General features: G+C 63.6%; 49 protein-coding genes and 1 pseudogene (2 of these 50 only partly in view). 27 read left to right on the top strand and 23 right to left on the bottom strand.

Annotated features, from left to right (window positions below):
- A protein-coding gene (locus F8N82_RS02950; protein WP_052251635.1) for a SulP family inorganic anion transporter crosses the window boundary here: on the top strand, positions 1–902 show its 3' portion. It extends 841 nt beyond the left edge of the window; only the last 902 of its 1,743 coding nucleotides appear in the window; its start codon lies off the left edge, out of view; it ends in the stop codon at positions 900–902.
- Positions 903–929: 27 nt separating this feature from the next.
- Here the strand turns inward: F8N82_RS02950 and fes are convergent, their stop codons facing one another.
- From fes to F8N82_RS02920, 6 genes are all read right to left on the bottom strand, one after another.
- Positions 930–2,525, bottom strand: coding sequence for an enterochelin esterase (gene fes, locus F8N82_RS02945; RefSeq protein WP_224793714.1), 1,596 nt, complete (start codon positions 2,523–2,525; stop codon positions 930–932).
- A gap of 7 nt (positions 2,526–2,532) precedes the next feature.
- Positions 2,533–4,947 (bottom strand): TonB-dependent receptor, encoded by a 2,415-nt coding sequence (locus F8N82_RS02940; RefSeq protein ID WP_095162225.1) that lies wholly within the window; start codon positions 4,945–4,947, stop codon positions 2,533–2,535.
- Between the two features lie 69 nt (positions 4,948–5,016).
- Complete coding sequence (locus F8N82_RS02935) at positions 5,017–5,985, bottom strand: FecR family protein (RefSeq protein ID WP_038999009.1); 969 nt, start codon at positions 5,983–5,985, stop codon at positions 5,017–5,019.
- On the bottom strand, positions 5,978–6,517 hold the full coding sequence (locus F8N82_RS02930; RefSeq protein ID WP_038999008.1) for an RNA polymerase sigma factor: 540 nt from the start codon (positions 6,515–6,517) through the stop codon (positions 5,978–5,980). Before F8N82_RS02930 ends, F8N82_RS02935 begins: the two co-directional genes overlap by 8 nt.
- Before the next feature lie 77 nt (positions 6,518–6,594).
- Positions 6,595–7,233 (bottom strand): LysE family translocator, encoded by a 639-nt coding sequence (locus tag F8N82_RS02925; RefSeq protein WP_038999007.1) that lies wholly within the window; start codon positions 7,231–7,233, stop codon positions 6,595–6,597.
- Between the two features lie 69 nt (positions 7,234–7,302).
- Entirely contained in the window at positions 7,303–8,373 is a 1,071-nt protein-coding gene (locus F8N82_RS02920) for a glycerophosphodiester phosphodiesterase (RefSeq protein ID WP_038999006.1), read from the bottom strand.
- Between the two features lie 111 nt (positions 8,374–8,484).
- Between F8N82_RS02920 and F8N82_RS02915 the strand changes: the two genes are divergently transcribed.
- The 5 genes from F8N82_RS02915 to F8N82_RS02895 all read left to right on the top strand — a co-directional run bounded on the left by F8N82_RS02915 (position 8,485) and on the right by F8N82_RS02895 (position 14,739).
- Positions 8,485–9,507 carry a DUF4917 family protein gene (locus F8N82_RS02915; RefSeq protein WP_038999004.1) on the top strand — a complete coding sequence of 341 codons (1,023 nt, stop codon included), beginning with the start codon at positions 8,485–8,487 and terminating at the stop codon, positions 9,505–9,507.
- Between the two features lie 86 nt (positions 9,508–9,593).
- Entirely contained in the window at positions 9,594–10,133 is a 540-nt protein-coding gene (locus F8N82_RS02910; RefSeq protein ID WP_038999002.1) for an RNA polymerase sigma factor, read from the top strand.
- Positions 10,130–11,083 (top strand): FecR family protein, encoded by a 954-nt coding sequence (locus F8N82_RS02905; RefSeq protein WP_038999001.1) that lies wholly within the window; start codon positions 10,130–10,132, stop codon positions 11,081–11,083. Before F8N82_RS02910 ends, F8N82_RS02905 begins: the two co-directional genes overlap by 4 nt.
- Positions 11,084–11,197: 114 nt before the next feature.
- Positions 11,198–13,750, top strand: coding sequence for a TonB-dependent receptor (locus F8N82_RS02900; RefSeq protein ID WP_414602507.1), 2,553 nt, complete (start codon positions 11,198–11,200; stop codon positions 13,748–13,750).
- A 95-nt stretch (positions 13,751–13,845) separates the two neighbouring features.
- Entirely contained in the window at positions 13,846–14,739 is an 894-nt protein-coding gene (locus F8N82_RS02895) for a DMT family transporter (protein ID WP_038998999.1), read from the top strand.
- 80 nt (positions 14,740–14,819) lie between these two features.
- On the opposite strand, the gene F8N82_RS02890 is transcribed toward F8N82_RS02895, so the two are convergent.
- The 4 genes from F8N82_RS02890 to F8N82_RS02875 all read right to left on the bottom strand — a co-directional run bounded on the left by F8N82_RS02890 (position 14,820) and on the right by F8N82_RS02875 (position 18,133).
- Entirely contained in the window at positions 14,820–16,037 is a 1,218-nt protein-coding gene (locus F8N82_RS02890; protein WP_038998998.1) for a class I SAM-dependent methyltransferase, read from the bottom strand.
- 106 nt (positions 16,038–16,143) lie between these two features.
- Positions 16,144–16,761: a TPM domain-containing protein gene (locus F8N82_RS02885; protein ID WP_038998996.1), complete on the bottom strand. Its 618-nt coding sequence runs from the start codon at positions 16,759–16,761 to the stop codon at positions 16,144–16,146.
- Between the two features lie 26 nt (positions 16,762–16,787).
- Positions 16,788–17,531 carry a TPM domain-containing protein gene (locus F8N82_RS02880; protein WP_038998995.1) on the bottom strand — a complete coding sequence of 248 codons (744 nt, stop codon included), beginning with the start codon at positions 17,529–17,531 and terminating at the stop codon, positions 16,788–16,790.
- Positions 17,531–18,133 (bottom strand): LemA family protein, encoded by a 603-nt coding sequence (locus F8N82_RS02875; RefSeq protein ID WP_052251634.1) that lies wholly within the window; start codon positions 18,131–18,133, stop codon positions 17,531–17,533. The genes F8N82_RS02880 and F8N82_RS02875 overlap by 1 nt, the downstream gene beginning before the upstream one ends.
- Before the next feature lie 183 nt (positions 18,134–18,316).
- Between F8N82_RS02875 and bglX the strand changes: the two genes are divergently transcribed.
- From bglX to F8N82_RS02845, 6 genes and pseudogenes are all read left to right on the top strand, one after another.
- Positions 18,317–20,608: a beta-glucosidase BglX gene (bglX, locus tag F8N82_RS02870; protein WP_038998994.1), complete on the top strand. Its 2,292-nt coding sequence runs from the start codon at positions 18,317–18,319 to the stop codon at positions 20,606–20,608.
- A 59-nt stretch (positions 20,609–20,667) separates the two neighbouring features.
- The gene (locus tag F8N82_RS02865; RefSeq protein WP_038998993.1) at positions 20,668–22,434 is read left to right on the top strand and encodes an ATP-binding protein; all 1,767 of its coding nucleotides are present in this window, start codon (positions 20,668–20,670) and stop codon (positions 22,432–22,434) included.
- Positions 22,419–23,753, top strand: a complete 1,335-nt coding sequence (locus F8N82_RS02860; protein ID WP_038998992.1) for a sigma-54-dependent transcriptional regulator — start codon at positions 22,419–22,421, stop codon at positions 23,751–23,753. The genes F8N82_RS02865 and F8N82_RS02860 overlap by 16 nt, the downstream gene beginning before the upstream one ends.
- A 184-nt stretch (positions 23,754–23,937) precedes the next feature.
- Complete coding sequence (locus F8N82_RS02855) at positions 23,938–25,257, top strand: MFS transporter (protein WP_038998991.1); 1,320 nt, start codon at positions 23,938–23,940, stop codon at positions 25,255–25,257.
- A gap of 289 nt (positions 25,258–25,546) precedes the next feature.
- Positions 25,547–25,753, top strand: a pseudogene (locus tag F8N82_RS02850) (heme utilization protein); the annotation flags it as partial.
- Positions 25,754–25,869: 116 nt separating this feature from the next.
- The gene (locus F8N82_RS02845) at positions 25,870–26,481 is read left to right on the top strand and encodes a flavin reductase family protein (RefSeq protein WP_038998988.1); all 612 of its coding nucleotides are present in this window, start codon (positions 25,870–25,872) and stop codon (positions 26,479–26,481) included.
- Between the two features lies 1 nt (position 26,482).
- On the opposite strand, the gene F8N82_RS02840 is transcribed toward F8N82_RS02845, so the two are convergent.
- Together F8N82_RS02840 and F8N82_RS02835 are read right to left on the bottom strand one after the other, a co-directional pair.
- A complete protein-coding gene (locus F8N82_RS02840; protein ID WP_038998987.1) occupies positions 26,483–26,713 on the bottom strand; it encodes a hypothetical protein in 231 nt (76 codons plus the stop codon).
- 38 nt (positions 26,714–26,751) lie between these two features.
- Positions 26,752–27,060 (bottom strand): antibiotic biosynthesis monooxygenase family protein, encoded by a 309-nt coding sequence (locus F8N82_RS02835; protein WP_038998985.1) that lies wholly within the window; start codon positions 27,058–27,060, stop codon positions 26,752–26,754.
- 201 nt (positions 27,061–27,261) lie between these two features.
- On the opposite strand from F8N82_RS02835, the gene F8N82_RS02830 reads away from it, so the two are divergent.
- Positions 27,262–28,191 carry an AraC family transcriptional regulator gene (locus tag F8N82_RS02830; protein ID WP_038998984.1) on the top strand — a complete coding sequence of 310 codons (930 nt, stop codon included), beginning with the start codon at positions 27,262–27,264 and terminating at the stop codon, positions 28,189–28,191.
- Between the two features lie 78 nt (positions 28,192–28,269).
- Here the strand turns inward: F8N82_RS02830 and F8N82_RS02825 are convergent, their stop codons facing one another.
- Positions 28,270–29,703, bottom strand: a complete 1,434-nt coding sequence (locus F8N82_RS02825) for an aldehyde dehydrogenase family protein (RefSeq protein WP_038998982.1) — start codon at positions 29,701–29,703, stop codon at positions 28,270–28,272.
- A complete protein-coding gene (locus tag F8N82_RS02820; protein WP_038998981.1) occupies positions 29,700–31,337 on the bottom strand; it encodes a 5-guanidino-2-oxopentanoate decarboxylase in 1,638 nt (545 codons plus the stop codon). The genes F8N82_RS02825 and F8N82_RS02820 overlap by 4 nt, the downstream gene beginning before the upstream one ends.
- A gap of 113 nt (positions 31,338–31,450) precedes the next feature.
- On the opposite strand from F8N82_RS02820, the gene F8N82_RS02815 reads away from it, so the two are divergent.
- Entirely contained in the window at positions 31,451–32,332 is an 882-nt protein-coding gene (locus tag F8N82_RS02815) for a LysR substrate-binding domain-containing protein (protein WP_038998980.1), read from the top strand.
- On the opposite strand, the gene F8N82_RS02810 is transcribed toward F8N82_RS02815, so the two are convergent.
- Positions 32,326–32,940: an NAD(P)-dependent oxidoreductase gene (locus F8N82_RS02810; protein WP_038998979.1), complete on the bottom strand. Its 615-nt coding sequence runs from the start codon at positions 32,938–32,940 to the stop codon at positions 32,326–32,328. The genes F8N82_RS02815 and F8N82_RS02810 overlap by 7 nt on opposite strands.
- Before the next feature lie 30 nt (positions 32,941–32,970).
- Positions 32,971–33,852 (bottom strand): MBL fold metallo-hydrolase, encoded by an 882-nt coding sequence (locus F8N82_RS02805; protein ID WP_038998978.1) that lies wholly within the window; start codon positions 33,850–33,852, stop codon positions 32,971–32,973.
- Positions 33,853–33,957: 105 nt separating this feature from the next.
- Between F8N82_RS02805 and F8N82_RS02800 the strand changes: the two genes are divergently transcribed.
- Both F8N82_RS02800 and F8N82_RS02795 read left to right on the top strand, forming a co-directional pair.
- Positions 33,958–34,866, top strand: coding sequence for a LysR family transcriptional regulator (locus F8N82_RS02800; RefSeq protein ID WP_038998977.1), 909 nt, complete (start codon positions 33,958–33,960; stop codon positions 34,864–34,866).
- Positions 34,867–34,937: 71 nt separating this feature from the next.
- The gene (locus F8N82_RS02795; protein WP_166675649.1) at positions 34,938–35,111 is read left to right on the top strand and encodes a hypothetical protein; all 174 of its coding nucleotides are present in this window, start codon (positions 34,938–34,940) and stop codon (positions 35,109–35,111) included.
- On the opposite strand, the gene F8N82_RS02790 is transcribed toward F8N82_RS02795, so the two are convergent.
- Positions 35,104–35,982 (bottom strand): helix-turn-helix domain-containing protein, encoded by an 879-nt coding sequence (locus F8N82_RS02790; RefSeq protein ID WP_038998976.1) that lies wholly within the window; start codon positions 35,980–35,982, stop codon positions 35,104–35,106. The genes F8N82_RS02795 and F8N82_RS02790 overlap by 8 nt on opposite strands.
- A gap of 168 nt (positions 35,983–36,150) precedes the next feature.
- Between F8N82_RS02790 and pobA the strand changes: the two genes are divergently transcribed.
- Both pobA and F8N82_RS02780 read left to right on the top strand, forming a co-directional pair.
- Positions 36,151–37,344, top strand: a complete 1,194-nt coding sequence (pobA, locus tag F8N82_RS02785; RefSeq protein ID WP_038998975.1) for a 4-hydroxybenzoate 3-monooxygenase — start codon at positions 36,151–36,153, stop codon at positions 37,342–37,344.
- Positions 37,345–37,422: 78 nt separating this feature from the next.
- Entirely contained in the window at positions 37,423–38,880 is a 1,458-nt protein-coding gene (locus F8N82_RS02780; protein ID WP_038998974.1) for an MDR family MFS transporter, read from the top strand.
- 50 nt (positions 38,881–38,930) lie between these two features.
- Here the strand turns inward: F8N82_RS02780 and F8N82_RS02775 are convergent, their stop codons facing one another.
- Entirely contained in the window at positions 38,931–39,563 is a 633-nt protein-coding gene (locus tag F8N82_RS02775) for a TetR family transcriptional regulator (RefSeq protein ID WP_038998973.1), read from the bottom strand.
- A 259-nt stretch (positions 39,564–39,822) separates the two neighbouring features.
- On the opposite strand from F8N82_RS02775, the gene F8N82_RS02770 reads away from it, so the two are divergent.
- The 4 genes from F8N82_RS02770 (at position 39,823) to F8N82_RS02755 (ending at position 47,238) form a co-directional block, all read left to right on the top strand.
- Positions 39,823–40,974, top strand: coding sequence for an efflux RND transporter periplasmic adaptor subunit (locus F8N82_RS02770; RefSeq protein ID WP_038998972.1), 1,152 nt, complete (start codon positions 39,823–39,825; stop codon positions 40,972–40,974).
- A gap of 3 nt (positions 40,975–40,977) precedes the next feature.
- On the top strand, positions 40,978–44,130 hold the full coding sequence (ttgB, locus tag F8N82_RS02765) for a multidrug efflux RND transporter permease subunit TtgB (protein WP_038998971.1): 3,153 nt from the start codon (positions 40,978–40,980) through the stop codon (positions 44,128–44,130).
- Positions 44,127–45,581 carry an AdeC/AdeK/OprM family multidrug efflux complex outer membrane factor gene (locus tag F8N82_RS02760; RefSeq protein WP_038998970.1) on the top strand — a complete coding sequence of 485 codons (1,455 nt, stop codon included), beginning with the start codon at positions 44,127–44,129 and terminating at the stop codon, positions 45,579–45,581. Before ttgB ends, F8N82_RS02760 begins: the two co-directional genes overlap by 4 nt.
- 451 nt (positions 45,582–46,032) lie before the next feature.
- Complete coding sequence (locus F8N82_RS02755) at positions 46,033–47,238, top strand: OprD family porin (protein WP_224793715.1); 1,206 nt, start codon at positions 46,033–46,035, stop codon at positions 47,236–47,238.
- 61 nt (positions 47,239–47,299) lie between these two features.
- Here the strand turns inward: F8N82_RS02755 and F8N82_RS02750 are convergent, their stop codons facing one another.
- On the bottom strand, positions 47,300–48,205 hold the full coding sequence (locus tag F8N82_RS02750) for a TauD/TfdA dioxygenase family protein (protein ID WP_038998968.1): 906 nt from the start codon (positions 48,203–48,205) through the stop codon (positions 47,300–47,302).
- A gap of 181 nt (positions 48,206–48,386) precedes the next feature.
- On the opposite strand from F8N82_RS02750, the gene F8N82_RS02745 reads away from it, so the two are divergent.
- Positions 48,387–49,313, top strand: coding sequence for a LysR family transcriptional regulator (locus tag F8N82_RS02745; protein ID WP_038998967.1), 927 nt, complete (start codon positions 48,387–48,389; stop codon positions 49,311–49,313).
- Here F8N82_RS02745 and F8N82_RS02740 read toward each other — a convergent pair.
- Positions 49,270–50,316 carry an ABC transporter substrate-binding protein gene (locus tag F8N82_RS02740; RefSeq protein WP_038998965.1) on the bottom strand — a complete coding sequence of 349 codons (1,047 nt, stop codon included), beginning with the start codon at positions 50,314–50,316 and terminating at the stop codon, positions 49,270–49,272. The genes F8N82_RS02745 and F8N82_RS02740 overlap by 44 nt on opposite strands.
- A gap of 278 nt (positions 50,317–50,594) precedes the next feature.
- On the opposite strand from F8N82_RS02740, the gene F8N82_RS02735 reads away from it, so the two are divergent.
- Genes F8N82_RS02735 through F8N82_RS02725 form a run of 3 tightly spaced genes read left to right on the top strand, consistent with a single transcriptional unit; the run spans position 50,595 to position 54,622 of the window.
- Positions 50,595–52,190, top strand: coding sequence for an ABC transporter permease (locus tag F8N82_RS02735; protein ID WP_038998964.1), 1,596 nt, complete (start codon positions 50,595–50,597; stop codon positions 52,188–52,190).
- A complete protein-coding gene (locus F8N82_RS02730) occupies positions 52,187–53,011 on the top strand; it encodes an ABC transporter ATP-binding protein (protein WP_038998963.1) in 825 nt (274 codons plus the stop codon). The genes F8N82_RS02735 and F8N82_RS02730 overlap by 4 nt, the downstream gene beginning before the upstream one ends.
- Before the next feature lie 9 nt (positions 53,012–53,020).
- Positions 53,021–54,622, top strand: a complete 1,602-nt coding sequence (locus F8N82_RS02725) for an arylsulfatase (RefSeq protein ID WP_038998961.1) — start codon at positions 53,021–53,023, stop codon at positions 54,620–54,622.
- On the opposite strand, the gene F8N82_RS02720 is transcribed toward F8N82_RS02725, so the two are convergent.
- On the bottom strand, positions 54,594–55,283 hold the full coding sequence (locus F8N82_RS02720) for a Crp/Fnr family transcriptional regulator (protein ID WP_038998959.1): 690 nt from the start codon (positions 55,281–55,283) through the stop codon (positions 54,594–54,596). The two genes, F8N82_RS02725 and F8N82_RS02720, sit on opposite strands and share 29 nt — an antisense overlap.
- An 88-nt stretch (positions 55,284–55,371) precedes the next feature.
- On the opposite strand from F8N82_RS02720, the gene F8N82_RS02715 reads away from it, so the two are divergent.
- Positions 55,372–55,896, top strand: a complete 525-nt coding sequence (locus F8N82_RS02715) for a DUF962 domain-containing protein (protein ID WP_038998958.1) — start codon at positions 55,372–55,374, stop codon at positions 55,894–55,896.
- A gap of 89 nt (positions 55,897–55,985) precedes the next feature.
- Here the strand turns inward: F8N82_RS02715 and pcaC are convergent, their stop codons facing one another.
- Together pcaC and pcaD are read right to left on the bottom strand one after the other, a co-directional pair.
- On the bottom strand, positions 55,986–56,378 hold the full coding sequence (gene pcaC / locus F8N82_RS02710) for a 4-carboxymuconolactone decarboxylase (RefSeq protein WP_038998956.1): 393 nt from the start codon (positions 56,376–56,378) through the stop codon (positions 55,986–55,988).
- A 2-nt stretch (positions 56,379–56,380) separates the two neighbouring features.
- Positions 56,381–57,012, bottom strand: the 3' portion of a protein-coding gene (gene pcaD / locus F8N82_RS02705; protein WP_038998955.1) for a 3-oxoadipate enol-lactonase. Its footprint extends 166 nt past the window's final position; only the last 632 of its 798 coding nucleotides appear in the window; the start codon falls outside the window, past its right edge; the stop codon is at positions 56,381–56,383.

Genomic DNA, 57,012 nt, shown 5'->3' with positions numbered 1-57,012 from the left:
ATGCGATCAATGCCAACCATGAGTTCCTGGCCCTCGGGGTCACCAACATTGCCGCCGGGGTGTCCCAGGGCTTTGCCATCAGCGGCGCCGACTCACGCACCGCCGTCAATGATATGGTCGGCGGCAAAAGCCAGCTGGTGGGGATCATCGCCGCCCTGGTCATCGCCCTGATTCTGCTGGCCTTCACCACGCCCATGGCCTGGATTCCCCAGGCCGCCCTGGGCGCGGTGCTGCTGATGGCGGGTTGGGGGCTGATCGACATACAGTCGCTGAAAAAGATCTACAGCCTCAGCCGCTTCGAGTTCTGGCTGTGCGTGCTGACCACCGTCGGCGTGCTCGGCGTCGGCGTACTGCCGGGCATCATCATCGCCGTGACCCTGGCGATCCTGCGTTTGCTCTACAGCATCTACCAGCCCACCGATGCGGTGCTTGGCTGGGTGCCGGGTATCGAGGGCCAGGTCGATATCCGCCGCCACCAGGATGCGCGCACGGTGCAGGGGCTGGTGGTGTATCGCTTTGACGATGCGATCCTGTTCTTCAACGCCGACTACTTCAAGATGCGTTTGCTCGAAGCGGTGCAGCGTGAAGAGCAACCGCGCGCGGTGCTGTTCGATGCCGAGGCGGTCAGCTCCATCGATGTCAGTGGCATTGCCGCCCTGCGCGAAGTACGCGATACCTTGAAAGCCCGTGGCATCTACTTCGGCATCGCCCGGGCCCGCGGACGCTTCTTGCGCATGCTGGTGCGCTCGGGAATCGCGCGGGAAATGGAGAACGGCTTGCTGTTTGGCTCGGTGCGGTCGGGGATCAGGGCTTATCGGTTGTGGCGCAATCGCAGCCGCAGGGCAACGGTGCCGGGGATGGAACCGGCATCGCGGGGCAAGCCCGCTCCTACAGATGGGTAGGAGCGGGCTTGCCCCGCGATCGAGCCATTACCGGAGCTGACAGGCCTCGGGCACTTGCGCAACGTTGCCGATCAAACTGATCAAGCCACACGGCAGGCTACCCCGCCACTGCAAATAATCATGCCCGGCCGGGTACTCGACCTGCGTCACTGCATACCCCTTGGCCACCAGCACATCACGCAGATGGCGGTTGGTGTCGAGGATTTTCGGGCCTTCGAACAGGCCCGACTGCAAATAGAAACGCAGCGGCTGCTTGGCTGCCCTGACGTACTCGCGGGTAAGCCAGCCTGGCTCCTCGCCCTCGCGCCCCCACCAGTAGGAACCGGACATGCTCAGCACATTGCCGAACAACTGCGGGTGCTTGAGGCCCAGGTAGGCCGACGCCAGGCCGCCGTAGCTGGAGCCCGCCACCACCGTGCGCGCTGCTGGTGCCGCCAAACCTCGCTGGCGCGCCCAGGGCATCAGCTCTTCGGCCATGAAGCGGGCGAACTGCGGGTTGGGCGGCAGTTCCTGCTGGCGGCTGAGGTCGCTGGGGTTGGCAATGATCAGCGCCGCAGTCGGCGGGATCAGGCCATCGGCGATGAGGTTGTCGAGAATCGTCGGGGTCGGCACCTGGCGGGTGTAGGCGTGAGCATCGAACAGCACCAGCAAGCCCTGCCCCTTGGCACCCGCCTGCCACTGCGCCGGGCGGTACAGGTAAACCTCACGCTCGTTGCCCAGTAACTTGCTGCTCAACACCTTGCGCTCCAGGCTGCCACGGGCAATGCCCGGACGCTCGGCAACCCAGGGCTGCGCAGGTGCGGCGGGCAGCTCCAGGCGAGAGCGCGACAGAAACGGATCGCCGCTGCCATCGGCGAAGCGGTTGGGGTTGAGCGGATCGCGCCGGGTGCTGGCGAGGATCATCCGCCGATCATCGGACGCCGGCACGTCCGGAGCCATCTGGTAGCTCAGGCGTGCAGAGGCAGGCAGCAGATAGCTGCGAAACCACACGTCACTGTCGCCCAGGCGTTGCAGCTCATCGTGATTGCCCGAGGGCGCGCCGAACACCCGCACGTTATGCCGCGCACCACGCCAGAGGAAGGTCACCAGGGCCATGCCCGGTTGCTCCGCCACGGTTTCGACCATGGGCGTGCCCTGTTGCTGACGCGCCTTCCAGAACGCTTCGGTCGTTGCACCCTGAGCCAGCTGTTGCTGCAACCCACGCAGAGTCGAGCTCTGCAACGGGGCAGCGGTGCGCTTCTGCTCGCTGGCTGAAATCACCTGCTTCAGGCTTAGCGCGAAAGTGGCTTGCGGGCGGCTGGCCAGCGCCTCGGCACGCAGGCCGTAGGCGCCATCGCGCTCGGCGATGAAGATGAACTCGCGCGGCTGGTCCTGGCCATCGATCAGCAACCGCACCGGTCGGCCCTGGGCATCGAGCAAGCGCAGGCTGGCATCGCCCTGCAGCCGCCCCTGGACCAGGTCGCCGCCCCTGAGCTGCAAGGCCCAGATCGGTTGCTGCCCTTGGGCAAAGCTGGCGCTGACGGTTTGCCCCGGTTGCAGGATAGTGTCGCTGCCAGCCATCGCGCCGCCACTCACGCACAGGGCTAGCGCCAGGGCCCAGCGCCATTGATTGAAGGTCTGCATGGTCACCTCAGAAATCGATGCTGGCGGAGAGTTTCAGCGTGCGCGGCTCGCTGACCGTGGCGTAACCGTCGTTGAACACCCCGGCCCAATAGGCACGGTTCTCGACGTTCTCAAGGCTTGCGCGCAGCACCACATCCTTGCTGAGGATGCGCGTGCTGTAGCGGCCACCGAGGTCGTAGCGGGTCCACTGCGGGATCTTCAGGTCGTTGGCGCTATCGAGGTACTGCGAGCTGCTGTGGATACCCAGCGCGGTCAGGGTCAGGCCCTCGATCCAGGGGGTGTCCCACTCGGCGCCGAGGTTGGCCGACCAGGCCGGCACACCACGGGCGGTGTTGCCGTCGAAGGTGCCACCGGCGGTGCGGGTCAGTTCGGCACGGGTGTAGGTGACGCCACCGAGCAGGCGCACGCTCGGCGTCAACGAGCCGAACATATTCCATTCCACGCCACGGTTACGTTGCTCGCCATCATCGGTATAACGGTTGCTGGCACGGTCGAGGAGCATGCTCGGCTTCTCGATCTGGAACACGCTGAGGGTATGGGTGAAGTCGCCCAGGTCCCACTTGACCCCGGCCTCCATCTGCTTGGCCTTGTACGGGGCGAACTGCTCGCCGTAGTTGTTGGCGGCAAGGTCGGTGACCATGCCGCCCTGGGTCAGGCCCTCGATGTAGTTGGCGTACAGCGACACCGGCGCGTCCCAGGGCTTGAGCACCAGGCCCAAAGCCGGGGTCAGGGCGCGCTCGTCGTAGGCCGGGTTGCTCATCTTCTGCCGCACCCGTTGCGAGCGCACGCCGAGGGTCAGCAGTACCTTGTCATCGATAAAGCCCAGGGTGTCGGCAACGGCAAAGCTGGACAGGGTGTTGTCGCCGGTCTTGTCGCTGGAACCGATATCACCGGCAATGACCGGTTTGCCTGGGTGATAGATATTGGTCACGTATTTCTTGCTGGTCACGGTGGCGGCGCGGCCGATGTCCTGATGCAGCAAGGTCGTGCTCAACACCACCTGGTGGTTGACCGGGCCGGTGACGAAGTTGCCGCGCACCCCGGCTTCGGTGGACAGGCTGTGAGTGTAGCCGGCCTGGTTGTAGGTCTCGCCGCTGGCATCACCGTTGGCGCCAGTGACGATCACCCGGGTGCCATTGAGGAACCCCTTGTAGCGGGTACGGGCGCTGCCGACGCTGGCGTAGGCAGTCCAGTCATCGTTGAGGTCGTATTCGCCGCGTAGAACCACGGCCTTGCTGATCTGCTTGGCCGAGATGCCGTCGAGGATGTTGGTGTCGGGTTTCGGCGCCTTGGTGACATGGCCGAGCTTGCTGAAGCCGGCCATCATCGGGCTGCCGTCATCGAGCTTTTCGTGGGTCTCGTAGGCGTCCAGCTCAAGCTTCCAGCCATCGCCGCGATAGTCCATGCCCAGGGATGCCAGGGTGCGGTCCTTGGACTGCCGGTCGACACCGGTTTCGCCGCTGCCGTATACACCGTTGAAGCGGATGCCAAAGCGCTGCTCGTCGCCCAGACGACGGCTCAGGTCGATGTGTTCAGTAACGTAACCGTCAGATACGTAGCTGCTGGTCAGGCGGGTCAGCGGCGCTTCGCCGGCGCGCTTGGGCACCAGGTTGATCACCCCGCCGACGCCGCCGTTGGGCGCCATGCCGTTGAGCAAGGCGCCAGGACCCTTGAGCACTTCGACCCGCTCAAGGAACTCGGTCGGCACGTGACCGTCCGGGGCCAGGCCATACAGGCCGTTCAGCGCAAGCTCGGTGGAGTCGAGAGAGTAGCCACGGATCATGAAGTTTTCGTAGGCGTGGCCTTCGCCGGTGCTGAAGCGGATCGACGGGTCGTTGCGCAGCACCGCACCAACCGTGCCGCTCTGCTGGTTTTCCATATGCTGGGCGGTGTAGGAGGTGACGTTGAACGGTGTTTCCATCACATCGCGATTGCCCAGCATGCCCAGCCGTGCGCCGCGGGCGACCTGGCCACCGCTGTAGGCCTCGGGAACGCCGCTGGGGTTGCTGCTGGCGTTGATGTTCAGCTCGCCAAGGGTCAGGGCGCCGTCGCTGTTGAGGCTGCGCAGGATGATCACGCCGTTCTCTTCGCTGGCGACCAGGCCGCTGTTGGCCAGCAAGCGCTGCAAGGCCTGCTGCAAGGTGAACTCACCCTGCAAGGCCGGGGCGCTGCGGCCAGCCAGCAACTGGCTGTCGGCGGCAATCGCCACCCCGGCTTCGCGCGCCAGGGCATGCACCGCAGCTTCCAGCGGCTGGCCCGGCAGGTTCAGGCTCAAGGCTTGCGCATCGGCAGCCAGGGCGGCGGCATTGACCGCAGTCAACGGCAACAGGCTGGCGCTGCCCAGGGCACAGGCCAGCGCCAACCGACGCAGGGTACCGGGGAAAGCCACAGGGTGTGCCGGGCGGGCATGGGGAAGCGACATGATCTGTCCTTGCAGAGGTGGGTTCAGCGATGAAGACGGGCCACATCGCCGTTACCCCTCAAAACTTTTTCAGCGCAGTTGCAGGGTGCGCTGTTGTCCGTGCTGAACCATGTTCACCGGGAGGATTTTCGGCAGCGTTTGCAGGAGCATTTCCGGCTGGCCACTGGGGAAGCTACCGGTCAGGTGCAACTGGGCGGCATCAGCGCTCAGGGTTACCGGTTGCAGGGCATAGGCGTTGACCTCGGCGATCACCTCGGCCAGCGGCGCATCGGTAAACGACCACCAGCCACGCTGCCAATGCTCCACGTCGGGTGCGGCATGCGGTTCGGCCTTGAGCGTAAGCAAACGGCCCTGGGCATCGAGGCTGATGCGTTCACCGGCCTGCAGTACCTGCGAGCCTTCATGCAAGCCACGCACCTCGACCCGCCCGCGGGCCACCGCCACCTGAATCTCGCCGCCACGATCGCTGACGCTGAAGGCCGTGCCCAGCACCTGAACCTCGCCCAGGCGGGTGCTGATCAGAAACGGCCGCAAGCGCTCGCGCGCCACATCAAAGTAAACGTTGCCCTGCAGCAGGCGCACCTGGCGCAGGCCGTTGCTGTACTCGATGCGCAGGCTGGTTTCGGCGGCCAGCAGTAACTGGCTGCCATCGGGCAAGGTCTCGCGGCGCGGCGGCTCGGCATGCACGGTTTGCAGCAGGCGATCGAACTGCGGTGTGCGCCGCCACAGCCAGCCCAGCCAACTGGCCCCAGCCACCGCCACCAGCAAGCCGCCGCCCTGGCGCAGCAGGCGCCGACGGCTGATAGTGACCGGTTCGGGCACCACTGCCGTACGCAGTTGCGGGGCCAGCCGGTGCACCAGTTGCCAGCGTTGTTCGGCCTCTTGCCAGGCCCGCTCGTGCTCACTGCTTTTGCCGCGCCAACGCTCCAGCTGGCCGCGCGCCTGCTGTACCCGTTCTGGGTCATCACTGCTCAGCGCGGCCAGGTAGGTCAGAGCCTGCTGCACCTTGCGCGGGGAAACCGGCGACAGTTCAGGCATGGCGCGCCGCCAGGCTCAGCTCGGACAAATCGAACACTGCCCGGGCGATGTGCAGCTCCACAGCCTTGGCCGACAGCTCAAGCTCGGCGCACACCTGGCGATGGGGCTGGCCGTGCAGGCGCACGCGCACGAACACCTCGCGGCGCAGGCGCGGCATGCGCTCGATCCGCTCGATCAGTTGCTGTAACTGCTCGCGGGCGATGATGATGTCTTCAACGCTGGGGCTCAGTACATCAGCCCGGGTCAGCCAGTCTTCCAGCGCTGCCAACTCGTTGCTGCGCCGCCGGTACTGATCGATGCACAGGTTGCGCGCGGCCTGGAACAGCAAGGCCCGGGCATTGACCACCGGGGCATTCAAAGCGTGGGCGTAGGCCTGGGCAAAGCTTGACTGGGCAATGTCGGCGGCATCATCCGGGTTGCGCAGGCGCCCACAGAGGTAGCGGCGCAAGTCGCTGTAGTTGGCCAGCAGATCGTGGACGACCGCCTGCAAGGCCGGAGCTGCAGCGGTCCAGGGCGTGGAGAGCGAAGTCATGAAGGTCCGGCGTGGGAGAAGGACATGAATAGGAATTCATATCATTCTCACATACCTGTGCAACCTTCTGCCAGTCCTCAGCTGTTACGCGGCAACAGGCCAGGCAAGGCGTGGGCCAGGGCATTGACGGCAAAGCCGATGAACATCACCCCGCAGGCGCGGGTGATCCAAAGTTCGTAGCGGGTGTACAGGGTACGCACGTGGCGGGCGCCCACCACACCGATGAGGATGACGTAGGCCAGCAAGCCGCCGACAAAACTCAGGATGATCAGTACCGGCAACATCGACCAGTCCAGCGCTTCGGCACGACTCGACAGCAAGGCGGTGAACGTCGCCACCGCCACCGGGTAAGCCTTGGGGTTGGTCAGGCCAAACACCACGCCATGCCAGAACGGCTTGCGCACTGGCCCCTGCTGCCCCTCGCCATTGCCCGGACGGCTGCGCAAGGCACGCATGCCCAGCCAGAACAGGTACAGGCCGCTGATCAGGCCGAGAATGTCGAACACCGAACTGCCGATTTGCCGGGCACCGACGATCGCCACCAGCGCGGTACTGCACCACAGCACATCACCGAGCAAGTGCCCGCAGAGAAACCCCGCACCGGCGCGGCGCCCGCGGGTGGCGCCGATGCCGAGCACCGCCAGCACACCGGGCCCCGGGGTAATACCGTAGATAAAACCGGAAGCGATTACCGCGAGCAGCAGCGAAAAGGTCATCGGGGCAGTGTCCTGAAAGTCCGTGCAAGGCGCGAAGTCTACGGCAGCCGCGCAGCGCCAGCCAGCCTGTCAGTAACCCTCGGCACGCAGGATCTGTGCCTCGCTGCGGGCACTGGGCCGGCCCAGATAGCTCAGCAACTGGCCGCTGCGGTTGCTGAAGATGCCGTCCACGCCGGCGTCCAGCACCTGGCGAAAATCCACCGGTTCATCGACGGTGTACACGTGCACCAGCAGGCCTTTGGCGTGAGTCAGCTGGTTCATCCACGGCTGCACCAGGTCGGCGTAACTCTGGGCGCCACCCTCGGCCAGTGCCGCCGAAGGCCCGGTGCCAATAGCGCCATCGGCCTTGGCGTACTCCAGCCAGCGCTCGAACTCGGCCTTGTCCCTGGGTTGCTGACGGGCATAGAACGCGGCCTTGTCCGTTTCACCCGACTCGGCAAAGGTCTGCTGCGAGGCAGGCTCGATGCTGCCCTTGCCGACCCACAGCAACAGCACCTTGGGCACCTGGGGCATGTGCCGGTGCAGCAGTGCCAGGCTGTTGCGGTCAAAACTCTGCAGTACCACCCTGCCCGGCCGGTCGAGCCAGCCACGGGCCTGCAGGGCTTTGTTCAGATCAGCTTCGATGCCGGGAAACAGGCTCGGCACCTTGGTTTCGATGTACAAGCCGGGTTGCAGCTGCGAATTAGCCGTGGCGATGTCCATGACTTCATCGAGGGTCTGGATTTTCAAGCCCTTGTAGCTTGCCCGGGCGCGCTCGGGGTAGGCCTTGTTGAACCAGCTGCCGACATCCAGCGATTTCAGCTCGGCGAGGGTGAAGGCGCTGACCGGGCTGCTTTTGCGCTCGGGAAAACGCTCGGCCACATCACTGGTACGCAGCAGGTTGTCGTCATGCACGGCAACCAGTACGCCGTCGCTGGAGCGCTGCAGGTCGAGCTCCAGGTAATCGGCACCGAGCTCCCGCGCCAGCCGGTAGGCAGGTGCCGTGGACTCCGGCGCATCATAAGAAGCGCCGCGATGGGCGATCACTGCCGGGTAGGCAATGCCCTGCGCCCTGGCCAACTCACTGCCCGGCCCAGCCTCGGCAAACCCCGCCAGCGGCAACAGCGCCAGGCAACATACACGTCGAACTGCGTTGAACATCTTCAGCCTTCCTTTTCTGCACAGCGAATCCAGCATAGTCGCCAACGCTGATGACAGATCGGTTGCATGCTAAAGTCGCGGCGATTGCCTGCCCCGCCACAGAGATGCCCGATGCCCCACGCCAACCTCGACGCCAGCCTCCACCACTGGCCAGACCTGAACGCCCGTCACCCGTGCAGCGGCCTGCTGCTGGGCAATGGCGCCAGCCGGGCGCTGTGGCGGCCGTTTACCTACTTCTCGCTGTTCGAACAAGCCCAGCGGGTACGGCACAAACCGCTGAACCTGAGCGACCAGGCGCTGTTCAAGTCACTGGGCAGCGAGTTGTTCGAGCCGGTGCTCAGCGCCCTGAACACCACGGTACGGATCAACGCCGCGCTGGCGATCAGCGCTTCGGCGCCGCTGAACCGCTACTACGCGATCAAGGAAGCGTTGATCCACGCCATACGCAGCGTGCACATTCCCTGGCGCATGCTGCCGAGCCAGACCTTGCAGTTGCTCAACCGCGAGCTGGGCAACTACCAGAGCGTCTACTCGAGCAACTACGACCTGATCTGTCACTGGGCCGCCAGCCAGGCGCCGGAAGGTTTTCAGCAGCTGTTCGATGAAGACGGCGACTTCGATATCCGCCGCACCCGCAGCCCGGGCACGCGTTTGCTGTACCTGCACGGCGGCCTGCACCTGCTCAAGCAACAGGACGGCAGCACCCGCCAGCGCAGCGCCACCGACGGCCAGCTGCTCGATGGCTTTGCCGTCAACACCCCGGGCGACGTGCCGCTGTTCGTCAACGAAAGCAGCAGCGACGACAAGCTCAAGGCCATTCGCAGTTCCGACTACCTCAGTTGGGCACTCGGTGAACTGGCGGGCCATCAGGGTGGCCTGTGCATTTTCGGCCAGCACCTGGACAGCACCGACCGCCATCTGCTGGAGGCGATCAAGCAGGCGCGCCCGGCGCACCTGACCATCGCCATCCGGCCATTGAGCGACGCCTCGATCATCAGCCAGAAGCAGCACTATGTGCAGCGCTTTGCCGATATACCTGACCTGTCACTGCACTTTTTCGACGCCAGCAGCCACCCGCTGGGAACGCCCGGGCTGGAAGTCCCGGTGCCGGTACCAATCCGCAAGCGGCGCTGACAGGCGACAAAAACAGGCATGGTAAATAACAATTATTCTCGATACCATTCGCAACCTTTCTCTCCGGTCCGTCCTGGAAAGCTTGCATGCCGCGCCCCAAACCCGATCCCATTGCCCACGAAACCTGTCGCGGGTTCTATGCCGATATCCTGCATTTTTTGCGCAAGCGCATGGACAATGCCAACGATGCGGCAGACATGACTCAGGACGTGTTCACCCAGTGGCTGGGGTATCGTGATCGGGCGCGGGTCGAGCAACCACGAGCGTTCCTGTTCCAGATGGCGCGCAACCTGCTCAGTGATCATTGGCGCCGGCAAAAGGTGCGCCACAGCGTGCTCGACGAAGACGCCCAGGCCGGCGAACAGACGCCAGCCGACACCGCCAGCGACCCGCTCAAGCATGCCCAGCAGCAACAACGCCTGGAGCAATTGAAACTTGTCCTCGCCGAACTCTCGCCGCGCCGCCGCGAAGCCCTTATGCTGCACCGCTTTGAAGGTTTGACGCAGGCGCAGATCAGCGAACGCATGGGCATTTCCGTAAGCATGGTGGAAAAGCACATCGCCGCGGCCCTGCTGCATTGCAAGCAACGCCTGGACAGTGACAACGGCATGGAGCAGCCAGAATGACCCCCACTCCTGAAATCGATAAGCGCAGCATCGATGCCCAGGCGGCCAGCTGGTTTACCCGTAACCGCAACGACCGCTCGCGTGAATCGCGCAAGGTCTTCGCCCAGTGGCTGCAAAACCCCGAGCACGCTCGTGCCTATGCCCAGTTCGAACAGCTCTGGGATGACCTGGCCGCGCTCAAGAGCCTGAACAAGCCGGTCGCCCTGCCCAGCCGCAAACCGCTGCGCTGGCGCCCGGCACTGGCCATCGCCGCCGGGCTGGTGTGCGCCGTGCTGGCGGCCAACCTCGGCTTGCCGAGCCGCCACCATCAGCAGCAACTGGCGGTGCAGAGCGAACGCCCGCAACACCTGGCCCTGCCCGATGGCAGCCAGCTGGACGTCAACGCCCGCACTCGGCTGAGCCTGAGTTTTGACAACGAGCGCCGACTGATTCGCCTCGACCAGGGCCAGTTGTACATCGAGGTGGCCGCCGACAAGGAGCGGCCACTGTTCGTCGATGCCGGCAACGCCCGGGTACGGGTGGTCGGCACCGGTTTCGACCTGCGCCGCGGTCAGCAGGAGCTGGTCGTCAGCGTCACCCACGGCCAGGTGGCCCTGGAAACCCCCGGCGAGAATCGCCCGCCGCTGCTGTTAAGCGCCGGCCAGCGTGCCATCTACGACCTGGCCCGCGGCAGCCTCGACGTGCAGAACCTCAGCCCCACGGAAATTGCCGACTGGCGCAGCGGCCACGTGAGTTTTCGCAATCGCCAACTGGCCAGCCTGATCGACGAGCTGGCGCTGTACCGCTCGGCCCCGGTGCTGCTCGCCGATCCCTCACTGGGACGCTACAAGATTTCGGGCAATCTCGACGTCAATGACCCCGACGCCCTGCTCAATGCCCTGCCGGCGCTGCTGCCGATCACGGCCGTGAACCTGACCGACGGCCGCCTGCGGATCGAACGCAAACGCTAATTTGAGAATATTTTTCATTCGCATGTGAGGGTTTTCCGCAGCCCTGCGTCTTCCTCCCGTCTGCGTAATCACTGCAGGCCTTTTCTGGCCTTTGTTGCCGTATTGGGGGGTTTCATCTTGCGTGCGTTTGCTCCTTTCAAGCCGTTGTCTGTTCGTCCTTCGCTGCTGGCCGCGTGCCTGGCCCTGAGCCTGCAGGCCCAGGCCGCGCCAGTGCAACTGAACCTGCCGGCGCAGCCGCTGGCAGCGTCGCTAAGCCAGTTGGCGCAGCAGGCCAAGCTACAGCTGCTGTTTGACGAATCCTTGCTCAACAGCGTCCAGGCCCCGGCCCTGCAAGGTGCTTACGAACCGCTCGAGGCGATCAGCCAACTGCTGCACAACAGCCGCTTTGCCTTGGTCAAGGTCGGCAATACCTATGTGGTGCGCCTGCGCGAAGACGACGCCACCGCCGACAACAGCATCCAGCTTGGCGCGGTGAGCGTGGTGGGTGACGGCCAACAGGTCGACCCGAGCACCGTCGGCCGCTCGACCCTGACCCAGGAAGACATCGACCGCTACCAGCCAAGCAACATCCCCAGCGTGCTGGCGACCCTGCCCGGGGTGAACATGGGCGGCTCGGCCAAACCCGGTGGCCAGACCATCAACATCTGGGGCCTGGGCGATGCCGAAGACGTGCCGATGACCGTCGATGGCGCGACCAAGAGCGGCTTCGAGCGCTACCAGCAAGGCACCATCTTCATTGAGCCGGAGCTGATCAAGAACATCGAGGTGGAAAAGGGCCCGCACTCGATCTACACCGGCAACGGCGGCTTCGGTGGCAGCGTCAACATGACCACCAAGGACGCCCCCGACCTGCTCCAGGAAGGGCGCAACAGCGGCGCCATGCTCAAGTATGGCTATGCCAGCAACGACCATCAGCAGGTCTACAGCTCGGCATTGTTCGGCCGCACCGACGATGGCCGCATGGACGCCCTGGTGTACCTGACCAAGCGCGACGGCGACGACATGAAGCTGGCCGGCACCCTGCCCGACCCCGAGGGCCGCTACCCGATCAACCCCCAGCGCCTGCCCAACAGCGCCCTGGACCTGGACGGCGCGCTGCTCAAGGCCAACCTGCATTTCAACGACGAGCACAGCCTGGGGTTCTCTTGGTCGCGCTCGGAAAGTCAGCGCTGGGCGCCGTTCTCTTCCACCGCCTACCCGACGCCGCCGACCCAGTCGGACATCAACAGATTCGGCTACAAGGATGCCCTCAAGCGCTTCCTGGCCAACCGCACGACCACCGACACCACCTGGTCGACCACCTATAAGTACCAGCCGGTGAACAACCCGCTGATCGACCTGCAGGTGAAGTACTCGGAGTCCGACACCCAGCAGACTGACGAGCGTGATGCCACCGCGTTTTTCCAGCCGTCCACCGGCGGGCGCAAGATGGACACCGAATACCAGGACCAGATGCTCGATGTGCGCAACACCAGCCTGTTCGCCACCGGCCCGCTGGAACACGCCTTCACCAGCGGCTTGCAGATCCGTCACCACGAGCGTGACACGCAGATGTGGATGCCGGGCAAAAGCTATGAGATTCCCAAGTACAACAACGGCCACTACCAGCCGTACTTCATGCCCAGCGGTACTGTCGACAGCCAGGGTTACTTTATCCAGGACGCCATCACCCTGGGCGACGTGACCATCACCCCGTCGCTGCGCTACGACCATGTTGCCAATAAGGGCAAGCCGAACCAGGCGCCGTACTACACCGTTGCCGAGAACGGCCACGACTACAGCGAGAAAACCTACACCGGCTGGTCGCCACGCCTGTCGCTGTTCTGGAAAGCCACCGCCAACACCGCCTTCTTTGCCGACTACAGCAAGACCTGGCGCGCCCCGGTGCTCGATGAGCAGTACGAAGTCCAGGGCATCGGCAGCCGCACCGCCAGCAGCCGCAACCTCGACCCGGAACGCATCACCGCCCTGCGCGCCGGTAACGTCACCAACTTCGCCAATGTCTTTACCGCCGACGACAGCATGCAGATCCGTACCACGCTGTTTCGCAACGAGATCAAGGACGAGATCTTCAAGGCCACTGGCATTGGCTGCGAAGCACAACTGGCCAACGGCGAGAACATTTCCAAAGCCTGCGGCAAAGGCCTGATGTCCAATTACCGCAACCTCAAGGGCGTGACCATCAAGGGCTTCGAGGTTGAAAGCTTCTACGACTCGACCTACCTGTTCGGCTCGGTGTCCTACTCGTGGATGACCGGCCGTCATGATGGCGCCTACACCAACCCCTGGGGGCCGGACGTCTGGGCCAAGGACATTCCGGCGCCCAAATGGATCACCACCCTGGGCGTGAAGATCCCCAGCTGGGACGCCAAGGTCGGCTGGCAGGCGCAGTTCGTGCGCAAGACCGACCGCCTGCCGAGCGACAACTACCGCGAAGGCCCGGCCAGTGCCCTGGGTGACCGTTACTACGACCACTACGCCAACGACGACTATCAGCTCCACGGCCTGTTCGCCAACTGGAAGCCGCAGCAGCCTTACCTCAAAGGCACCGAGGTCAACCTGACGGTTGATAACCTGTTCAACAAGGACTACCGCTCCGAGCTCAGCGGCGAGTACGCCTACAGCCAAGGCCGCAACGCCAAGGTCAGCATCACCCGCTTCTTCTGAGGCAACTGTACGGATGAACTTGTCAGTAACTGTAACAAGATCATTCGCCCGCCCTGTGGCTCAATGAAGCTACTTCTCTGCCACAGGCGCTGCGTATGTCCAGCCGCGAAAACACCGGGATGGTCTTTGGCCTTCTCGGTGTGATTATTTTCAGCCTGACCCTGCCCATGACCCGCATTGTCGTGCAGGAGCTGCATCCCCTGCTCAACGGCCTGGGCCGGGCGTTGCTGGCAGCGATCCCGGCCGCGGCGCTGCTGCTCTGGCGCCGGGAAAAGTGGCCGACCTGGGCGCAGATCAAAGGCTTGAGCCTGGTGGCGCTGGGGGTGATCCTCGGGTTTCCAGTGTTCTCGGCCTGGGCCATGCAAAGCGTGCCGGCGTCCCACGGGGCGCTGGTCAACGGCCTGCAACCTTTGTGCGTGGCGGTGTATGCCGCCTGGCTGTCCCATGAACGGCCGTCGAAAGCCTTTTGGGCCTGTGCGGCGTTAGGCAGTGCGCTGGTGCTGGCCTACGCGATGATCATGGGCGCCGGGCAGATCCAGGCAGGCGACCTGCTGATGCTCGCGGCGATTGCCGTGGGTGGCCTGGGTTACGCCGAAGGTGGCCGGCTGGCGCGGGAAATGGGCGGCTGGCAGGTGATCTGCTGGGCACTGGTATTGTCGGCGCCGCTGTTGCTCGGGCCGGTGCTGTACCTGGCCTTGCAGCATCAAGGGCCGGTGAGTGGCAAAGCCTGGTGGGCGTTTGGCTATGTGACGCTGTTCTCGCAGTTCATCGGCTTCTTTGCCTGGTACGCCGGGCTGGCCATGGGTGGGATTGCCCGGGTCAGCCAGGTGCAACTGCTGCAGATCTTCTTCACCATCGCCTTTTCGGCGCTGTTCTTTGGCGAACAGGTCGAGCTGATTACCTGGGTGTTTGCTGCCGGGGTGATCGCCACGGTGGTGCTGGGGCGCAAGACGCGGGTGCATCCTGCGCCTGTGCAGGGGCTGGGCTGACGCTATCGCGGGTCAAGTCGAGGCGTCGCACCGCCGCTCCCACAGGATGGTGATGATCTCTGGACTGTCCCCCGATGCTTTCAGGCAGGAATCAAGCCATCGGCCCGCAGCAAGGTCTCCAGGCAATGCTCCTTGACCCCATAGAACGCCTTGAGCTGCTGGATCTTCTCCAGCAATGCTGACGCCTCGACCGGCGCCTGGCGCTTGACCGCCAGGATCATCTTGTTCTTGTTGGTGTGCTCCAACGAAATGAACTCGAAGACCTTGGTCTCGTAACCACAGGCTTCCAGGTACAAGGCACGCAAGCTGTCGGTGAGCATCTCGGCCTGCTGGCCCAGGTGCAGGCCATATTGCAGCATCGGCTTGAGCAAGCCCGGGCTGTGCAGTTGCGGGCGGATCTGCTTGTGGCAGCACGGCGAGCACATGATGATCGCCGCGCCACACCGAATACCGGTATGGATTGCGTAGTCGGTGGCGATATCGCAGGCATGCAGGGCAATCATCACCTCGATGGCGCTTGGCACCACGCTGCGTACATCACCGCATTCGAACACCAGGCCCGGGTGCTCCAGGCGCGAGGCCGCAGCGTTGCACAGCTCGACCATGTCCGGGCGCAGCTCGACGCCAGTGACCTGCGCCTCGCGCTGCAGGGTATTGCGCAGGTAATCGTGGATGGCGAAGGTCAGGTAACCCTTGCCCGAGCCGAAGTCGGCCACCCGCAGCGGCTGCTCGGCGGCCAGCGGCGCCGAGTTCAGGGCGTGGGAAAACACTTCGATGAACTTGTTGATCTGCTTCCACTTGCGCGACATGGCCGGGATCAGCGCCTGCTGGTTATCGGTCACGCCCAGGTCGTGCAAAAACGGCCGGCTCAGTTCGAGGTAGCGCTTCTTCTCCCGATCATGCTCCCCGCCCGGCGCCTGGCGTTCGTGCTGCACGGCGCTGCGATGGAGCATCGGCTTGCCCTTCTTGGTGAATTCCAGCTGGGCTTCGTCGCTCAGGCTAAGCAGGTGGGCGTTGCGAAACGAGGCCGGCAACAGCTCGGCCACCAGCGCCAACGCTTCGTCGTTGCCCAGGTTGCGGGTGATGTCGCGGGTCTTGTAGCGGTAGACGAACGACACGCAGGCCTGGCCCTTGACCGTCAGCGGCTTGGCGATGATGCGTTGCAGGGTTTCTTCATTGCCGACATGGCGCGCCAGCACCAGCTTGATCAGGGCGTTCTGTTCCAGGCTGGTGGCGAGCAGGCTCAGAAACTGCGCACGCGCATCCGGCGCGGCCTGGGCGGTGGGGGAATCGGACATCGGGAAAGGGTGCCTCGGGTTGCGGAGGGGGCGCTGGGAGGCGCAGTGCCGGGAATTTTACGTGGATGCGCTTTCCCTGCACAGCTTTTGTCGACCGGCGCCGCCGCTAGTCAAGCACCACCAGGCGGTTGGGCAACTCATTGCGCTCGTGGGTCAGCGGCACGTGGGTGCGCAGCAGCTCGCCGCAGGCCTCGATGCAACTGACAACCCCCTGCAGCGTCTGGCCTCGGCGTACCTGTACGGTAAAGCGCTTGACGATGACCTCCCAGACCTTGTTGTCCAGGTGCCGGGAGATGCCCTCATCGACGATGATTTCGACATAGCGCTCGGCCTCGCTGACAAAGATCAGCATGCCGGTGCCGCCCACAGTGTGGTGCAGGTTCTGCTCGAGAAACTGGCGCCGGGCCAGGTTCGCCGCACGCCAGTGGCGCACCGCGCGCGGAATCAGGCGGGTGGTCACCGACGGAATGCGAAACACCAGGCACAAGGCAATAAAGGTCAGCCACTGCACGATCAGCAGGCTGTGCACACTCATCCAGCCGCTCAGGTAATGGACGATGCCCGGCACCACCAGGGCCAGCAGGCTGGCCCACAACAAAGGGATATAGGCATAGTCGTCGGCACGGCTGGCCAGCACCGTGACCAGTTCGGCATCGGTATGGCGCTCGACCCGGGCAATGGCTTCAGCGACCTGGCGCTGTTGTTGTTCGGTAAGCAAAGTCATGCGCTACGCTACTCGTTGATGTTGATTTACCAGCCACCGGACGATCCGCCGCCACCGAAGCTGCCCCCACCGCCACTGAAACCGCCACCGCCACCGCCTCCCCCGCCGCCACCAAAGCCGCCGCCGTAGCCCCCACCGAAACCGCCACCCATGCCACCGCGCCCGCTGCCGCCAAGGCCCAGCGACTGCAGGGCGAACACCACCAGGATCAGCAGGATGAACAAACCGATCCCCCAGGCCGGAGCACCGTCGTCAGCGTCATTGGCCAATGCCCGCGAAGGTTCGGCCAACGGATTGCCGCCCAGCACCTGGAGGATCGCCGCGGTGCCCTGGACGATGCCCTGGCTGTACTCGCCACGGCGAAATGCTGGGGTAATGATGCGATTGATGATCACCGAAGACTGCGCATCGGTCAGGCGCTCTTCCAGGCCGTAGCCAACTTCGATACGCAGCTTGCGCTCCTGGGGGGCGACGATCAACAGCGCGCCGTTGTCCTTGCCCTTTTGGCCAATGCCCCAGTGACGGCCGAGCTGGTAGCCGTAGTCCTCGATGCTCTGCCCCTGCAAATCCGCCAGGGTCACCACCACAACCTGCTCACCCGTACCCTGTTCATGGGCCTTGAGCATATTGTCGAGCTGGCTGCGGCTGGCGCTGTCGAGCAGGCCGGCGTTGTCCACCACCCGCCCGCTCAGCGCCGGGAAGCTGAGTTCGGCACGCAGCGGCGTGGCGAACAGCAGCGCCAGCAGCAGCGCGAGCTTGAACAGGCGCATCAGAATTTCACTTCAGGCGCTTTGTCGGCATCGGCGCTGGTGGCCTCGAAGTTCTCCCGGATCGGCATATCGCTGTACATCACACTGTGCCAGATGCGCCCCGGGAAGGTACGGATCTCGGTGTTGTAGCGCTGCACGGCGGCGATGAAATCCTTGCGCGCCACGGCGATGCGGTTCTCGGTGCCTTCAAGCTGCGACTGCAAGGCGAGAAAGTTCTGGTTGGACTTGAGGTCCGGGTAGCGCTCGGACACCACCATCAGGCGGCTCAGCGCGCCAGTCAGTTGCGACTGGGCCTGCTGGAACTGGCGCAGTTTTTCCGGATCGTCCAGGGTGCTGGCATCGACCTGGATCGAGGTTGCCTTGGCCCGGGCTTCTATGACCGCGGTCAGGGTTTCCTGCTCCTGCTTGGCGTAGCCTTTGACCGTTTCGACCAGGTTGGGAATCAAGTCGGCGCGCCGCTGGTACTGGTTCTGCACCTGGGCCCAGGCCGCTTTTACCTGCTCGTCATAGTTGGGGATGTTGTTGATCCCGCAACCGGCCAGCAGGCTGCCAAGCACCAGCAGCAGCCACAGGCGTACGCTCTTGTAATGAATTACCTGCATGTCGCTACGCTCCTTGATCGCCGTGATTCACCGGACTTGAGGCATAATCCGTCGTCGCCGCTGGATCGGGATCGCCCAATCGGCTAAAAGATGCCCCAGCAAACTACAACAATAGCCGCTTCCCCAACTTCGGCTGGGCAGTATTGACCGTGAGTACTGCCGCAAGCCTTGAGAACAGAATTCATGAACAAGCTGTGTTTGCTGGGCCTGGTTGTCAGCCTGGCCAGTCCATCGGCTTTTGCCGACACCCCTGCCGCCCCGCTGCAAGACAAACAGGCGTTCATCGCCAACCTGATCCAGCAGATGACCCTGGATGAAAAAATCGGCCAGTTGCGCCTGATCAGCATCGGCCCGGAAATGCCCCGGGAGATGATCCGCAAGGAAATTGCCGCCGGGCGCATCGGCGGCACCTTCAACTCGATCACCCGCGCCGAAAACCGGCCGATGCAGGACGCCGCCGCCAAGAGCCGGCTGAAGATCCCGATGTTCTTCGCCTACGACGTGATCCACGGCCACCGCACGATCTTCCCGATCAGCCTGGGCCTGGCCGCCAGCTGGGACATGGACGCAATCGCCAAGGTCGGCCGTGTGTCTGCCGCAGAAGCCGCCTCCGACGGCATCGACATGACTTTCGCGCCGATGGTCGACATCGCCCGCGACCCGCGTTGGGGCCGCACCAGTGAAGGCTTTGGCGAAGACACTTACCTGGTCTCGCGGATTTCCAAAGTGATGGTCGAATCCTTCCAGGGCCAGAGCCCGGCACAAGCCACCAGCCTGATGGCCGCGGTCAAGCACTTCGCCCTGTACGGCGCGGTGGAAGGCGGCCGCGACTACAACACGGTCGACATGAGCCCGACCAAGATGTTCAACGACTACCTGCCGCCCTACCGTGCCGCCATCGATGCCGGTGCTGGCGGGGTGATGGTAGCGTTGAACTCGATCAACGGCGTGCCAGCCACCTCCAACACCTGGTTGATGAACGACCTGCTGCGCAAGGATTGGGGCTTCAAGGGCGTGACCGTCAGTGACCACGGGGCGATCACCGAGCTGGTGCGCCACGGCGTGGCCCGCGATGGCCGCGAAGCCGCCAAGCTTGCGATCAAGGCCGGCATCGACCTGAGCATGAACGACTCGCTGTACGGGGAAGAGCTGGCCAGCCTGCTCAAGGCCGGTGAAATCAACCAGGCCGACATCGACAACGCCGTGCGCGAAGTCCTTGGCGCCAAGTACGACATGGGCCTGTTCGAAGATCCGTACCGGCGCATCGGCAAGGCCAGCGACGACCCGGCCGACACCTATGCCGACAGCCGCCTGCACCGCGCCGAGGCCCGTGACGTCGCACGCCGCAGCCTGGTCCTGCTGGAAAACCGCGAGCAGACCCTGCCGCTGAAAAAATCCGGCACCATCGCCCTGGTCGGCCCGCTGGCCGACGCCCCAATCGACATGATGGGCAGTTGGGCCGCCGCCGGCCGTCCGCAGCAGTCGATCACCGTGCGCGAGGGCATGCACCAGGTGCTGGGTGACAAAGCCAAGGTGATCTACGCCAAAGGCTCCAACGTCACCCACGACAAGGCCGTCCTCGACTACCTGAACTTCCTCAACTTCGATGCCCCGGAAATCATCGACGACCCACGCCCTGCCGCGGTGCTGATCGACGAAGCGGTCAAGGCTGCCAAGCAGTCCGATGTGGTGGTCGCCGTGGTTGGCGAGTCCCGTGGCATGTCCCACGAATCGTCCAGCCGCACCACCCTGGAAATTCCGGCAGCCCAGCGCGAGCTGATCAAGGCCCTGAAAGCCACCGGCAAGCCACTGGTGCTGGTGCTGATGAACGGCCGGCCGCTGTCGCTGGCCTGGGAACGCGAGCAAGCCGATGCCATCCTGGAAACCTGGTTCAGCGGTACCGAAGGCGGCAACGCCATTGCCGATGTGCTGTTCGGCGACTACAACCCGTCGGGCAAGCTGGCCATCACCTTCCCGCGCTCGGTCGGGCAGATCCCGATGTACTACAACCACCTGAGCATCGGTCGCCCGTTCACCCCGGGCAAGCCCGGCAACTACACCTCGCAGTACTTCGAAGAGCCGAACGGCCCGCTGTACCCTTTCGGCTACGGCCTGAGCTACAGCGACTTCAGCCTCTCGAACCTGAGCCTGTCGAGCAAGACGGTGCAACAGGGCCAGGACCTGCAAGCCAGCATCGTGGTCAAGAACACCGGCAAGCGTGACGGCGAGACCGTGGTCCAGCTGTACCTGCAGGACGTCACGGCGTCCATGAGCCGCCCGGTCAAGGAGCTGAAAAACTTCCAGAAGGTCATGCTCAAGGCCGGTGAAGAGCGCACTTTGCGCTTCACCATCAAGGCCGACGACCTGAAGTTCTACAACGGCCAGCTGCAATGGGCGGCGGAACCTGGTGAGTTCAGGGTCCAGGTCGGCCTCGATTCGCAGGCCGTGCAACAACAGAGCTTCGAGCTGCTGTAAAACGTTGCCATGCTCCAAGGGAAGGCCAGGAGGCCTTCCCCACTGCCGGGACTTGCACCATGCCTTCTTCCTTTCGCGCCCTGCGTCTGGGCCTGATTCTGTTCTTCATCCTCGCCGGCACGCTGCTGACTGCGGGCTGGGCCATGCACCACGCCAAGCGCCAGTCGATGGTCGACGATGCCCAGCGGGCCAGTGAGCAGCTCGGGCTGTACGCCAACTCGCTGCATACCCTGATCGAGCGTTACCGCGCCCTGCCCGCCGTGCTGGCACTCGACCCGGAACTGATCAGCGCCTTGCGCGGCCCGGTGGCGGGCCCGGTGCAGGACGCGCTGAACCGCAAGCTCGAACGCATCAACGGTGCGGCCAACTCCTCGACCCTGGAACTGCTCGACCGCACGGGCCTGGCCGTAGCCGCCAGCAACTGGCGCCTGCCCAGTACCTATGTCGGCTCCAACTATGGCTTTCGCCCGTACTTCAAACAGACCCGCAGCCAGGGCAGCGGCCGCTTCTATGCGGTGGGCGTGACCAGTGGTGTGCCGGGGTATTTCTTGTCCAGCGCCGTGCACGACGAAAACAGCCGCTTCCTCGGTGCCATGGTGGTCAAGCTGGAGTTCCCCGAGCTTGAACGCGAATGGCGCCAGGGCAACGATATCCTCCTGGTCAGCGATGCCCGCGGGATCATCTTCATCGCCAACCAGGACGGCTGGCGCTACCGAGAACTGCAACCTTTGAGCAGCGCCGACCGCGCGGAACTGGCCACCACCCGCCAGTACGACAAGCAACCGCTGGTACCGCTGCAGCACCACATCCTCAGCAGCTTTGACACCAACAGCCACCTGATGCGCGTGCACGGCCCGGAGGGCAAAACCGATTACCTGTGGGAGAGCCTGCCGCTGGAGGCCGAAGGCTGGACCCTGCACCTGCTGCGCAAGCCGCAGGTCAGCGAAGACGGGCGCAATGCCGCGCTGGCTGCCGCCGCGGTATGGCTGAGCCTGGTGTTCGCCCTGCTGTTCATCAGCCAGCGCCTGCGTCTGGCCCGCTTGCGCCAACGTAGCCGCGAAGAGCTCGAACGCCTGGTCGAGGCCCGCACCCGCGACCTGCGCACCGCCCAGGAAGGCCTGGTGCAATCGGCCAAGCTGGCGGCGCTGGGGCAGATGTCGGCGGCGCTGGCCCACGAGATCAACCAGCCGCTGACTACTCAGCGCATGCAACTGGCAACCCTGCGCCTGCTGCTCGACAACCAGCGCCTGGACGAAGCGCGCCTGGCCCTGGAACCGCTGGAGCAGATGCTCACGCGCATGGCGGCCCTCACCGGGCACCTGAAAACCTTCGCCCGCAACAGCCCCAGCGGCCTGCGCGAACGCCTGGACCTGGCCACCGTGGTCGACCAGGCGCTGCAATTGCTCGATGCGCGCATCCGCGCCGAAGACGTCAACGTCGCCTTGTACCTGGCCCGTCCGGCCTGGGTGCGCGGTGATGCGATACGCCTGGAACAGGTACTGATCAACCTGCTGCGCAATGCCCTGGATGCCATGGCCGAAAAAAGCTACAAACGCCTTGAAGTGCGCATCGATGCCGAACAGGAACACTGGCGCCTGAGCGTGCTCGACAGCGGCGGCGGTATCCCCGCCGAACACCTGGCCAATGTCTTCGATCCGTTCTTCACTACCAAGCCGGTGGGCGAAGGATTGGGCCTGGGCCTGGCGATTTCCTATGGCATCATTCACGAAGCGGGCGGCCGTCTGCAGGTCGAAAATCAGCCTGGCGGCGCCCGTTTCAGCCTGACCTTGCCTATGGACCCGGAACCCGCATGTTCAACTCAGTGATGGTCGTCGACGATGAAGCCAGCATTCGCACCGCCGTGGAGCAGTGGCTGAGCCTGTCGGGTTTCAACGTGCAGTTGTTCAGCCGCGCCGAAGACTGCCTCCAGCAACTGCCCGGGCACTTCCCCGGGGTGATCCTCAGTGACGTGCGCATGCCCGGCATGGACGGCCTGCAATTGCTCGAGCAGCTGCTGGCCAGCGATGCCGACCTGCCGGTGATCCTGCTCACCGGGCATGGCGATGTACCGATGGCGGTCGAGGCCATGCGCAACGGCGCCTACGATTTTCTGGAAAAACCCTTCAGCCCCGAAGCCCTGCTCGGCAGCCTGCGCCGCGCCCTGGAGAAACGCCAGTTGGTGCTGGAGAACCGCCGCCTGCATGAGCAGGCTGATTTGAAGGACCGCCTGGAGGCGAACCTGCTGGGTGTATCCCAGGGTATGCAGCAGTTGCGCAAGCAGGTGCTGGATCTGGCCAGCCTGCCGGTCAATGTACTGATTCGCGGCGAAACCGGCAGCGGCAAGGAGCAGGTCGCCCGCTGCCTGCATGACTTCGGCCCACGCGCCGGCAAGCCCTTCGTCGCCCTCAACTGCGCAGCGATCCCCGAGCAGCTGTTCGAAGCCGAGCTGTTCGGCCATGAAAGCGGCGCCTTCACCGGCGCCCAGGGCAAGCGCATCGGCAAGCTCGAATACGCCAATGGCGGCACGGTGTTCCTCGATGAGATCGAAAGCATGCCGCTGGCCCAGCAGGCCAAGCTTTTGCGCGTATTGCAGGAGCAGAAACTCGAACGCCTGGGCGCCAACCAGAGCATCAGCGTCGACCTGCGAATCATCGCCGCGACCAAACCCGACCTGCTCGAAGAAGCCCGGGCCGGACGCTTTCGCGAAGACCTGGCGTACCGCCTGAACGTCGCCGAATTGCGCCTGGCGCCCTTGCGCGACCGACGCGAAGACATCCCCCTGCTGTTCAACCACTTTGCCCGCCTGGCCGCCGAGCGCGTCGGTCGTAGCGCACCGCTGCTCAGTGGCGCGCACCTGGGCAAGCTGCTCGGTCACAACTGGCCGGGCAACGTCCGTGAACTGGCCAACGCCGCCGAACGTCACGCCCTGGGGCTGGGCGAGCCGGCGCCCGCGCAGATCGAAGCCGGGCAATCGCTGGCCGCCCAGCAGGAAGCCTTCGAAGCCCAATGCCTGCGCGCCGCCTTGAGCCGGCACAAGGGCGAGATCAAGGCGGTCATGGAAGAGCTGCAACTGCCGCGGCGCACCCTCAACGAGAAGATGCAGCGCCATGGCCTGCTGCGTGAAGATTTTCTCGACCCGAGGTGATCGACACAGTCGATCGCGCAAGCGGAATTCCGCCTAAACACTCATTTGGATAGGCGGATTTCTGCTCATCGCTTGCGGACAACCCTTCTAGACCGGGCCTCCAGCACCTGGCACAGCTTCTGCTATAGCCCTGGCAGGCTGCGTTTCGACGCGCTCCACAAAAACAACTATGAAGGTCCCTTCGATGGATAACTCCAGCACTCTGCCCGCCGGGGCGGCCGTTGCGCCCGCCGCGGAAAAAACCACCCGAAGCCGACTCAAGTCGATTTTCAGCGGTTCGATCGGCAACATGGTCGAATGGTACGACTGGTACGTCTACGCCGCGTTTTCCCTGTATTTCGCCAAAGCCTTCTTCCCCGCTGGCGACACCACCGCGCAACTGCTCAACACCGCCGCGATCTTCGCCGTGGGCTTTTTGATGCGTCCGATTGGCGGCTGGCTGATGGGTATCTATGCCGACCGCAAGGGCCGCAAGGCCGCGTTGATGGCCTCGGTACTGCTGATGTGCGCAGGCTCGCTGGTCATCGCCCTGACTCCGGGCTATGAAACCATCGGCGTCGCCGCACCGGTGCTGCTGGTCGTCGCGCGCCTGATGCAAGGCCTGTCGGTGGGTGGCGAGTACGGCACCTCCGCCACCTACCTCAGCGAGATGGCCACCAAGGAACGCCGTGGCTTCTTCTCCAGCTTCCAGTACGTGACGCTGATTTCCGGCCAGCTCATCGCCCTGGCGGTGCTGATCATCCTGCAGCAGACCCTGACCACCGAGCAGCTGTATGCCTGGGGCTGGCGCGTACCTTTCGTGATCGGTGCACTGTGTGCGGTGGTCGCCCTGTACCTGCGCCGCGGCATGGAAGAAACCGCCTCCTTCACCAAGAAGGAAAAGTCCAAGGAAAGCCTGATGCGCACCCTGATGCGCCATCCGAAAGAGCTGGCCACCGTGGTCGGCCTGACCATGGGCGGCACCCTGGCCTTCTACACCTACACCACCTACATGCAGAAGTACCTGGTGAACACGGTGGGCATGAGCATCACCGACTCGACGACCATTTCGGCGGCCACCCTGTTCCTGTTCATGTGCCTGCAGCCGATCATCGGCAGCCTCTCCGACAAGATCGGCCGGCGCCCGATCCTGATCGCCTTCGGCGTGCTCGGCACCCTGTGCACCGTACCGATCCTGACCACTCTGCACACCATCCAGACCTGGTGGGGCGCATTCTTCCTGATCATGGCCGCGCTGATCATCGTCAGCGGCTACACCTCGATCAACGCGGTGGTCAAAGCCGAACTGTTCCCGACCGAAATCCGCGCCCTGGGCGTTGGCCTGCCGTATGCACTGACCGTGTCGATCTTCGGCGGTACCGCTGAATACGTGGCGCTGTGGTTCAAGAGCATCGGCATGGAAACCGGCTACTACTGGTACGTAACCGCCTGTATCGCCTGCTCGTTGCTGGTGTATGTGTTCATGAAGGACACCCGCACGCATTCGCGGATTACCACTGACTGACGTCTAGTCACAGGCAATGAAAAAGGGGGCGTCCGCCAGCGGATCGCCCCCTTTTTCTGTTTATGGCGCTTTAACGCGCCATTAATTCGGCCCCTTCATTGTTCAACCATAGATGCGGGAGCGGCGGTGCGACGCCTCGACTTGACCCGCGATAAAGGCAGAACTGTCGACATACATATCTACTAATTCGATTTTTATACGCTATTTTTTGCGCTTTTTAATCAATTTAATCGGCGTAGCATTAAACCCATAGCAACAAACAACCCCTCACCACCTCGGAGCAACGACCATGAAAAGCAAACTGATCCTGACCCTGGCCTTCTCGGTACTGGCTGCCAACGCATTCGCCGAAGACGGCTTCGACCGCACCAACGGCCACAACTTCAACGCCGTGCAAAGCCAGTCGGCCACTTATGCAGAAGATGGTTTCGATCGCACCGGCGCTGCCAAATTTGCTGAAGACGGTTTCGATCGCACCCAGGCCCACCGCATCAGCTAAGCCCTGATGTGACGCAGTCAGCCCGGCTTCGGCCGGGCTTAGTCATTTTCAGCAAGGCAAAGCCTTGGCACACTAGAGGCTTACTCACAGGGAAGGCCTTCGGGCCAACGCAGATGTATTACTACGAACCCGCAAAAGGCCACGGCCTGCCCCACGATCCGTTCAATGCCATCGTCGGCCCACGCCCGATTGGCTGGATCTCCTCCCAGGACGCCGAAGGTCGCCTGAACCTTGCGCCTTACAGCTTCTTCAACGCCTTCAATTACATTCCGCCGATTATTGGTTTTTCCAGCGTCGGGCGCAAAGACAGCCTGAACAACATCGAGCAGACCGGCGAATTTGCCTGGAACCTGGCCACCCTGCCCCTGGCCGAAGCGATGAACCAGAGCTGCGCCGCGGTTGCGCCACAGGTCGACGAGTTCGCCTTGAGCGGCCTGACACCAGTAGCGTCGAAGGTGATTGCAGTACCACGGGTGCAAGAAAGCCCGGTGTCATTCGAGTGCAAGGTGACCCAGATTATCCAGCTGCAACGTGCTGATCAGGCGCTGGTGCCAAGCTGGCTGGTGCTGGGTGAAGTAGTGGCGGTGCATATCGCCGAGCATCTGCTCAAGGACGGCATCTACGATACCGCCGCAGGCCAGCCGATCCTGCGTGGCGGCGGCCCGGCGGATTACTTCGAGTTGGGCAATCTGTTCAAGATGGCCCGTCCGCAGGTCAACGGCTGAGTTACCAGACCAGTTCGGCGTCGTCATCGACGCCTTGCAGGCGCTCAAGCTCAAGGCAAGCCGCTTCATCAGCGGCCAGGGCGGTCTTGAAGACCTGCTCTGCCAGGACCGTGTGAAAACGCGGAGCCCCGGAGGCGCCCAGGCCTTTGACGGCGATGGCGGCATGGTAGCCGTCGTCGCCGCGCACGGCTGCCGATACTGCTTCGAACTGCGAAAACTCTTTACGTGCCATGTGTTTCGAATCCACATCAATTGCCGAAAGCCGCCATTCTAACCTGCGCACGGCTCGCCGAAGGTATGCAGGTCGAGGCTGTCGACCACACGCGCCTGGACCAGCTCGCCGAACAGCTCAAGGGCCGGTGAAGCGAAGTAGCCACTCATCGACTGCTGATCGCGCCAGAAACCGCTGAGCAGCCACAGGTCGGCGTCGGCCTGGGAGCGTTGCAGGCTGAATTTCAGGCAGCCGGGGGCCTGGCGCGACGGTTCCAGCAGATCACGCAGGCGCTCGCCCAGTTCTTCTGAACGACCACTGCTGGCGCGGATAAAAGCAAGGTGGGTGACCGATTGTGCCGAGGTCATGAGCGTTTCTCCATGTGCAGCCAGATGAAATTGCCAGGCTGCACAGGTTAGGCCACGCGCCCGCACGGCGGTTAGGCGATTCCTGTCGAGCGCTTGCCTGATCCTGCGCGCCTTGCAGGATCAGGCAAGCGGGCGGCAGCTTTCGACTAGCGCCGTGGCTTGCACAAACCTATCCTGCAGTCGTTCTCTAAGGAATCGCCCATGTCCACTACCGATCCCGACCGCCTGATCCTCGACCCCGCTCTGGAACAACAGCGCCAGGAGCTGGCCGATCTCATCCAGCGCCATGCGCCTCGCCAGTCTGGCGTGGAGTCGGCGGTTGAAGACCTGTTTCTGGTGCGCTACGAAGAAAGCGTGCGCTCGATGCCGGCCCTGGCCGAGCCTGCGCTGTGCATCCTGGCCCATGGCAGCAAGGAGGTGTGCCTGGGTGACGAGCGCTACATGTACGACCCGCTGCATTACATGGTGGTGTCGGTAGCGTTGCCGATCAGCGGCGTGCTGCTGGAGGCCAGCCCGGAAAACCCCAGCCTGGGCGTGCGCCTGAACATCGACCCGGCGCAGATCAACAACCTGCTGGCCGATGCTGGCCCGCTAGGTGTACCGGCTTTGCCGTCAGGCCGTGGGCTGTATGTGGAGCGTACCGACCCGCTGCTGCTCGATGCTCTGCTGCGACTGATCCGCCTGCTCGACTCGCCAAAGGACATCCCGATCCTCGCACCGCTGATCCAGCGCGAGATTCTCTATCGGCTGCTGCGTGGGCCGCAGGGTTATCGGCTGTATGAAATTGCCATGGCCAACAGCCAGACCCATCGGGTGTGCCAGGCCATCGAATGGCTCAACCAGCACTTTCACCGACCCCTGCGCATCGATGACCTGGCGCGGGAGGTCAACCTCAGCACCTCGACCCTGCATCACCGTTTCAAGGCGGTGACGTCCATGAGCCCGTTACAGTACCAGAAGCAGCTGCGCCTGCAGGAAGCGCGACGGCTGATGCTCAATGACGGGCTCGAGGCGGCGGTGGCGGGTTACCGGGTGGGCTATGAAAGCCCGTCGCAGTTCAGCCGCGAGTACAGCCGCTTGTATGGGGCGCCGCCGGTTAGGGATTTGGCTCGGTTGCGCAGTGCCCTTTAGATTGCTATCGCGGGTCAAGCCCGCTCCCACAGGGCATAGCATCGAACCTGTGGGAGCGGGCTTGACCCGCGATGAGGCCTACACCGCCCTGACCACATGTTTGATCTCCTGAAACGCACTCAACCCCCAAGGCCCCAGCTCCCGCCCCAAGCTGCTCTGTTTGTACCCACCCCAGGCCGTCTGCGGGAAAATCACCTGCGGCGCGTTGACCCACACCAGCCCGGCCTGCAAGGCATTGGCGACCCGCTCGGCAGCCGGCAAATCACGGCTGAGCACACTGGCCACCAGGCCGAACTCGGTGTCGTTGGCCAGCGCCAGCGCCTCGGCCTCAGTGGCAAACGAACGCACGCACAGCACCGGGCCAAAGATCTCCTCACGCCACAAGGCACTGTCCAGCGGCACCTCGGTGAACACCGTGGGGCTGACAAAGTAACCGCAAGGCAGTTCTGCCGGCCGTGAACCGCCACAGAGCAAGCGGGCGCCGGATTGCACACCAGCAGCAATGTGCGCCTGTACCCGCTGGTACTGGACCTGATTGACCAACGGCCCCATTTCGCTGTCGCCGCTGAACGGCTCGCCCACGCGGATCGCTTCGGCGCGGGCCTTCAGCGCATCGATAAATGCCGGGTACAGGGCTTGCGCCACCAGCACCCGACTGGTCGCCGAGCACATCTGCCCGGCATTGAAAAAACCACCCAGGCAGGCCAGCTCTACCGCCAGTTCCAGGTCGGCGTCTTCGAGCACCAGCAACGGCGACTTGCCGCCCAGCTCCAGGCTCACACCCTTGACCGTTTCTGCTGCCCGCTGCATGACCTGCACCCCCACCGCATTGCTGCCGGTGAAGGAAATCTTGGCGACACGCCGATCGCCCGCCAACGGCGCGCCCACCGCCAGGCCAGTTCCGCAGACCAGGTTGAACACCCCGTCCGGCAACCCCGCTTCGGCAATGATCGCCACCAGTTCAAGCTCAGCCAGCGGGGTGACTTCCGATGGCTTGAGCACTACGCAGCAGCCCGCCGCCAGGGCCGGCGCGAGCTTCCAGGCAGTAGTGACCATGGGGAAGTTCCACGGCACGATCAAGCCGACCACACCGCACGGCTCACGGCGCACGCGGGCGACAAAATCTTCGCTGGGCAGCGCCACCGGGCGGTCACGCCCAAGGTTGTCTGCCAGCTGCGCGTAATAACGGAAGGTCGCAACGACATCATCGATATCGATGTGGACTTCGCTCAGCGGTTTGCCGTTGTTGCTGGCTTGCAACTGCACCAGGCGCTCGCGGCGCGCTTCAACGCCGTCGGCAATCGCCCGCAAGATCGCCGCACGGGCCGGCCCGCTGGAGAAGGACCATTGAGCAAATGCCGCAGTGGCCGCCAGCGTTGCCCGCTCGACCGCCGCTGCGTCACCACTGGCAACTTCGGCCAGCACCTGTTCATTGCTCGGGTTGATCACCGTCAGTGCCTGAGGGCCATGCTGCCAGACGCCTGCGATGTAAATACCTGGCAGCTTGATCATGCCGGCACCGCCTGCATCCAGGTGGCCTGGTCGATTTCAATCAGGCTCGGGACTTTGCGATCGCAGGCCTGACGCAAGGCTTCGCGCAGTTGAGCGACGTCGCTTACCGACTCGGCGCTGCAGCCAAGGGCCTTGGCCACGCCGATAAAATCAGGGGTATAGATGTCGACGCCGACCGGTTCGATGGCACGGTTGACCATATAGCGCTTGATCTCTTCATAACCCTGGTTGTTCCACAGCAGCACGATCAGAGGCACCTGCGCCTCGCGGGCACTGGCCAGCTCCGGCAGGGTGAACTGCAAGCCGCCATCGCCGATCAGGCACACCACCGGCGCGCGGTCGGCCGCAGCTTCGGCGCTGCCCAGCCAGGCGCCCATGGCCGCCGGCAGCGCGTAACCGAGGGTGCCGTAACCGGTCGAGGCATTGAACCAGCGCCGCGGCTGCTGCATGTCCAGGGTCAGGTTGCCGGTGTATACCGGTTGGGTCGAATCACCGACCAGCACCACGCCGGGCAGGGTTTCGACAAGGGTGTTGAGCATGCGCGTCTGGCTGCGCATCGGCAGGTCGCGGTCGGCCTCCAGCACTGCACGCAAGCGTGCGGCGCGGGCCGTGCCCCAATCGGCGCCGCGCACCGGTGCCGGTTGCTCGGCCAGGGCGACCAGCAAGGCCTGGGTGGCGATGGTCGAGTCGGCGACCAGGGCGACCTTCGGCGGGTAGTTGCGCACAGTCTGGTCGGGGTCGATATCAATGCGCAGCAGCTCACCGGGGAGCTCGAAGCCGCCCTTGAAGGTCACGTCGTAGTCGGTCTCGGCAAGCTCGGTACCGATAGCCAGCACCACATCGGCTTCGGCAACCAGGGCGCGGGTGGCCACCAGCGACTGGGTCGAACCGATCTGCAGCGGGTGGCTGGCCGGCAGTACGCCCTTGGCATTGATGGTCAGCGCTACCGGCGCCTGCAGGTATTCAGCCAGGCGGGTCAGCGCGGCACTGGCGTCGATGGCGCCACCACCTGCGAGGATCAGTGGCCGCCGGGCCGCCGCGAGCATGGCGGCCATTTGCGCGATCGCTGCAGGCGCGGCGCCGGCGCGGGCGATACGCACCGGGGCACAGGCCAGCAGGTGATCGGCGTCTTCGACCAGCACATCCAGCGGAATCTCGATATGCACCGGGCGCGGCCGGGCGCCATCGAACACGGCAAAGGCGCGGGCCAGCACCGACGGCAGGTCATCGGCGCTCATCAGGGTGTGGGAAAACGCCGCCACGCCCGCCACCAGGCTGCTCTGTGCCGGTAGCTCATGCAGCTTGCCGCGCCCGCCACCCAACTGGCTGCGCGACTGCACGCTGGAGATCACCAGCATCGGGATCGAATCGGCATAGGCCTGGCCCATGGCGGTGGTGATGTTGGTCATGCCCGGGCCGGTGATGATGAAGCACACGCCCGGCTTGCCACGGGTACGCGCATAGCCGTCAGCCATGAAACCAGCGCCTTGCTCATGGCGCGGGGTAATGTGGCGGATGCTTGAGCTTGCCAGCCCGCGATAAAGCTCCACGGTATGCACGCCGGGAATTCCAAAGACATGGTCTACGCCATAGCCTTCAAGGAGTTTGACCAATACTTCGCCGCAAGTCGCCATGATCGTGTGCCTGTAATTGTTCGGGAAACAGGCTTTATTGGACCGCCCGACGGCTACCTGCACAATGCAAAAAAGCTCATACTAGCCATGTCTATAGATCATGGCTTAAGCCGATGAAACGCCTGCCTCCACTGCCTGCCCTGCACACTTTTCTGGTCACTGCCCAGTGCTGCAACTTCACCCGCGCCGCGCAACTGCTGCACATCACCCAGGGTGCGGTGAGCCGGCAGATTGCCGGCCTGGAAGAACACCTCGGCTACCCGTTGTTCCTGCGCCAGGCCCGCGGCCTGAGCCTGACCCGCGAAGGCCAGGACTGGCTGCCACGGGTGCAGCAGGTGTTCGCCTTGATCGAGGAGGGGGTGCAGCAAGTCGGCGCGCGCAGCACCACCTTGCAACTCAAGGCACCGACCTGCGTGATGCGCTGGCTGCTGCCGCGCCTGATGGAATGGCAGGCACTGCGCCCGGACGTGCCGGTGGAGCTGACCACTACGGTGCAGCACGGGGTGGATTTTCGTCGGGAAGTGTTCGATGCGGCGGTGGTCTATGGTGCCCGGCCCAACCATGGCCTGCAGCCCCTGAAGCTGTTCGATGAACAATTGACGCCGGTGTGCGCGCCGCAACTGCTAAGCGGCGCCCTGCCCTTGCAGCAGATCGCCGACCTTGATCAGCACATGCTCCTGCACCCGACCCGCGACCAACGCGACTGGAATGCCTGGCTCGAAGCCGCCGGGGCGAACCTGCCCCGGCAAGGCAAGGGCCAGCATTTTGAAACCCTGGACATGGCCATGTCGATGGCGTCCCAGGGTACTGGTGTGGCCATTGGCGACTGGTCGCTGATCGGCGATGACCTCAAGTGCGGACGGCTGGTGACACCGTTTCCGCTCAAGGTCAGCACCGGCCAGGCTTACTACCTGGTGCGACCGCAAGGGTCGGCCTCAGCAGCTTTGCAGGAACTGCTCGCCTGGTTGTGCGAGCAGGCCCATGTCCCTCAATAACCGACAGTGAAGCGCTGACGCGAGTGCGCCGGTTTCTCCACTTCATCGAGCATGGCGATGGCGTAGTCGGCAAAGCTGATCCAGCTCTTGCCGTCGACGCCGATCAACAGGTGATCCTTGCCCAGCTTGTATGCGCCGCTGCGGGCACCTTCGACGAATTCGGCCGAAGGTGAGAGGAAGGTCCAGTCCAGGTCCTTTTCCTGACGCAGGGTGTCGAGGTAATGACCGCCGGCCGTTGCTTCAGCCTTGTAGGCCTCGGGGAAATCCGGGCTGTCGATGACCTTGTGCCCCGACGGCAGCAGCAGGCTGCCGGCCCCGCCCACCACCAGCAGGCGCTTGACCCCGGCGCGCTTGACCGGCTCGATGATGGCCTGCGGTTTGATCGTGGAAAAGTGCGCGGCGCTCAACACTACGTCATGGCCTTGCACTGCCTGTTCCAGGGCGGCGGCGTCGCTGATATCCAGCGCTACGTTTTTTACCCCTTCCCGCACCTGCAGCTTCGAGGTGTCGCGGGCGATGGCGGTAACGCTATGGCCCCGGCGCAGGGCCTCTTCCAGCAACTGGCTGCCAGCACGGCCGGTAGCACCGATGATTGCGATCTTGCTCATGGGAATTCTCCACTCAGGATTGAATGACACTTACCACTTCATCTCGCCCTTGGCGACCTTGGCGCTGAGCTCCAGCGAGCTTTCTTCGCCCAGGTCCGGGTAACGCTTTTTCATCGCCGCGATCAGTTCGGCGGCGTTGCCAGCCTTGGCGGTTTCTTCGTCGAAGGCACGGATATAGTCAGCGGTGAACTGCACCGCCTTGAGTGAGCGGCTGCTCTGGCCCAGGTAGTGACCTGGGATCACGGTGTCGGGCTTGAGCTGCTCGATACGCTTGAGGGTCGACAGCCAGTCCTTGTGCGATTGCGCCGACTGCGTGTCGGCCATCCACACGTGCAGGTTCTCGGCGACCACCACGCCACCGACGACCGCCTTGATCGATGGAATCCACACAAAGCTGCGGTCCGGCTGTGGGCCGTGGAGGCCGACCACTTGCAGGCGCTGGCCTTCGAGCTTGAGCTCATCGCCTTGCAGTACTTGCGGGACGATCAGCTTGGCCGGTTTGTCGGTGCCCATCTGCGGGCCCCAATAGGCCAGCTTGCCGTCCATGGTCTGCTTGATATGGGCGACGGTCGCCGCCGAGGCCACGACCTTGGCCTTGGGATAGGCTGCGGTCAGGGTCTGCAGGGCGAAGTAGTAGTCCGGGTCACCGTGGCTGATATAAATAGTGGTCAGTTGCTTGCCGCTCGCTTGCAGCTTGGCCAGCACCTGCTCGGCCTGGGCCTTGCCGAACTGGGCGTCGACCAGGATGGCGTCGTGCTTGCCGCTGACGATCACCGAACTGACCGGGAACAGGGCATTGGTGCCCGGGTTGTAGACATCCAGGTTCAGCGGCTCGGCGGCCGACGCCTGGGCCATGACTCCAAGGGTGGTTACAGCGAGCAGCAGGCTACGCAGGGAAAACGAACGAGGCATCAAGGCGATTCCTGTGAAGTGGGCGATGAACAACAGCTTAGTTGCACGATCCGTCACAAAAAATGCGATGCTTAGGATTAGTTTGTTTCTGAAAGCGGGCAAATCATGGATCGTCTGACAGCAATGCGGGTCTTCGTCAGCGTGGTCGACCTGGGCAGCCAATCGGCCGCCGCTGACCACCTGGAACTCTCCCGGCCGGTAGTTTCCCGCTATCTGGCTGAGCTTGAGGACTGGGTTGGCGCGCGCCTGATGCAGCGCACCACAAGGCGCCTGAGCCTGACCGCGGCCGGCCAGGAAACCCTGCCGCGTTGCCGGCAGATGCTTGAACTTGCCGGTGACCTACAGGCAGCGGTCAGCACCCCCAACGATGCCCCCCGCGGCGAATTGCGCATCAGTGTCAGCACCTCGTTCGGCCAGGCGCAATTGATGGACGCCGTGGCCGACTACGTCAAACGCTACCCCGGGGTAAAAATCGACCTGCAAATGCTCGACCGCACGGTGAACCTGGTGGATGAGCGCATCGACCTGGCGATCCGCACCAGCAACGACCTGGACCCGAACCTGATCGCCCGGCGCCTGACCGTGTGCCGCTCGGTGATCTGCGCCTCCCCCGCTTACCTGCGCCAGCACCCGGCGCCGCAGCACGTGCAGGAGCTCAGCCAGCACAACTGCCTGACCCACTCCTACTTCGGCCGCAGCCTCTGGCATTTCGAAGTGGATGGCGAGGTGGTATCGGTACCAGTACAAGGCAACATCAGCGCCAACGAAGCCATGACCCTGCAACGGGCGGCGCTGGCCGGTGCCGGCGTGGCAATGCTGCCGACCTATCAGGCCGCCGGCGCCCTGCGCAGTGGCGAGCTGATTCGCCTGCTGCCCCAGGCCAAGCCGCGGGAGCTGAACCTCAATGCCGTGTACACCTCGCGCAAGCACATGCCGGCGACCCTGCGCAGCATGCTCGACTTTCTCGCCGAGCGTTTTACCGCCGAGCCCGTTTGGGACCGGGACCTGCTCTAGCCGGGCACACTCGGCCAAGCTGACCTATGCTTTGGATAGCACCTGTACGTGGTTTGCAGGAGGTGAGCAACATGGGCGTCAAATCCAGAAAGTGCGCCGTTATCTGTGCCATGGCCGCTGTGGTCGGGCTGTATGCCGCCGCAGCCTACCGGGTCGAGCAGATTCGCAACCAACCCTACTCCGCCGCCAGCTGCAGCCTGGCTCACTGCGTGCCGCACACGGCGACGCTGAGTGCACTCAAGTAGGTTGCCGCGCATCCTGCTGACGGAAGTCGCTGGGGGCCTTGCTGGTCAGGCGGCGGAAGAACCGCGAGAAATACGCAGGATCTGCGAAACCCAGGCTGTCAGCCAATTGCTTGATGCTCAGGCTGGTGTAGATCAGCTCGCGCTTGGCTTCAAGTAGCAGGCGTTGATGGATGATCTGCAACGCCGACTGCCCGGCAAGCTCGCGGCAGATACTGTTTAAGTGCGCCACTGAAATCCCCACCTCATGAGCCAACGCCTCGACACTCGGCTGCCGGCGAAACTGCTGCTCCACCAGCGTGTTGAAGCGGTCCAGATATTCCCGCCCACGCGCCACCACCAGGCCCTGACCATGGCGCTGCAAGCATTGGCGGCTGATCCACACCACCAGCAGGTTGATCAATGAGCGCAGTTGCAAATCGCGACCAGGCTGGGCCTGTTGGTACTCTTGCTGCAAGGCGCTGAACAGGCTGTACAGGTAGCCCCGATCGTCGCCCGCCAAGTAGGTGCCCGCCTGGGCCAGGGCCGGCGGCGCACCGGCCAGTTGCGTGTGCAGCAGGTTCACCAGCGGCGCCGCCAGGGTCACCACGTAACCATCGACATCGCTGGAAAAGCGAAAGCCGTGCACACACAAGGCCGGCACCACCTGGATCGCCGCCTGCTCCAGGCGCCGCACCTGGCCTTCGACTTCGATCTCGGCCTGTCCGTCATAAAGGAACAGCAACTGGCATAGATCGGCATGCCGATGAGGTTCGATTTCCCAGTCATGCAAACGGCTGCGCGCCGGGATCGACTCGCTGTGCAGCAGGTCCGGCGTCGGCCACTGCAACTGCTCGCCGTACAGCTTGAACACCGGGATCGACGCCTTGCTCATTGATCAACTGGCTCCAGGGCAATGCCCGATAATCGCACCGATTAGTGAAAAGTCCTGCTTCCTGCCGTTTTTATCCCTTCTTCACTCGCATTCCCAAGCGAAAAATACAAGCACAACAATCATAAGCTGCTTTCAGCCCTGAGCTGAAGCTTGCCTGGGATAACAACAATGAAGACTCAAGTCGCAATTATCGGCGCCGGCCCTGCTGGCCTGCTGCTCGGCCAGTTGCTGCACAAGGCCGGGATCGCCAATGTCATCGTCGAGCGTCAGAGCGCCGACTACGTGCTCGGGCGCATCCGTGCCGGGGTACTGGAACAAGGCATGGTCGAGCTGCTGCGCGAAGCCGGCGTCGGCGCGCGCATGGATGCCGAGGGCCTGCCCCACAGCGGTTTTGAACTGGCCTTCGACGGGCGCCGCGAACACATCGACCTCAAGGGCCTGACCGGCGGCAAAGGGGTCATGATCTACGGCCAGACCGAAGTCACCCGCGACCTGATGCATGCGCGCCAAGCCTGCGGCGCCGTCACTGTCTATCAAGCCGACAACGTCCGTCCCCATGATCTGAAGTCCGAGCAGCCTTACCTGACCTTTGAAAAGAACGGCGAAGTACAGCGCCTGGACTGCGACTACATTGCTGGCTGCGACGGTTACCACGGCATCGCCCGGCAATCGATTCCCGCCCAGGCGCTGAAAATTTTCGAACGGGTGTACCCTTTCGGCTGGCTCGGTGTACTGGCCGATACCCCGCCGGTGAGCGACGAGCTGGTGTATGCCCGGCATGAGCGCGGCTTCGCCCTGTGCAGCATGCGCTCGCCGACCCGCACCCGCTACTACGTGCAGGTGGGCGCTGAAGAGCAAGTCGAGGACTGGTCCGACGAGCGTTTCTGGGCCGAGCTCAAATCACGTCTGCCGGCAGAGCTGGCCGAACGCCTGGTGACCGGTCCGTCGATCGAGAAAAGCATCGCGCCGCTGCGCAGTTTCGTGGTCGAACCGATGCAGTACGGCAAGCTGTTCCTGCTCGGCGACGCCGCGCACATCGTCCCGCCCACCGGCGCCAAGGGCCTGAACCTTGCCGCCAGCGATGTCAGCACCTTGTACAACATCCTGCGCAAGGTCTATGGCGAAGGCCGCACCGACCTGCTGGAGCGCTACTCGCAGATCTGCCTGCGGCGGATCTGGAAGGCCGAGCGCTTCTCCTGGTGGATGACCTCGATCCTGCACCGTTTTCCTGACAGTGATGCCTTCAGCCAGCGCATTCAGCAAACCGAGCTTGAGTACTACGTCAGCTCACAAGCAGGCCGTACTACATTGGCAGAAAACTATGTCGGCCTGCCCTACGAGCCTATCGAGGAAGACGCTTAGCAAGCTATCGAGTAGACTGGTCGGCACCTGCTCCCGCAGCTCACCGGCTGCGGGCTTCATCTGCCTCAGAGCTGGCCCGTGACTCAACTGAACACTCCGCAACCGGTGCTGCGCAGCGTGCTCGTCGCGCTGATGCTGGCGATCTTTCTCGGCGCCCTGGACCAGACCATCGTCGCCGTGTCGATGCCGGCTATTTCGGCGCAATTCAACGATGTCGGCCTGCTGGCCTGGGTGATTTCCGGCTACATGGTGGCCATGACCGTGGCCGTGCCAATCTACGGCAAGCTCGGTGATCTGTATGGCCGGCGGCGGATGATCCTCACCGGCACCGCCCTGTTTACCCTGGCCTCGATTTTCTGCGCACTGGCGCAGAACATGGAGCAACTGGTGCTGGCGCGGGTGCTGCAGGGTATTGGCGCCGGCGGCATGGTCTCGGTCAGCCAGGCGATCATTGGCGACTTCGTGCCACCGCGCGAGCGCGGGCGCTACCAGGGCTACTTCAGCAGCATGTATGCCCTGGCCAGTGTTGCCGGGCCGGTGCTGGGCGGGGTGCTCACCGAGTACCTGTCATGGCGCTGGGTATTCTGGCTCAACCTGCCGCTGGGCCTGACCGCCTGGTGGGTGACCCGCCGCGCCTTGCGCAGCCTGCAGGTGCCAACGCACACGGCGCAGGTCGATTACCTCGGCGCCGCATTGCTGACTCTTGGCCTGGGCAGCCTGCTGCTGGGCATCACCCTGATTGGCCAGGGCCAGCCCTGGGATTCTGCGCAGGTTGCCAGCCTGCTCGGTTGTGCAGTGACCGGCCTGCTGCTGTTCGTACTGCACGAGCAACGCACCGCCGAACCGCTGCTGCCACTGAAGCTGTTCGCCAATCGCACCGCCGTCCTGTGCTGGTGCACGATCTTCTTTACCAGTTTCCAGGCCATCTCGCTGACCATGCTGATGCCGTTGCGCTATCAGAGCATCACCGGAGCCGGCGCCGACAGCGCGGCCCTGCACCTGCTGCCGCTGGCCATCGGCCTGCCGATCGGTGCTTATTGCGGCGGGCGCCTGACCACGCACACCGGGCGCTACAAGCCGCAGATTCTTGGCGGTGCCTTGCTGATGCCGTTTGCCATCGTCGGCATGGCCTTCAGCCCACCGCAGGCGGTCTGGTTCAGTGGTGTGTTCATGTTATTGACCGGGATTGCCTCGGGCCTGCAGTTCCCCACCTCGCTGGTGGCGACCCAGAGTGCAGTGGAGCCGCGGGATATCGGCGTGGCCACCAGCACCACCAACCTGTTCCGCTCACTGGGCGGGGCCATGGGTGTGGCCATCATGTCCACGCTGTTGCTGGCGATGCTTGCCCAGGGCGGCTTGAGCCTGGCTGGTGATGCCCTGCTGGGTAGCCTGCAGGCCGGCGAACCGACAGCGGCGGTGCAGGCCGAGTTGCTGTTGAGCTTTCGCAACCTGCTGCTCGGCAGTGCTACGGTTTCGCTGCTGGGGCTGACGGCGGCGCTGGCATTGCCTGACAGACAATTGCGCGGCCGCCAGTAAGACGTTTATAACTGTCGTGGAAACAAATGATCACAAAGCTTCACAAAGTGTCATTTGCGCAAGGCGGGGCTCAAGCGCAGCATATCCAGCCCGGTATCGATCCACAGCTCGGCCTGGTCCAGCAGGTCAAAGCTGTCGGGCAGCAGTAGCCAGCGGCGAATCAGCCCGTCTATGTAGGCATAGATGGCCAGCGCCGCGCGTTCCGGGTCCACGTCGGCGGGCAATTGCCCGCGCTTGACTGCATTGCCCAGCGACAACGCGATGTGGGCATGACATTCGATCGTCGAGGCCTGCCGTTGCTGGCGGATCTCGCACATATCATCGGTGAACTCGCATTTGTGATGCAGAATTTCATTGATTCGCCGGGTCTTCGGATCGAGCACCATCTGGTGCATCAACCGCACCAGCAGCTTGCGCATGCAGCCGAGCGGGTCGACTTCGTCCTCGCTTTCACTGGCCCGGGCCAGAGCGTCCAGCGGCTCGTGCAAGCTGTCGAGCATGGCCTCCACCAGTTCGGCCTTGTCGTTGAAGTGCCAGTAGATCGCGCCGCGGGTCACCCCCGCTTCCTTGGCGATATCGGCCAGGGTGGTACGCGCTACCCCGCGCTTGTAGAAGGCCTTTTCCGCGGCTTCGAGAATCTGGGCGCGGGTTTCCTGGGCTTCTTCTTTGGTTCGACGGACCATGGCAGTACAACCTCATCAGGCCCGGGCACGCACGCCGGGTGCCTGGGAGTCGGGCCGGGTCAGCCTCTGCAGACTGTTACCGGCTGTATTAATTTGGGAGCTCGCATCGGCTGAACACGTCGCCTGCGAGGTATTTACAAACAACCATGAATGTAAGTATATTCCTTAGCAAGCTATTTATCCACTCGACTGCATTTTTTATAGCGCACCCTTTCCATTATTCTTGAGCGTCTTCAGCTCTTGCGACCCGAGGATCTTCATGCAATTCAAGCCAGCTGTTACCGCTCTGGTTTCCGCCGTCGCCCTGGCAACACTGCTCAGCGGCTGTAAAAAGGAAGAGGCGGCGCCTGCGGCGCAAGCTCCTCAGGTCGGCGTCGTAACCCTGCAAACCCAGGCCTATACCCTGACGTCCGATCTCCCTGGCCGTACCACCGCGTACCGCATTGCCGAGGTTCGACCACAGGTCAACGGCATCATTCTCAAGCGCCTGTTCAAGGAAGGCACCGAGGTCAAGGAAGGCCAGCAGCTGTACCAGATCGACCCGTCGGTGTACGAGGCGACCCTGGCCAGCGCCCAGGCCAACCTGCAATCGACCCGCTCGCTGGCTGAGCGTTACAAGCAACTGGTCAGTGAACAGGCTGTCAGCCGTCAGGAATACGACGACGCCAATGCCAAACGTCTGCAGGCTGAAGCCTCGCTGCGCAGCGCCCAGATCGACCTGCGCTACACCAAGGTCCTGGCCCCGCTGAGTGGCCGTGTTGGCCGTTCTTCGGTCACCGAAGGCGCGCTGGTCAACAACGGCCAGGCCGACGCCATGGCCGTGATCCAGCAGCTCGACCCGATCTACGTCGACGTCACCCAGTCCTCGGCCGAGCTGCTCAAGCTGCGCCGTGAGCTGGAAAGCGGCCAACTGCAGAAGGTCGGCGACAACGCCGCCAAGGTCACCCTGACCCTGGAAGACGGCAGCACCTATGGCAAGGAAGGTCGCCTGGAGTTCTCCGAAGTCTCGGTCGACCAGACCACCGGTTCCGTGACCCTGCGTGCGGTGTTCCCCAACCCTGAACACAACCTGCTGCCAGGCATGTTCGTCCACGCGCGCCTGGCCGCCGGGGTCAACAGCGCCGCCATCCTCGCGCCGCAGCAAGGCGTGACCCGCGACCTCAAGGGCCAGCCGACCGCATTGATCGTCAACAAGGACAACAAGGTTGAACTGCGCCAGCTCAAGGCCAGCCGTACCGTGGGTAGCGATTGGCTGATCCAGGAAGGCCTGAACCCGGGCGACCGCCTGATTACCGAAGGCCTGCAGTTCGTCAAACCGGGCGTCGAGGTCAAGGTCAGCGAAGCCACCAACGTCAAGCCTGCCCAGCCAACCCAGGCCAATGCATCGACTGCAGGGGCCAAAGGGGAGTAAACCATGTCGAGATTCTTTATCGATCGCCCGATCTTTGCCTGGGTGATCGCCTTGGTGATCATGTTGGTCGGCGCCTTGTCGATCCTCAAGTTGCCAATCAACCAGTACCCGAGCATCGCTCCGCCGGCCATCGCCATTGCCGTGACCTACCCGGGCGCTTCGGCGCAGACCGTGCAGGACACTGTGGTACAGGTGATCGAGCAGCAGCTCAACGGTATCGACAACCTGCGTTATGTGTCGTCGGAAAGTAACTCCGACGGCAGCATGACCATTACCGCGACCTTCGAACAGGGTACCAACCCCGATACCGCGCAGGTCCAGGTGCAGAACAAGCTGAACCTGGCCACCCCGCTGCTGCCGCAAGAAGTGCAGCAACAGGGTATCCGCGTGACCAAGGCGGTGAAGAACTTCCTGCTGGTGATCGGCCTGGTGTCCGAAGACGGCAGCATGTCCAAGGACGACTTGGCCAACTACATCGTCTCCAACATGCAGGACCCGATCTCGCGCACCGCCGGTGTCGGTGACTTCCAGGTGTTCGGTGCCCAGTACGCCATGCGTATCTGGCTCGACCCGGCCAAGCTGAACAAGTATCAGCTGACCCCGGTCGACGTGCGTACCGCCGTGGCCGCGCAGAACGTTCAGGTGTCCTCCGGCCAGCTTGGCGGCCTGCCTGCCCTGCCGGGTACCCAGCTCAACGCCACCATTATCGGCAAGACCCGCCTGCAGACGGCCGAGCAGTTCGAGAAGATCCTGCTCAAGGTCAACCGTGACGGCTCCCAGGTGCGCCTGGGCGATGTCGCCAAGGTCGGCCTGGGTGGTGAGAACTACGCGATCAGCGCCCAGTTCAACGGCAAGCCGGCGTCCGGCCTTGCGGTAAAGCTGGCCACCGGCGCCAACGCCCTGGATACCGCCAAGGCCCTGCGCCAGACCATCACCGACCTGGAACCGTTCTTCCCGGAAGGCATGAAGGCGGTGTTCCCGTATGACACCACCCCGGTTGTGACCGAATCGATCAGCGGGGTAATCCATACCCTGATCGAAGCGATCGTGCTGGTGTTCCTGGTGATGTACCTGTTCCTGCAGAACTTCCGCGCCACCATCATCACCACCATGACCGTACCGGTGGTATTGCTGGGTACTTTCGGCATCCTTGCCGCGGCGGACTTCAGCATCAACACCCTGACGATGTTCGGCATGGTGCTGGCCATCGGCTTGCTGGTGGACGATGCCATTGTCGTGGTGGAGAACGTCGAACGGGTCATGTCCGAAGAGGGGCTATCCCCCAAGGAAGCGACCAAGAAGTCCATGGGCCAGATCCAGGGCGCCCTGGTCGGTATCGCCCTGGTGCTGTCGGCGGTACTGCTGCCGATGGCCTTCTTCGGCGGCTCCACCGGTGTGATCTACAAGCAGTTCTCCATCACCATCGTCTCGGCCATGGCCCTGTCGGTACTGGTAGCACTGATCTTCACCCCGGCGCTGTGCGCGACCATGCTCAAGCCGATTGCCAAGGGCGAACACCACGTTGCCAAGCGCGGCTTCTTCGGCTGGTTCAACCGCAACTTCGACCGCAGCGTGCGTAGCTACGAGCGCGGCGTCGGCAACATGCTGCGGCACAAGGCCCCGTACCTGCTGGCCTACCTGCTGATCGTGGTCGGCATGATCTGGCTGTTCACCCGCATTCCGACGGCGTTCCTGCCCGAAGAAGACCAGGGTGTACTGTTTGCCCAGGTGCAGACCCCGGCCGGTTCCAGCGCCGAGCGCACCCAGGTGGTGATCGACGAGATGCGCAGCTACCTGCTCGACAAGGAAGCCGATACCGTTGCCTCGGTGTTCACCGTCAACGGCTTCAACTTCGCCGGTCGTGGCCAGAGCTCGGGTATGGCCTTCATCATGCTCAAGCCGTGGGGCGAGCGTTCTGCCGAGAACAACGTGTTCAACCTGGCCAACCGTGCCCAGCAGCACTTCTTCAGCTTCCGCGATGCGATGGTGTTTGCCTTCGCTCCGCCTGCGGTACTGGAGCTGGGTAACGCCACTGGTTTCGACGTGTTCCTGCAGGACCGTGCCGGTGTCGGTCACGAAAAACTGATGGAAGCGCGTAACCAGTTCCTCGGTATGGCCGCGCAAAGCAAGATCCTTTCGGCAGTGCGTCCGAACGGCCTGAACGATGAACCGCAGTACCAGCTGACCGTCGACGACGAACGCGCCAGTGCCTTGGGCGTGACCATCGCCGACATCAACAACACCCTGTCGATTGCCCTGGGTGCCAGCTACGTCAACGACTTCATCGACCGCGGCCGGGTCAAGAAGGTCTACATCCAGGGTGAAGCCGGTGCCCGGATGAGCCCTGAAGACCTGCAGAAGTGGTACGTGCGCAACGCCGCTGGCGAGATGGTGCCGTTCTCCTCCTTCGCCAAGGGCGAGTGGATCTACGGTGCACCGAAGCTGTCGCGTTACAACGGTGTAGAAGCCATGGAAATCCTCGGTGCGCCAGCGCCTGGCTACAGTACCGGTGAAGCCATGCTCGAGGTCGAACGCCTGGCCGCGCAACTGCCGGCGGGTATCGGTTACTCCTGGACGGGCCTGTCGTACGAGGAGCGGTTGTCCGGCTCCCAGGCGCCGGCGCTGTACGCCCTGTCGCTGCTGATGGTGTTCCTGTGTCTGGCGGCGTTGTATGAAAGCTGGTCGATCCCGATCGCGGTCATGCTCGTGGTACCGCTGGGGATCATCGGTGCGTTGCTGGCCACCAGCCTGCGCGGGCTGTCCAACGACGTGTACTTCCAGGTGGGCCTGTTGACCACCATCGGCCTGGCGGCGAAGAACGCGATCCTGATCGTCGAATTCGCCAAGGAACTGCATGAGCAGGGCCGCAGCCTGATCGATGCGGCCATCGAAGCCTGTCGGATGCGTCTGCGGCCGATCATCATGACCTCGCTGGCGTTCATCCTCGGCGTGGTACCGTTGGCCATCTCCAGTGGTGCAGGCTCGGGTAGCCAGCACGCTATCGGTACCGGGGTAATCGGCGGGATGCTGACCGCCACCATCCTGGCAATCTTCTGGGTGCCATTGTTCTTCGTAAGTGTGTCGTCGCTGTTCGGTAGCAAAAAGCCCGAAGAAGACGCCACCCCTGAAACTCCACGCTATGAGGCCGGGCAATGAGTAAGTCCCTGTTGTCCCTGGCAGTAACCGCTTTCATTCTTGGCGGCTGCTCGCTGATCCCTGACTACCAGACCCCGGAATCGCCGGTGGCCGCGCAGTGGCCGCAAGGCCCTGCCTACTCGCCGACCGAGTCGGCCGAGGTGGCCGCCGCCGAACAGGGCTGGCGTCAGTTCTTCCATGACCCGGCACTGCAGCAGTTGATCCAGACTTCGCTGGTCAACAACCGCGACCTCAAGGTCGCGGCGCTGAACATCGATGCCTACCGTGCGCAGTACCGCATCCAGCGCGCCGATCTGTTCCCGGCGGTCTCGGCCAATGGCAGCGGTAGCCGTCAGCGGATGCCGGCGAACATGTCGCAAACCAACGAATCGAGCATCACCAGCCAGTACTCGGCGACCCTCGGGGTCAGCGCCTACGAGCTCGACCTGTTCGGCCGGGTGCGCAGCCTGACCGAGCAACAGCTGGAGATCTACCTGTCCAGCGAAGAAGCCCGGCGCTCGACGCAGATCAGCCTGGTGGCCAGTGTGGCCAACGCCTACTTCACCTGGCAGGCCGATCAGGCCCTGCTCAAGCTGACCGAAGACACCCTCAAGACCTACGAGGAAAGCTACCAGCTGACCGCACGTAGCAATGAAGTGGGTGTGGCCTCGGCCCTGGACCTGAGCCAGGCGCGGACTTCGGTCGAAGGCGCACGGGTCAAGCTGGCGCAGTTCCAGCGCCAGGTTGCCCAGGACCTCAACAGCCTGACCGTGCTGCTCGGCACCGGCGTACCGGCCAACCTGCCGACCGCGCAGAAGCTCGACAGCGACCTACTGGCCGAAGTGCCGGCGGGCCTGCCGTCCGACCTGCTGCAACGCCGGCCGGACATCCAGGAAGCCGAACACCTGCTCAAGGCCGCCAATGCCAACATTGGCGCCGCCCGTGCAGCGTTCTTCCCGAGCATCAGCCTGACGGCCAACGCCGGGACCCTGAGCCCGGACATGGGCGGCCTGTTCAAGGGTGGTTCGGGTACCTGGCTGTTCCAGCCGCAGATCAACCTGCCGATCTTCAACGCCGGCGCCCTGCGCGCCAGCCTCGATTACTCGAAGATCCAGAAGGACATCAACGTCGCGAAATACGAGAAAACCATCCAGACCGCCTTCCAGGAAGTCTCCGATGGCCTCGCCGCGCGCCAGACCTTCAACCAGCAGTTGCAGGCGCAGCGTGACCTGGTTGCCGCCAACCAGGACTACTACCGCCTGGCCGAGCGTCGCTACCGCATCGGTATCGACAGCAACCTGACCTTCCTCGACGCCCAGCGTCAGCTGTTCAACACCCAGCAGTCGTTGATCAGCGATCGCCTGTCGCAGCTGGTCAGCGAGGTCAACCTGTACAAGGCCCTCGGTGGCGGCTGGTACGAGCAGACCGGTCGGGCCCAGCAGCAAGCAGCCGCTGATACGCCGAAAGGCTGAGTCTTTGCGCTGTAAAAGAGCCCACCCTTGCCGGTGGGCTTTTTTTTGGTTCTTCACGGGTTGCCGGGGGCTATGATCCTTGGGTTGGGATGTTGAGGTTTCTAGCTTATCCATTCACTGTGGCGCTGCTGCCGGCAGCAGCGCCACAGTGAATGGATAAGCTCGCGCCCCCAACCCAGGATTCCGTGAAGAACCTTTTTTTTGCCCCAAGACCAGGAATTAACCAACCAGTTACCGTTCGATTATCGCCCAATTCCGCCTGCAACGAATTGATTCATCCCCGCCCGCCGCCGCACCATCGCTTCGCAGCTTTTCCAAAGCGTATCCCCAAAGATCGTAGCCCGGCCTGTGACCTCGAACCGTCGCAGCGGATGGCTTCGGCTTACATAAAAACAAGAGACAACAGACGATGACCATACCCGCACGACACCTGCTTCCCGGCTTGCTGGCCATGACTTGCGCCCTACCCTCCCTCGCGGCTGAGGGCGGCTTCGTCGAGGATGCCAAGGCCAGCCTCAACCTGCGCAACTTCTACATCAACCGCAACTTCGTCGACCCGGCCAACCCCCAGGGCAAGGGCGAGGAATGGACCCAGAGTTTCATCCTCGACGCCCGCTCCGGCTTTACCCAGGGTGTGGTCGGCTTCGGTGTCGATGTACTGGGCTTGTACTCGGTCAAGCTCGATGGCGGCAAAGGCACGGCGGGCACCCACCTGTTGCCGGTGCACGATGACGGCCGGCCTGCCGATGATTTCGGCCGCCTGGGGGTGGCGCTGAAGGCAAAGATCTCCAACACCGAACTGAAAGTCGGCGAATGGATGCCGGTGTTGCCGATTCTGCGCTCCGACGACGGCCGATCGCTGCCGCAGACTTTCCGCGGCGGGCAGATCACCTCGCAGGAAATCGCCGGCCTGACCCTGTACGCCGGACAGTTTCGCGGCAACAGCCCGCGTAACGATGCGAGCATGGAAGACATGTCGATGAACGGCCGCGCGGCTTTCACCTCCGATCGCTTCAACTTTGCCGGTGGCGAATACAGCTTCAACGACAAGCGCACGATGATTGGCTTGTGGAATGCCGAACTCAAGGACATCTACAACCAGCAGTACATCAACCTGGTGCACAGCCAGCCGCTGGGCGATTGGACCCTGGGCGCCAACCTCGGCTACTTCATCGGCAAGGAAGACGGCGCCGAACGCGCCGGCAAACTGGACAACCGCACCGCCTCGGCGATGCTCTCGGCCAAATACGGCGCCAGCACCTTCTACCTCGGCCTGCAGAAAGTCAGCGGCGACGATGCCTGGATGCGGGTCAACGGCACCAGTGGCGGCACCCTGGCCAACGACAGCTACAACTCAAGCTTCGACAACGCTCAGGAGCGCTCCTGGCAGCTGCGTCACGACTACAACTTTGCCGGCCTCGGCGTGCCCGGACTGACCCTGATGAACCGCTACATCAGCGGCGACAACGTGCACACCGGCGCCATCACCGATGGCAAGGAATGGGCGCGGGAATCGGAGCTGGCTTATGTGATCCAGTCCGGGACCTTGAAGAGCCTGTCGGTCAAATGGCGCAACTCGACCATGCGCCGGGACTACAGCACCAATGCCTTTGACGAGAACCGACTGATCATCAGTTACCCGATCAGTATTCTCTGAAACCTCTGTCTTGGGGCTGCTTTGCAGCCCATCGCGGGCAAGTCGAGTCGTCGCGATTGCTTCAAGCCCCGCGAGTCGTCCGGCTACGCAGCCCGGCAACCCCAACCGGCACGTCACCCTGCAAGGTCACCCGGCGCACCACACGGCCCTGGGTGCCGTAATCGTCCACCGCGTAATGCTGGGTCGCGCGGTTGTCCCAGATCGCCACGTCACCTGCCTGCCAGCGCCAGCGCACGGTATTTTCCAGGCGCGTGACATGGCTTTGCAGCAGGTTGAACAGGTGCGCCGAGTCGCTCTGCGAGTAGCCCTTGATGCGTTTGACGAAGTGCCCCAGCAGCAGGTTTTTCTCGCCGCTGATCGGGTGCACACGCACTACCGGGTGCTCGGTTTCGTACACCGTCGAGGTGAAGATCTTCCGGTAGTTCTCCAGTTGTTCGAGGCTCACGTTGGGCTTGGCTGCGGCGTAGTCGTACTCGTTGCTGTGCACCGCCCAGAGCTGGTCAGCCAGGGCCTGCAACTCCGCTGGAAGGTCCTGGTAAGCCGTGGCGGTATTGGCCCAAACGGTATCGCCACCGGATTCGGGCGCTACCACCGAGCGCAGGATCGACGCCTTGGGATAGGCATCGACGAAGGTCACGTCGGTGTGCCAGGAATTGGCCCGGCGCCCTTCGCCGCCATCGAGTTCGAGCAGGTAGCGTGTGCCTTCGCGCACTGGCACGGTCGGGTGGGCGATCGGCTCGCCGAGCAGGTGGGCAAAGGCTTCCTGGCCCTGGTCATCAAGGTGGGTCTGGGCACGGAAGAACACCACCTTGTACTGCACCAGCGCAGCCTGGATGGCTTCGATCACGGCGGGCTCAAGATCGGCGCTCAACTGGACCCCGCGAATTTCGGCACCGATGCGCCCGGCCACCGGGTGGATGTCCAGGGTATGGGTGACAGGTGCTACGGCGCGTGCGGCATTGCTCATGGATTGACCCTCATCTGGCTAGGTTGTGCGCAGCGGCTTGAAACCTCTGCTCTATTGATATGCAAATAAGCTCTAACAAATAAACATATGCTTCATTGACGGAATAAGAGCTTGCATTTAAAACCTGAGCCTGCGCGGCGGCAAATACCTTCGCCGTATTTTTGGAATGCCGGGAAAGCATATGGATCTTCGCCAACTGCGTTACTTCATCGCCCTCACCGAACACCGCAGTTTTGTCCGCGCCGCCGACGCCATGGGCATCACCCAGCCGGCCTTCAGCCGCAGTATCCAGGGCCTGGAACAAGAGTTCGGTTGCGTACTGGTCGATCGAGGCAACAAGGACCTGCGCCCCACGCCCGAAGGCCAGGTGGTGCTGCAGCACGCCCTGCGCCTGGTACAAGGCGCGGCGCAGCTCAACAGCGAAGTGCAGCAGATGACCAAGCTCGATGCCGGCGAGCTGCGCTTCGGCTGCGGCCCGGCGCCTGCGGTGCACCTGGTGCCGCAGGCGGTGGCGCGCTTTCTCGGCGCCCATCCCAAGGTGCGCACCTGCTTTGAAGTGGATAACTGGGAAAAACTCAGCCGCGCGCTGAGCCGTGAAGAGATCGAGTTCTTCGTTGCCGACATCCGTCATTTCGAGGCCGACCCGAACTTCCAGACCCAGCCGCTGAGCCCGCGTCGCGGCCTGTTCTTTTGCCGCCCGGGGCACCCGTTGCTGGCCAAGGACAGCCTGTCGACCAACGACATGTTCGACTACCCGCTGGCCACCACCCTGATCCCGCCGGGGGTGCGCAAGCTGCTGGCCAACCTCAGCGGCAAGACCGACTTCGCCCCGCAGGTGCAGACCGAGCACCTGCCGACTCTGGTGAAGATCGTGCTGGGCACCGACGCCATTGGCATCGGTACCGAAGAAGCCTTCGCCGAGGACATCGAACAGGGCCGCCTGGTACGCCTGCACTGGCGTAACCTGCCGGCCAACCTCGACAGCCTCAACGCCCGCTGCGGCATCGTCAGCCGCAGCGGTTACCGCCTCTCACCCGCTGCCCGGGCAATGATCGAAACCCTGATCAGCCTCGATCGGCAGCCAGCGGTGCAGGTGCTGGCCGGATAGCCTGCGGCGCCAGCCACTGCTCGACCTTGAACGGTTTGCGGATCAGCCGCTGCTCGGCGGCCAGGTCTACCGAAGCCTGCAACTTGCTCAGGAAGTCGGCATCCAGGGTCGAGGGGAAAATCTTGCTCAGTTGCTCGTTCTGCAAGTCTTGCTGAAGGATCGCCGGCGGGTAGCTGGCCAGCCCCGAGACCAGCTGGATGTAGGCGTCCTTGTTGTCGTCCTGGGTCAGCCAGTGCACGGCCTGTTGCTGGGCCGCAAGGAGCTTTTCCACAAGCTCGGGATGCTCGTCGACAAAACGCCCGGACCCCACCAGCACCGCCTGGACATTCCCGGCGCCGCCCAGGTCACGGGTGTTCAACGGCAACTCGGCCAGACCGCGCTGCTTGAGGGCGCTGATGCCGGTCGAACCCCAGGTGGCGTCGATCTGCTTGGCGGCCAGGGCGGCAATCGCCGCATTGAAGTCCAGGTTGATGACTTTCAGGTCCTTCTCGCTCAGGCCCTGGCTGGCCAGGGCGGCGTCGAACGACAACTGGGTGGCGGTGCCACGGAACACCGCCACGCGCTTGCCCTTGAGGTCTTGCAGAGTCTTGATGTTGCTGCCCGGCGCCACCCCCAGGTAATGCTTGATACCGCGCCCGGTGGCGGCCAGCAGCCGGGTGTCGAGGCCATTGGCCTTGCCGATGATCGCCGCCAGGTCACCCAGGTAGGCGAAGTCGACCTGGCCGTTGGCAAAGGCCTCGTTGATCACCGGGCCCGCACCCTTGAAGTAGTTCCACCGGATGCTGATGCCATCGGCAGCGAAGGCTTTCTCCAGCAGTTGCTGGTCGCGCAATACATCAGTCACACCGCCGCCGGAATGCTGGGTGCCGGCGCTCAGGTCCGGCACGGCGATACGGATCTCCTTGACCTCGGCGGCCTGGGCCAGCGGCGGCAGCCAACCGACCACCGCCGCCAGGGCGGGAACAGCAAAGAGGTTGAACACACGGTTGATCGACAGGTTCATGGCACGCGACTCCTTGTAATGGTGCGGCCACGCTACCGACAACCCTGACTATTAAATAAATACTAAAAAATTACATTTTAATAACTAATATGAATAAAAGGCGTACCACGGGCTGCGCAGCGCGTCATGCATCAGGCACAAGAAAAATATGCTTCGAATGCATTGGCTGCGCGTGACAGCGACGGCTTTAAATGCAGACTCTTATCACCTAATCGAATTTATTTTTAATTAATAATTCGTTTTTAGAATAAGCAAATAGCCAATCCGCGGAGGTTTCCATGGCCCGAGCTTCACTCTCCAGCCTGCCACTGGCAAGCCCCTCAGGGCGCACGCGGCTGTTTGACGGCCTGCCCCTGCGTCGTCTGCAAGCCTGGTACCTGCCGCTGTCACTGGCTGCACTGTGGTGGCTGGCCAGCCGCAACCAGTGGATGAGCGAACAGATACTGCCGGCGCCAAGCCTGGTCTGGCAAAGCGGCCTGGAACTGGCCCAGGGCGAGCTGTGGACACACCTGGCGATCAGCCTGCAACGCCTGGCCCTGGGCTTGCTGGTGGGCGTCACCAGCGGCGCCTTGCTCGGTGCCTGGCTGGGCTTCAGCCGCCGCGCCGAACGCCTGGTACTGCCGACCTTCAATGCCCTGGCGCAGATTCCGACCCTGGCCTGGGTACCGCTGTTCATGGTGCTGTTCGGCATCGGCGAAGTGCTCAAGCTGGTGGTGCTGGTCAAGGCGATCATCGTGCCGGTGACCCTGCACACCCTGGTGGGCGTGCGCGATGCCCAGCCACGGCTGCGCGAGGCGGCCACAGTGTTGCGCCTGCCGCCGCGCCTGTTGATCGGCAAACTGATTGTTCCAGCGGCCCTGCCAGCCTTTCTCGCTGGCGTACGCCTGGCCCTGGCCACCGGCTGGACATCGTTGCTGGCGGTGGAACTGCTGGCCTCCAGTGAAGGCATCGGTTACCTGATGGTCTGGGCCCGGCAACTGTTCATGCTCGATATCGTCTTCGTCTGCATCCTGGTCATCGGCCTGCTGGGCTTTGTCATGGACCGTAGCCTGGGCTGGCTCGACCGGCGCCTGGTGCACTGGCCGCATCCGCCCAACGCCGAGCTGCGAGTGTCGCGCTTGCACGGTGGCCAGCGCCTGCAGGCCTTGCTGCTGCCGTTGGCGCTGCTGGTGCTGTGGCAACTGGCCAATCAGCTGGACTGGGTCGATACGCAAATTCTGGTTGCCCCGTTGCAGGTCGTGCAGACCACCTGGGATGGCCTGCTCGATGGCTCGCTCAGCGGCGCCCTGGCGATCAGTGTCGGCCGGGCCTTGGGCGGCTTGTTGCTCGGCGGCAGCCTGGGTTTTGCCCTGGGCCTGTGGCTGGGGCTGTCGACGCCCGCCGAACGCCTGCTCGGGCCGAGCCTGGCCGGCCTGCGCCAGATCGCGATCTTCGCCTGGGTGCCGCTGCTAACCGCCTGGTTCGGCCTCGGTGAACTGGCCAAGTGGGTGTTCGTTGGCCTGGCGGCGTTCTTCCCGCTGTTCATCGCCACCCAACGGGCCGTGGCCAACCGTTCGCCCCAACTGGAGGAAGCCGCCCGCGTGCTGCACCTCAATCTGCCCCAGCGCCTGCGCCGGCTGGTGCTGCCGGGCGCAGCGCCAGGGATTTTCGCCGGCCTGCGCATCGGCCTGATCTACGCCTGGCTGGGCACCATCGGTGCCGAGTACTTCATGCCCTCCGGCGGCGGTATCGGCAGCCTGATGATCGGCGCCCAGCAGTTGCTGGGCATGGACATCATCATGGCCGGGATGCTTCTGGTCGGCCTCACCGGTGCGCTGCTGGGCGCCCTCGGACAACACCTCGAATTGCGCGCCACGCGCTGGAGACGAGCATGAATGCCATCGCCCACCCTCTGGTCAGTTTCAATCAGGTCGGCAAACACTTCGCCGTAGCCGGCGGCGAGCTGGAAGCCATCCGCGACTTCAACCTGCAGATCGCCGACGGTGAGTTCGTCGCCATTGTCGGCGCCAGCGGCTGCGGCAAATCCACCCTGTTGCGCCTGCTGATCGGCCTGGACAACGACTACCGGGGGCAGATCCTGATCGACGGCCAGGCACTCAATGGCATCGGCAGCGAACGCGGCATCGTCTTTCAGGAGCACCGCTTATTTCCCTGGCTGAGCGTAACGCAGAACATCGCCCTGGGCCTGGTCAACGAGCCGTTGACCCGCGAGCAGCGCCAGCAACGCATCGACCAGTACATCGCCTTGGTCGGCCTTGAGGACTTCAGCCAGGCCTACCCGCACCAGCTCTCCGGCGGCATGGCCCAACGCGTGGCGATTGCCCGCGGCCTGGTGGCCAGCCCACGTATCTTGCTCCTCGACGAACCCTTCGGCGCCCTCGACGCGCTGACCCGCCAGCAGATGCAGGACGAGCTGCTGGCGATTCGCGAGCGGGCACGCATCACCACCCTGCTGGTGACCCACGATGTCGAGGAAGCGCTGTTTCTCGCCGACCGCGTAGTGGTGCTGGAGCCACGCCCGGGGCGGATCAAGCGCATCGTCGAGATCGACCTGCCGCACCCGCGCCAACGTGCAAGCCTGGCCTTCCATCGCCTGCGCGAAGACCTGCTGCACGAGCTGACCGCCGACGCGCGCTATTTGCCGCCCGCGCTGGAACAGATTCGCGACCTGCCTTTGACCTACCTTGCCTACTGAGAACCGACCATGAGCCAACGCCCCAACTTTCTGCTCATCGTTGCCGACGACCTGGGTTTCTCCGACCTCGGCGCCTTCGGCGGCGAAATCGCCACGCCGAACCTCGACACGCTGGCCACTGCCGGCCTGCGCCTGACCGATTTTCATACCGCGCCGACCTGCTCGCCGACCCGCTCGATGCTGCTGACCGGTACCGATCACCATATCGCCGGCATCGGCACCATGGCCGAGGCGCTGACTCCGGAGCTAATCGGCAAGCCCGGCTACGAAGGCTACCTCAACGACCGCGTGGTGGCCCTGCCGGAGCTGTTGCGCGATGCCGGTTACCAGACCCTGATGAGCGGCAAATGGCACCTGGGCCTGACCGCCGAACTGGCGCCCCAGGCCCGCGGTTTCGAGCGTTCCTTCGCCCTGTTGCCGGGCGCTGCCAACCACTACGGCTTTGAACCGACCTACGACGAACAGACCCCGGGTTTGCTCAAGTCGACGCCAGCGCTGTACATCGAAGACCAGACCTTCATCGAAGAACTGCCCAAGGATTTCTATTCCTCCGACGCTTTCGGCGACAAGCTGCTGCAGTACCTGAAGGAACGCGACCAGAGCCGGCCGTTCTTCGCCTACCTGCCCTTCTCGGCGCCGCACTGGCCGTTGCAGGCGCCCGCCGAGGTGGTGGCGCGCTACAAGGGCCGCTACGACGCCGGCCCCGAAGTGCTGCGCCAGGAGCGCCTGGAAAAACTGCGCACGCTCGGCCTGATCACCGCCGACACCCAGGCTCATCCGGTGGACAACCACTGGCTGACCCTCAGCGAGGAGCAACGCCAGCGTTCGGCGCGGGCCATGGAGGTCTACGCGGCGATGGTCGAGCGCATGGACTGGAACATCGGCCGGGTGCTGGACTACCTGCGCAACCAGGGCCTTCTCGACAACACCCTGGTGCTGTTCATGTCCGACAACGGCGCCGAGGGCGCGCTGCTCGAAGCCTTCCCCAAGTTCGGCCCGCAACTGGCCAGCTACCTCGACCAGCACTATGACAACAGCCTGGAGAACATTGGCCGGGCCAACTCCTACGTCTGGTACGGCCCACACTGGGCTCAAGCGGCCACCGCACCGTCACGGCTGTACAAGGCCTTCACCAGCGAAGGCGGGATTCGCGTGCCGGCGCTGGTGCATTACCCGGCATTGGCACGCCAGGGCCAGATCAGCCATCAGTTCAGCACGGTGATGGACATCACCCCGACCCTGCTCGATCTTGCCGGAGTGCGCCACCCCGGCAAACGCTGGCGCGGCCGTGACGTGGCGCAGCTGCGGGGCAAATCCTGGCTGGGTTACCTGTCGGGCGAAACCGAGCAGGTTCACGATGAACACACCGTCACCGGCTGGGAGCTGTTCGGCCGCCGGGCGATTCGCCAGGGCCACTGGAAGGCCGTGTACATCCCCGGCCCGGTTGGCCCGGCGACCTGGCAGCTGTACGACCTGGCCAGCGACCCAGGGGAAATCAACGATCTGGCCGCGGCACAACCGGCAAAACTGCAGGCGCTACTGGGCGAATGGCAGAAGTATGTCGAGGAGACCGGGGTGATTCTCAGTCAGTCGCCGTTCCAGCCGGACTAGCCAGGGCCTGCAGGCGCGCGGGGTCGAGAATTTCGATCTCGCCATAGCCCAGGCGCAAGGCGCCCTCCTGCTCCAGCGACTTGAGGATCTGGTTGGTGGTCTGGCGCGACAGCGAAAGCATCAGCGCCAGTTGCTCCTGGGACAGTTGCAACACCCGCCGGCTGCCAAGCAACTCGCCATAGCCAGCGGCGATCTGCAGCAGCCTGTGGGCCAACCGCGGCGCTGCGGCCAACAGGCTCTGCTGCTCCAGGGCGACAAACACCACGCGCAGTTTATGACTCATCAGCACGGCCACATCGCGCCAGTGCCGGGGCTGTTGTTCGAGCAGCTTGAGTAACGGCGCCTGGGGGATCCACAACAACCGGGTCGGCGCTTCGGCCTGGGCATCGTGAGTACGTGGCTGGCCGTCGAGCAGACTGATCTCGCCGAACCAGTGCGGCGCCTCGATCAGAGTCAGCAGCGCCTCCTTGCCATCGGTGGCCACCGCGCCCACGCGCATCGCCCCGTCGAGCACCGCATACAGCCCGCATGGCGCATCGCCGCGCTGGAACAGGTACTGCCCGGCCGCCAGCTCACGCTGCCGGGCCAGCCCCAGCAGGCTATCCTGAAAGTTGGGAGGCAATGCCTGGAACCAGTGACCTTGCAGCAGGGTTTCGCGCATAACGCCTCGAAGGTGAACTCTGTCGGCTAGCCGACAGACAGCCGGATATCTGTAGGACATGCTCAAGCCACCTACAGGAGGAACAACAATGAAAAACCTGGTCGAACACCTGAGTCAATACGCCGCCTACCACCGCGACCCGCGCAACATCGTTACCCACTTTATCGGCATTCCGCTGATTGTGCTGGCGGTGACGGTTTTGCTGTCACGCCCGGGCGTTGACCTGGCTGGCGTCTGGCTGTCGCCGGCGCTGCTGGTGGCGCTGGTTACCGGCTGGTTCTACCTGCGCCTGGACCAACGCCTGGGCTTGCTGATGGCGCTGATGCTGGGCCTGTGCCTGTGGGCCGGGCAGGCGCTGGCCGGGCAAAGCACCCTGGTGTGGTTGAGTGCGGGCCTGGCATTGTTCGTGATCGGCTGGGTGATCCAGTTTGTCGGCCACCACTATGAAGGGCGCAAGCCGGCCTTTGTCGATGATCTGATGGGCTTGATCATCGGGCCGTTGTTTGTGGTGGTGGAGCTGGGCTTTTTGCTGGGGATGCGCCCGGACCTGAAGAAGGCTATCGAGGACAATGTCGGGCCGGTGGCGCTTCGGCAGAAGAAAGCGGCGGTCTGATTGGGGCTGCTTTGCAGCCCATCGCTGGCAAGCCAGCTCCTGCACCATACCTGTGGGAGCGGGCTTGCCCCGCGATGAGGCCTTGAAGGTCAGCCTTTGGCCTCAACCCCCAACTCATCCCACACCGACTCGGCCAGGTGGAAGGTGGCATTGGCCGCAGGGATCCCGCAGTAGATCGCGCTCTGCATCAGCACTTCCTTGATCTCTTCACGGGTCACGCCATTGTTGGCCGCCGCGCGCAGGTGCAGTTTCAGCTCCTCGTTACGGTTCATGCCGATCAGCATGGCGATGGTGATCAGGCTGCGGGTATGCCGGGGCAGGCCCGGGCGAGTCCAGATGTCACCCCAGGCATGGCGGGTGATCATTTCCTGGAACTCGCTGTTGAACTCGGTCAGGTTGTTCAGGCTGCGGTCGACATGGGCATCACCGAGCACCGCGCGGCGCACCTGCATACCGGCTTCATAACGTTGTTTCTCGTCCACGGTCAGTCCTCACGGCCCAGCAGAAAATCAATCACCCGGCGGCTGAATGGCGCACCGACTTCAACGTTGGACAGGTGCGCAGCGTGGAACTCGGCATATTGCGCACCCGCCACGTTCTCCTGGATGAAGCGCCCGCCCGACGGCGGCGTGACCGCATCGTGGGTGCCGGAGATCACCAGCAGCGGCACCTTGATCTCACCCAACTGCTCACGGAAATCAGCATCGCGCACCGCCCCACAGTTGGCCGCATAGCCCTCGGGCGAGGTGGCGGCGAGCATGTCGGTAATGCGCTTGGCCTGCTCGGGGTTGCCCGACGCGTAGGCCGGGGTGAACCAGCGCTCGATCGAGGCATCCCGCAGGCCGACCATCGCTGCTTGCTGATCACGCAGGACCATCTCGATGCGCGGGTTCCAGGTCTGCGGCGCGCCGATCTTGGCCGCGGTGTTGCACACGATCAGGCGCTTGAGCCGGTGGCCGGCGTTGATCCCCAGCCACTGACCGATCAGTCCGCCCATGGACAGGCCGCAGAAATGCGCCTGTTCGATGTGCAAGGCATCGAGCAGGGCCAGCACATCCCGCCCCAGTTGCTCAATGCTGTACGGCCCATTGGTTACCAACGAACCGCCATGGCCAC

This window comes from Pseudomonas fluorescens, from assembly GCF_902497775.2.
GTDB lineage: Bacteria > Pseudomonadota > Gammaproteobacteria > Pseudomonadales > Pseudomonadaceae > Aquipseudomonas > Aquipseudomonas putida_F.
The sequence above is the reverse complement of the archived record's forward strand: the minus strand, read 5'-3'. Positions and strand labels throughout refer to the sequence as shown.

What these genes read in the sequence shown, in the direction of transcription:
- fes (WP_224793714.1), bottom strand. Translation starts at nt 2,525, where the DNA reads ATGCAGACCTTCAATCAATGGCGCTGGGCCCTGGCGCTAGCCCTGTGC.
- F8N82_RS02940 (WP_095162225.1), bottom strand. Translation starts at nt 4,947, where the DNA reads ATGTCGCTTCCCCATGCCCGCCCGGCACACCCTGTGGCTTTCCCCGGT.
- F8N82_RS02935 (WP_038999009.1), bottom strand. Translation starts at nt 5,985, where the DNA reads ATGCCTGAACTGTCGCCGGTTTCCCCGCGCAAGGTGCAGCAGGCTCTG.
- F8N82_RS02930 (WP_038999008.1), bottom strand. Translation starts at nt 6,517, where the DNA reads ATGACTTCGCTCTCCACGCCCTGGACCGCTGCAGCTCCGGCCTTGCAG.
- F8N82_RS02925 (WP_038999007.1), bottom strand. Translation starts at nt 7,233, where the DNA reads ATGACCTTTTCGCTGCTGCTCGCGGTAATCGCTTCCGGTTTTATCTAC.
- F8N82_RS02920 (WP_038999006.1), bottom strand. Translation starts at nt 8,373, where the DNA reads ATGTTCAACGCAGTTCGACGTGTATGTTGCCTGGCGCTGTTGCCGCTG.
- F8N82_RS02915 (WP_038999004.1), top strand. Translation starts at nt 8,485, where the DNA reads ATGCCCCACGCCAACCTCGACGCCAGCCTCCACCACTGGCCAGACCTG.
- F8N82_RS02910 (WP_038999002.1), top strand. Translation starts at nt 9,594, where the DNA reads ATGCCGCGCCCCAAACCCGATCCCATTGCCCACGAAACCTGTCGCGGG.
- F8N82_RS02905 (WP_038999001.1), top strand. Translation starts at nt 10,130, where the DNA reads ATGACCCCCACTCCTGAAATCGATAAGCGCAGCATCGATGCCCAGGCG.
- F8N82_RS02895 (WP_038998999.1), top strand. Translation starts at nt 13,846, where the DNA reads ATGTCCAGCCGCGAAAACACCGGGATGGTCTTTGGCCTTCTCGGTGTG.
- F8N82_RS02890 (WP_038998998.1), bottom strand. Translation starts at nt 16,037, where the DNA reads ATGTCCGATTCCCCCACCGCCCAGGCCGCGCCGGATGCGCGTGCGCAG.
- F8N82_RS02885 (WP_038998996.1), bottom strand. Translation starts at nt 16,761, where the DNA reads ATGACTTTGCTTACCGAACAACAACAGCGCCAGGTCGCTGAAGCCATT.
- F8N82_RS02880 (WP_038998995.1), bottom strand. Translation starts at nt 17,531, where the DNA reads ATGCGCCTGTTCAAGCTCGCGCTGCTGCTGGCGCTGCTGTTCGCCACG.
- F8N82_RS02875 (WP_052251634.1), bottom strand. Translation starts at nt 18,133, where the DNA reads ATGCAGGTAATTCATTACAAGAGCGTACGCCTGTGGCTGCTGCTGGTG.
- bglX (WP_038998994.1), top strand. Translation starts at nt 18,317, where the DNA reads ATGAACAAGCTGTGTTTGCTGGGCCTGGTTGTCAGCCTGGCCAGTCCA.
- F8N82_RS02865 (WP_038998993.1), top strand. Translation starts at nt 20,668, where the DNA reads ATGCCTTCTTCCTTTCGCGCCCTGCGTCTGGGCCTGATTCTGTTCTTC.
- F8N82_RS02860 (WP_038998992.1), top strand. Translation starts at nt 22,419, where the DNA reads ATGTTCAACTCAGTGATGGTCGTCGACGATGAAGCCAGCATTCGCACC.
- F8N82_RS02855 (WP_038998991.1), top strand. Translation starts at nt 23,938, where the DNA reads ATGGATAACTCCAGCACTCTGCCCGCCGGGGCGGCCGTTGCGCCCGCC.
- F8N82_RS02845 (WP_038998988.1), top strand. Translation starts at nt 25,870, where the DNA reads ATGTATTACTACGAACCCGCAAAAGGCCACGGCCTGCCCCACGATCCG.
- F8N82_RS02840 (WP_038998987.1), bottom strand. Translation starts at nt 26,713, where the DNA reads ATGGCACGTAAAGAGTTTTCGCAGTTCGAAGCAGTATCGGCAGCCGTG.
- F8N82_RS02835 (WP_038998985.1), bottom strand. Translation starts at nt 27,060, where the DNA reads ATGACCTCGGCACAATCGGTCACCCACCTTGCTTTTATCCGCGCCAGC.
- F8N82_RS02830 (WP_038998984.1), top strand. Translation starts at nt 27,262, where the DNA reads ATGTCCACTACCGATCCCGACCGCCTGATCCTCGACCCCGCTCTGGAA.
- F8N82_RS02825 (WP_038998982.1), bottom strand. Translation starts at nt 29,703, where the DNA reads ATGATCAAGCTGCCAGGTATTTACATCGCAGGCGTCTGGCAGCATGGC.
- F8N82_RS02820 (WP_038998981.1), bottom strand. Translation starts at nt 31,337, where the DNA reads ATGGCGACTTGCGGCGAAGTATTGGTCAAACTCCTTGAAGGCTATGGC.
- F8N82_RS02815 (WP_038998980.1), top strand. Translation starts at nt 31,451, where the DNA reads ATGAAACGCCTGCCTCCACTGCCTGCCCTGCACACTTTTCTGGTCACT.
- F8N82_RS02810 (WP_038998979.1), bottom strand. Translation starts at nt 32,940, where the DNA reads ATGAGCAAGATCGCAATCATCGGTGCTACCGGCCGTGCTGGCAGCCAG.
- F8N82_RS02805 (WP_038998978.1), bottom strand. Translation starts at nt 33,852, where the DNA reads ATGCCTCGTTCGTTTTCCCTGCGTAGCCTGCTGCTCGCTGTAACCACC.
- F8N82_RS02800 (WP_038998977.1), top strand. Translation starts at nt 33,958, where the DNA reads ATGGATCGTCTGACAGCAATGCGGGTCTTCGTCAGCGTGGTCGACCTG.
- F8N82_RS02795 (WP_166675649.1), top strand. Translation starts at nt 34,938, where the DNA reads ATGGGCGTCAAATCCAGAAAGTGCGCCGTTATCTGTGCCATGGCCGCT.
- F8N82_RS02790 (WP_038998976.1), bottom strand. Translation starts at nt 35,982, where the DNA reads ATGAGCAAGGCGTCGATCCCGGTGTTCAAGCTGTACGGCGAGCAGTTG.
- pobA (WP_038998975.1), top strand. Translation starts at nt 36,151, where the DNA reads ATGAAGACTCAAGTCGCAATTATCGGCGCCGGCCCTGCTGGCCTGCTG.
- F8N82_RS02775 (WP_038998973.1), bottom strand. Translation starts at nt 39,563, where the DNA reads ATGGTCCGTCGAACCAAAGAAGAAGCCCAGGAAACCCGCGCCCAGATT.
- F8N82_RS02770 (WP_038998972.1), top strand. Translation starts at nt 39,823, where the DNA reads ATGCAATTCAAGCCAGCTGTTACCGCTCTGGTTTCCGCCGTCGCCCTG.
- ttgB (WP_038998971.1), top strand. Translation starts at nt 40,978, where the DNA reads ATGTCGAGATTCTTTATCGATCGCCCGATCTTTGCCTGGGTGATCGCC.
- F8N82_RS02760 (WP_038998970.1), top strand. Translation starts at nt 44,127, where the DNA reads ATGAGTAAGTCCCTGTTGTCCCTGGCAGTAACCGCTTTCATTCTTGGC.
- F8N82_RS02755 (WP_224793715.1), top strand. Translation starts at nt 46,033, where the DNA reads ATGACTTGCGCCCTACCCTCCCTCGCGGCTGAGGGCGGCTTCGTCGAG.
- F8N82_RS02750 (WP_038998968.1), bottom strand. Translation starts at nt 48,205, where the DNA reads ATGAGCAATGCCGCACGCGCCGTAGCACCTGTCACCCATACCCTGGAC.
- F8N82_RS02745 (WP_038998967.1), top strand. Translation starts at nt 48,387, where the DNA reads ATGGATCTTCGCCAACTGCGTTACTTCATCGCCCTCACCGAACACCGC.
- F8N82_RS02740 (WP_038998965.1), bottom strand. Translation starts at nt 50,316, where the DNA reads ATGAACCTGTCGATCAACCGTGTGTTCAACCTCTTTGCTGTTCCCGCC.
- F8N82_RS02735 (WP_038998964.1), top strand. Translation starts at nt 50,595, where the DNA reads ATGGCCCGAGCTTCACTCTCCAGCCTGCCACTGGCAAGCCCCTCAGGG.
- F8N82_RS02730 (WP_038998963.1), top strand. Translation starts at nt 52,187, where the DNA reads ATGAATGCCATCGCCCACCCTCTGGTCAGTTTCAATCAGGTCGGCAAA.
- F8N82_RS02725 (WP_038998961.1), top strand. Translation starts at nt 53,021, where the DNA reads ATGAGCCAACGCCCCAACTTTCTGCTCATCGTTGCCGACGACCTGGGT.
- F8N82_RS02720 (WP_038998959.1), bottom strand. Translation starts at nt 55,283, where the DNA reads ATGCGCGAAACCCTGCTGCAAGGTCACTGGTTCCAGGCATTGCCTCCC.
- F8N82_RS02715 (WP_038998958.1), top strand. Translation starts at nt 55,372, where the DNA reads ATGAAAAACCTGGTCGAACACCTGAGTCAATACGCCGCCTACCACCGC.